The 53,897-nt window shown below is 67.6% G+C and carries 66 protein-coding genes (2 of these 66 cut by a window edge); 28 read left to right on the top strand and 38 right to left on the bottom strand.

Annotated features, from left to right (window positions below; genetic code table 11):
- Positions 1-265, top strand: the 3' portion of a protein-coding gene (locus G6N57_RS21090; protein WP_077740734.1) for a DUF6653 family protein. 215 nt of this gene lie to the left of the window's left edge; 265 of the gene's 480 nt are visible here — the last part of the coding sequence; the start codon falls outside the window, past its left edge; the stop codon is at positions 263-265.
- Here the strand turns inward: G6N57_RS21090 and G6N57_RS21085 are convergent.
- Positions 238-492, bottom strand: a complete 255-nt coding sequence (locus G6N57_RS21085; protein ID WP_162563948.1) for a WHG domain-containing protein — start codon at positions 490-492, stop codon at positions 238-240. The two genes, G6N57_RS21090 and G6N57_RS21085, sit on opposite strands and share 28 nt — an antisense overlap.
- Positions 493-548: 56 nt before the next feature.
- On the opposite strand from G6N57_RS21085, the gene G6N57_RS21080 reads away from it, so the two are divergent.
- From G6N57_RS21080 to G6N57_RS21070, 3 genes are read left to right on the top strand one after another with little or no spacing between them, the layout of a single operon-like run.
- Complete coding sequence (locus tag G6N57_RS21080; RefSeq protein ID WP_174814502.1) at positions 549-878, top strand: ArsR/SmtB family transcription factor; 330 nt, start codon at positions 549-551, stop codon at positions 876-878.
- Positions 869-1,567 carry a cation efflux transmembrane domain-containing protein gene (locus G6N57_RS21075; RefSeq protein ID WP_077740735.1) on the top strand — a complete coding sequence of 233 codons (699 nt, stop codon included), beginning with the start codon at positions 869-871 and terminating at the stop codon, positions 1,565-1,567. Before G6N57_RS21080 ends, G6N57_RS21075 begins: the two co-directional genes overlap by 10 nt.
- An 18-nt stretch (positions 1,568-1,585) precedes the next feature.
- Positions 1,586-2,200, top strand: a complete 615-nt coding sequence (locus tag G6N57_RS21070; RefSeq protein WP_077741935.1) for a methyltransferase family protein — start codon at positions 1,586-1,588, stop codon at positions 2,198-2,200.
- 6 nt (positions 2,201-2,206) lie between these two features.
- Here the strand turns inward: G6N57_RS21070 and G6N57_RS21065 are convergent, their stop codons facing one another.
- From G6N57_RS21065 to G6N57_RS21045, 6 genes are all read right to left on the bottom strand, one after another.
- Positions 2,207-2,602 carry a tautomerase family protein gene (locus G6N57_RS21065; RefSeq protein ID WP_077741936.1) on the bottom strand — a complete coding sequence of 132 codons (396 nt, stop codon included), beginning with the start codon at positions 2,600-2,602 and terminating at the stop codon, positions 2,207-2,209.
- Between the two features lie 96 nt (positions 2,603-2,698).
- Positions 2,699-3,943, bottom strand: a complete 1,245-nt coding sequence (locus G6N57_RS21060) for a S1C family serine protease (RefSeq protein ID WP_163646701.1) — start codon at positions 3,941-3,943, stop codon at positions 2,699-2,701.
- Positions 3,944-4,350: 407 nt separating this feature from the next.
- Complete coding sequence (locus tag G6N57_RS32100; protein WP_234815825.1) at positions 4,351-4,494, bottom strand: hypothetical protein; 144 nt, start codon at positions 4,492-4,494, stop codon at positions 4,351-4,353.
- A 15-nt stretch (positions 4,495-4,509) separates the two neighbouring features.
- The gene (locus G6N57_RS32095) at positions 4,510-4,866 is read right to left on the bottom strand and encodes a GNAT family N-acetyltransferase (protein WP_234815824.1); all 357 of its coding nucleotides are present in this window, start codon (positions 4,864-4,866) and stop codon (positions 4,510-4,512) included.
- A 38-nt stretch (positions 4,867-4,904) separates the two neighbouring features.
- Complete coding sequence (locus G6N57_RS21050) at positions 4,905-5,315, bottom strand: transglycosylase family protein (protein WP_077740736.1); 411 nt, start codon at positions 5,313-5,315, stop codon at positions 4,905-4,907.
- Positions 5,316-5,714: 399 nt separating this feature from the next.
- Positions 5,715-7,070, bottom strand: coding sequence for an alpha/beta hydrolase-fold protein (locus G6N57_RS21045; RefSeq protein WP_077740737.1), 1,356 nt, complete (start codon positions 7,068-7,070; stop codon positions 5,715-5,717).
- A 150-nt stretch (positions 7,071-7,220) separates the two neighbouring features.
- On the opposite strand from G6N57_RS21045, the gene G6N57_RS21040 reads away from it, so the two are divergent.
- From G6N57_RS21040 to G6N57_RS21030, 3 genes are all read left to right on the top strand, one after another.
- Positions 7,221-8,237, top strand: a complete 1,017-nt coding sequence (locus tag G6N57_RS21040; RefSeq protein ID WP_077740738.1) for a TIGR03617 family F420-dependent LLM class oxidoreductase — start codon at positions 7,221-7,223, stop codon at positions 8,235-8,237.
- A 69-nt stretch (positions 8,238-8,306) separates the two neighbouring features.
- Entirely contained in the window at positions 8,307-8,696 is a 390-nt protein-coding gene (locus G6N57_RS21035; protein ID WP_077740739.1) for a TA system antitoxin ParD family protein, read from the top strand.
- Between the two features lie 37 nt (positions 8,697-8,733).
- Positions 8,734-9,312, top strand: a complete 579-nt coding sequence (locus G6N57_RS21030) for an ATPase (protein ID WP_077740740.1) — start codon at positions 8,734-8,736, stop codon at positions 9,310-9,312.
- Positions 9,313-9,330: 18 nt separating this feature from the next.
- Here G6N57_RS21030 and G6N57_RS21025 read toward each other — a convergent pair whose 3' ends face one another.
- The gene (locus G6N57_RS21025) at positions 9,331-9,966 is read right to left on the bottom strand and encodes a histidine phosphatase family protein (RefSeq protein WP_077740741.1); all 636 of its coding nucleotides are present in this window, start codon (positions 9,964-9,966) and stop codon (positions 9,331-9,333) included.
- Positions 9,967-10,005: 39 nt separating this feature from the next.
- Between G6N57_RS21025 and G6N57_RS21020 the strand changes: the two genes are divergently transcribed.
- Together G6N57_RS21020 and G6N57_RS21015 are read left to right on the top strand one after the other, a co-directional pair.
- Positions 10,006-10,644 (top strand): FKBP-type peptidyl-prolyl cis-trans isomerase, encoded by a 639-nt coding sequence (locus tag G6N57_RS21020; RefSeq protein ID WP_174814501.1) that lies wholly within the window; start codon positions 10,006-10,008, stop codon positions 10,642-10,644.
- Between the two features lie 49 nt (positions 10,645-10,693).
- Positions 10,694-11,299: a class I SAM-dependent methyltransferase gene (locus G6N57_RS21015; RefSeq protein ID WP_077740742.1), complete on the top strand. Its 606-nt coding sequence runs from the start codon at positions 10,694-10,696 to the stop codon at positions 11,297-11,299.
- Here G6N57_RS21015 and G6N57_RS21010 read toward each other — a convergent pair.
- Together G6N57_RS21010 and G6N57_RS21005 are read right to left on the bottom strand one after the other, a co-directional pair.
- Complete coding sequence (locus tag G6N57_RS21010) at positions 11,296-12,090, bottom strand: thioesterase family protein (protein ID WP_097926360.1); 795 nt, start codon at positions 12,088-12,090, stop codon at positions 11,296-11,298. The genes G6N57_RS21015 and G6N57_RS21010 overlap by 4 nt on opposite strands.
- 105 nt (positions 12,091-12,195) lie before the next feature.
- Positions 12,196-12,711, bottom strand: coding sequence for a putative immunity protein (locus G6N57_RS21005; protein ID WP_077740744.1), 516 nt, complete (start codon positions 12,709-12,711; stop codon positions 12,196-12,198).
- A 93-nt stretch (positions 12,712-12,804) separates the two neighbouring features.
- Between G6N57_RS21005 and G6N57_RS21000 the strand changes: the two genes are divergently transcribed.
- Positions 12,805-13,221 carry a hypothetical protein gene (locus G6N57_RS21000; protein ID WP_077740745.1) on the top strand — a complete coding sequence of 139 codons (417 nt, stop codon included), beginning with the start codon at positions 12,805-12,807 and terminating at the stop codon, positions 13,219-13,221.
- A 39-nt stretch (positions 13,222-13,260) separates the two neighbouring features.
- Positions 13,261-14,622, top strand: a complete 1,362-nt coding sequence (locus tag G6N57_RS20995; RefSeq protein ID WP_077740746.1) for a TIGR01777 family oxidoreductase — start codon at positions 13,261-13,263, stop codon at positions 14,620-14,622.
- Here the strand turns inward: G6N57_RS20995 and G6N57_RS20990 are convergent.
- Together G6N57_RS20990 and G6N57_RS20985 are read right to left on the bottom strand one after the other, a co-directional pair.
- Entirely contained in the window at positions 14,612-15,169 is a 558-nt protein-coding gene (locus tag G6N57_RS20990) for a hypothetical protein (protein ID WP_077740747.1), read from the bottom strand. The two genes, G6N57_RS20995 and G6N57_RS20990, sit on opposite strands and share 11 nt — an antisense overlap.
- 97 nt (positions 15,170-15,266) lie before the next feature.
- A complete protein-coding gene (locus tag G6N57_RS20985) occupies positions 15,267-15,845 on the bottom strand; it encodes a TetR/AcrR family transcriptional regulator (RefSeq protein ID WP_234815823.1) in 579 nt (192 codons plus the stop codon).
- A gap of 103 nt (positions 15,846-15,948) precedes the next feature.
- Here G6N57_RS20985 and G6N57_RS20980 point away from each other — a divergent pair, with 103 nt between their 5' ends.
- Both G6N57_RS20980 and G6N57_RS20975 read left to right on the top strand, forming a co-directional pair.
- Positions 15,949-17,262 (top strand): glycosyltransferase 87 family protein, encoded by a 1,314-nt coding sequence (locus tag G6N57_RS20980; RefSeq protein WP_162563949.1) that lies wholly within the window; start codon positions 15,949-15,951, stop codon positions 17,260-17,262.
- A 4-nt stretch (positions 17,263-17,266) separates the two neighbouring features.
- Positions 17,267-18,496, top strand: coding sequence for an NAD(P)/FAD-dependent oxidoreductase (locus G6N57_RS20975; protein WP_077740750.1), 1,230 nt, complete (start codon positions 17,267-17,269; stop codon positions 18,494-18,496).
- On the opposite strand, the gene G6N57_RS32090 is transcribed toward G6N57_RS20975, so the two are convergent.
- The 4 genes from G6N57_RS32090 to G6N57_RS20955 form a co-directional block, all read right to left on the bottom strand.
- On the bottom strand, positions 18,489-18,965 hold the full coding sequence (locus G6N57_RS32090) for a peptidoglycan-binding domain-containing protein (RefSeq protein ID WP_234815822.1): 477 nt from the start codon (positions 18,963-18,965) through the stop codon (positions 18,489-18,491). The two genes, G6N57_RS20975 and G6N57_RS32090, sit on opposite strands and share 8 nt — an antisense overlap.
- Positions 18,966-19,076: 111 nt before the next feature.
- On the bottom strand, positions 19,077-20,426 hold the full coding sequence (locus G6N57_RS20965; protein WP_097926372.1) for an NAD(P)/FAD-dependent oxidoreductase: 1,350 nt from the start codon (positions 20,424-20,426) through the stop codon (positions 19,077-19,079).
- A gap of 25 nt (positions 20,427-20,451) precedes the next feature.
- Positions 20,452-21,621 (bottom strand): RNA polymerase sigma factor, encoded by a 1,170-nt coding sequence (locus G6N57_RS20960; protein ID WP_163646699.1) that lies wholly within the window; start codon positions 21,619-21,621, stop codon positions 20,452-20,454.
- The gene (locus G6N57_RS20955; protein WP_077740752.1) at positions 21,621-22,028 is read right to left on the bottom strand and encodes a YciI family protein; all 408 of its coding nucleotides are present in this window, start codon (positions 22,026-22,028) and stop codon (positions 21,621-21,623) included. Before G6N57_RS20955 ends, G6N57_RS20960 begins: the two co-directional genes overlap by 1 nt.
- 233 nt (positions 22,029-22,261) lie before the next feature.
- Between G6N57_RS20955 and G6N57_RS20950 the strand changes: the two genes are divergently transcribed.
- Complete coding sequence (locus G6N57_RS20950; RefSeq protein ID WP_075923019.1) at positions 22,262-22,498, top strand: hypothetical protein; 237 nt, start codon at positions 22,262-22,264, stop codon at positions 22,496-22,498.
- A 25-nt stretch (positions 22,499-22,523) separates the two neighbouring features.
- Entirely contained in the window at positions 22,524-23,372 is an 849-nt protein-coding gene (locus G6N57_RS20945) for an SMP-30/gluconolactonase/LRE family protein (RefSeq protein ID WP_077740753.1), read from the top strand.
- Here the strand turns inward: G6N57_RS20945 and G6N57_RS20940 are convergent.
- From G6N57_RS20940 to G6N57_RS20895, 10 genes are all read right to left on the bottom strand, one after another.
- Positions 23,364-24,926: a threonine/serine exporter family protein gene (locus tag G6N57_RS20940; protein WP_077740754.1), complete on the bottom strand. Its 1,563-nt coding sequence runs from the start codon at positions 24,924-24,926 to the stop codon at positions 23,364-23,366. The genes G6N57_RS20945 and G6N57_RS20940 overlap by 9 nt on opposite strands.
- A 64-nt stretch (positions 24,927-24,990) precedes the next feature.
- On the bottom strand, positions 24,991-25,650 hold the full coding sequence (locus G6N57_RS20935; protein ID WP_077740755.1) for a class I SAM-dependent methyltransferase: 660 nt from the start codon (positions 25,648-25,650) through the stop codon (positions 24,991-24,993).
- A gap of 185 nt (positions 25,651-25,835) precedes the next feature.
- Positions 25,836-26,864 carry a DUF2278 family protein gene (locus G6N57_RS20930; protein ID WP_162563950.1) on the bottom strand — a complete coding sequence of 343 codons (1,029 nt, stop codon included), beginning with the start codon at positions 26,862-26,864 and terminating at the stop codon, positions 25,836-25,838.
- A gap of 118 nt (positions 26,865-26,982) precedes the next feature.
- Positions 26,983-27,828, bottom strand: coding sequence for an extracellular catalytic domain type 1 short-chain-length polyhydroxyalkanoate depolymerase (locus G6N57_RS20925; protein WP_174814581.1), 846 nt, complete (start codon positions 27,826-27,828; stop codon positions 26,983-26,985).
- A 257-nt stretch (positions 27,829-28,085) separates the two neighbouring features.
- Positions 28,086-29,099 carry an alcohol dehydrogenase catalytic domain-containing protein gene (locus tag G6N57_RS20920; RefSeq protein WP_077740758.1) on the bottom strand — a complete coding sequence of 338 codons (1,014 nt, stop codon included), beginning with the start codon at positions 29,097-29,099 and terminating at the stop codon, positions 28,086-28,088.
- Between the two features lie 74 nt (positions 29,100-29,173).
- The gene (locus tag G6N57_RS20915) at positions 29,174-29,830 is read right to left on the bottom strand and encodes a maleylpyruvate isomerase N-terminal domain-containing protein (RefSeq protein WP_077740759.1); all 657 of its coding nucleotides are present in this window, start codon (positions 29,828-29,830) and stop codon (positions 29,174-29,176) included.
- A gap of 22 nt (positions 29,831-29,852) precedes the next feature.
- On the bottom strand, positions 29,853-30,308 hold the full coding sequence (cynS, locus tag G6N57_RS20910) for a cyanase (RefSeq protein ID WP_077740760.1): 456 nt from the start codon (positions 30,306-30,308) through the stop codon (positions 29,853-29,855).
- Positions 30,309-30,334: 26 nt separating this feature from the next.
- Positions 30,335-32,200: a fatty acyl-AMP ligase gene (locus G6N57_RS20905; protein WP_077740761.1), complete on the bottom strand. Its 1,866-nt coding sequence runs from the start codon at positions 32,198-32,200 to the stop codon at positions 30,335-30,337.
- A gap of 9 nt (positions 32,201-32,209) precedes the next feature.
- The gene (locus G6N57_RS20900; protein WP_077740762.1) at positions 32,210-32,653 is read right to left on the bottom strand and encodes an SRPBCC family protein; all 444 of its coding nucleotides are present in this window, start codon (positions 32,651-32,653) and stop codon (positions 32,210-32,212) included.
- Entirely contained in the window at positions 32,650-32,982 is a 333-nt protein-coding gene (locus G6N57_RS20895) for an ArsR/SmtB family transcription factor (protein ID WP_077740763.1), read from the bottom strand. The genes G6N57_RS20900 and G6N57_RS20895 overlap by 4 nt, the downstream gene beginning before the upstream one ends.
- 104 nt (positions 32,983-33,086) lie before the next feature.
- Between G6N57_RS20895 and G6N57_RS20890 the strand changes: the two genes are divergently transcribed.
- Together G6N57_RS20890 and G6N57_RS20885 are read left to right on the top strand one after the other, a co-directional pair.
- Positions 33,087-33,857, top strand: a complete 771-nt coding sequence (locus tag G6N57_RS20890) for a DUF899 domain-containing protein (protein ID WP_077740764.1) — start codon at positions 33,087-33,089, stop codon at positions 33,855-33,857.
- 45 nt (positions 33,858-33,902) lie between these two features.
- Positions 33,903-35,468 carry a class I adenylate-forming enzyme family protein gene (locus tag G6N57_RS20885; RefSeq protein ID WP_077740765.1) on the top strand — a complete coding sequence of 522 codons (1,566 nt, stop codon included), beginning with the start codon at positions 33,903-33,905 and terminating at the stop codon, positions 35,466-35,468.
- A 15-nt stretch (positions 35,469-35,483) separates the two neighbouring features.
- Here G6N57_RS20885 and G6N57_RS20880 read toward each other — a convergent pair whose 3' ends face one another.
- Positions 35,484-35,852, bottom strand: coding sequence for an NYN domain-containing protein (locus tag G6N57_RS20880; RefSeq protein WP_077741939.1), 369 nt, complete (start codon positions 35,850-35,852; stop codon positions 35,484-35,486).
- Positions 35,853-35,950: 98 nt separating this feature from the next.
- On the opposite strand from G6N57_RS20880, the gene G6N57_RS20875 reads away from it, so the two are divergent.
- Genes G6N57_RS20875 through G6N57_RS20860 form a run of 4 tightly spaced genes read left to right on the top strand, consistent with a single transcriptional unit; the run spans position 35,951 to position 39,771 of the window.
- Positions 35,951-37,225 carry a GTP cyclohydrolase II gene (locus G6N57_RS20875; RefSeq protein WP_077740766.1) on the top strand — a complete coding sequence of 425 codons (1,275 nt, stop codon included), beginning with the start codon at positions 35,951-35,953 and terminating at the stop codon, positions 37,223-37,225.
- Positions 37,222-38,448 (top strand): URC4/urg3 family protein, encoded by a 1,227-nt coding sequence (locus G6N57_RS20870; RefSeq protein WP_077740767.1) that lies wholly within the window; start codon positions 37,222-37,224, stop codon positions 38,446-38,448. Before G6N57_RS20875 ends, G6N57_RS20870 begins: the two co-directional genes overlap by 4 nt.
- Positions 38,449-38,458: 10 nt before the next feature.
- A complete protein-coding gene (gene upp / locus G6N57_RS20865) occupies positions 38,459-39,088 on the top strand; it encodes a uracil phosphoribosyltransferase (RefSeq protein ID WP_077740768.1) in 630 nt (209 codons plus the stop codon).
- On the top strand, positions 39,085-39,771 hold the full coding sequence (locus tag G6N57_RS20860; protein WP_077740769.1) for a CPBP family intramembrane glutamic endopeptidase: 687 nt from the start codon (positions 39,085-39,087) through the stop codon (positions 39,769-39,771). Before upp ends, G6N57_RS20860 begins: the two co-directional genes overlap by 4 nt.
- Positions 39,772-39,776: 5 nt before the next feature.
- On the opposite strand, the gene G6N57_RS20855 is transcribed toward G6N57_RS20860, so the two are convergent.
- The 3 genes from G6N57_RS20855 to ripD form a co-directional block, all read right to left on the bottom strand.
- Positions 39,777-40,559 carry a hypothetical protein gene (locus G6N57_RS20855; RefSeq protein ID WP_077740770.1) on the bottom strand — a complete coding sequence of 261 codons (783 nt, stop codon included), beginning with the start codon at positions 40,557-40,559 and terminating at the stop codon, positions 39,777-39,779.
- Positions 40,560-40,614: 55 nt separating this feature from the next.
- Complete coding sequence (locus G6N57_RS20850; protein ID WP_077740771.1) at positions 40,615-41,676, bottom strand: M48 family metallopeptidase; 1,062 nt, start codon at positions 41,674-41,676, stop codon at positions 40,615-40,617.
- Between the two features lie 76 nt (positions 41,677-41,752).
- A complete protein-coding gene (gene ripD / locus G6N57_RS20845; protein ID WP_077740772.1) occupies positions 41,753-42,373 on the bottom strand; it encodes an NlpC/P60 family peptidoglycan-binding protein RipD in 621 nt (206 codons plus the stop codon).
- Positions 42,374-42,719: 346 nt separating this feature from the next.
- Here ripD and tenA point away from each other — a divergent pair, with 346 nt between their 5' ends.
- Positions 42,720-43,403, top strand: a complete 684-nt coding sequence (gene tenA / locus G6N57_RS20840) for a thiaminase II (protein ID WP_077740773.1) — start codon at positions 42,720-42,722, stop codon at positions 43,401-43,403.
- A 56-nt stretch (positions 43,404-43,459) separates the two neighbouring features.
- Here the strand turns inward: tenA and tpx are convergent, their stop codons facing one another.
- Positions 43,460-43,951 (bottom strand): thiol peroxidase, encoded by a 492-nt coding sequence (gene tpx, locus G6N57_RS20835; protein ID WP_077740774.1) that lies wholly within the window; start codon positions 43,949-43,951, stop codon positions 43,460-43,462.
- Between the two features lie 61 nt (positions 43,952-44,012).
- Here tpx and G6N57_RS20830 point away from each other — a divergent pair, with 61 nt between their 5' ends.
- Entirely contained in the window at positions 44,013-44,906 is an 894-nt protein-coding gene (locus G6N57_RS20830; RefSeq protein ID WP_077741940.1) for an aminoglycoside phosphotransferase family protein, read from the top strand.
- A 4-nt stretch (positions 44,907-44,910) separates the two neighbouring features.
- Here the strand turns inward: G6N57_RS20830 and G6N57_RS20825 are convergent, their stop codons facing one another.
- Positions 44,911-45,234: a hypothetical protein gene (locus tag G6N57_RS20825; protein ID WP_077740775.1), complete on the bottom strand. Its 324-nt coding sequence runs from the start codon at positions 45,232-45,234 to the stop codon at positions 44,911-44,913.
- Between the two features lie 160 nt (positions 45,235-45,394).
- Positions 45,395-46,360 (bottom strand): o-succinylbenzoate synthase, encoded by a 966-nt coding sequence (locus G6N57_RS20820; RefSeq protein WP_077740776.1) that lies wholly within the window; start codon positions 46,358-46,360, stop codon positions 45,395-45,397.
- A 127-nt stretch (positions 46,361-46,487) separates the two neighbouring features.
- Here G6N57_RS20820 and G6N57_RS20815 point away from each other — a divergent pair, with 127 nt between their 5' ends.
- Both G6N57_RS20815 and G6N57_RS20810 read left to right on the top strand, forming a co-directional pair.
- Entirely contained in the window at positions 46,488-46,742 is a 255-nt protein-coding gene (locus G6N57_RS20815; protein WP_077740777.1) for a hypothetical protein, read from the top strand.
- Between the two features lie 18 nt (positions 46,743-46,760).
- Entirely contained in the window at positions 46,761-47,423 is a 663-nt protein-coding gene (locus G6N57_RS20810; RefSeq protein ID WP_077740778.1) for an MOSC domain-containing protein, read from the top strand.
- A gap of 24 nt (positions 47,424-47,447) precedes the next feature.
- On the opposite strand, the gene G6N57_RS20805 is transcribed toward G6N57_RS20810, so the two are convergent.
- Together G6N57_RS20805 and G6N57_RS20800 are read right to left on the bottom strand one after the other, a co-directional pair.
- A complete protein-coding gene (locus G6N57_RS20805; RefSeq protein ID WP_077740779.1) occupies positions 47,448-48,101 on the bottom strand; it encodes an HD domain-containing protein in 654 nt (217 codons plus the stop codon).
- Positions 48,102-48,123: 22 nt separating this feature from the next.
- The gene (locus tag G6N57_RS20800; RefSeq protein ID WP_077740780.1) at positions 48,124-48,666 is read right to left on the bottom strand and encodes a cupin domain-containing protein; all 543 of its coding nucleotides are present in this window, start codon (positions 48,664-48,666) and stop codon (positions 48,124-48,126) included.
- A 101-nt stretch (positions 48,667-48,767) separates the two neighbouring features.
- Here G6N57_RS20800 and G6N57_RS20795 point away from each other — a divergent pair, with 101 nt between their 5' ends.
- Entirely contained in the window at positions 48,768-49,739 is a 972-nt protein-coding gene (locus G6N57_RS20795) for a GlxA family transcriptional regulator (RefSeq protein WP_077740781.1), read from the top strand.
- 9 nt (positions 49,740-49,748) lie between these two features.
- Here the strand turns inward: G6N57_RS20795 and G6N57_RS20790 are convergent, their stop codons facing one another.
- Both G6N57_RS20790 and G6N57_RS20785 read right to left on the bottom strand, forming a co-directional pair.
- Positions 49,749-50,438: an Rv0518 family GDSL lipase gene (locus G6N57_RS20790; RefSeq protein ID WP_077741941.1), complete on the bottom strand. Its 690-nt coding sequence runs from the start codon at positions 50,436-50,438 to the stop codon at positions 49,749-49,751.
- A gap of 154 nt (positions 50,439-50,592) precedes the next feature.
- Positions 50,593-51,852, bottom strand: coding sequence for an acyltransferase family protein (locus G6N57_RS20785; protein WP_162563952.1), 1,260 nt, complete (start codon positions 51,850-51,852; stop codon positions 50,593-50,595).
- A 292-nt stretch (positions 51,853-52,144) separates the two neighbouring features.
- Here G6N57_RS20785 and G6N57_RS20780 point away from each other — a divergent pair, with 292 nt between their 5' ends.
- Positions 52,145-52,459, top strand: coding sequence for a hypothetical protein (locus tag G6N57_RS20780; protein ID WP_077740782.1), 315 nt, complete (start codon positions 52,145-52,147; stop codon positions 52,457-52,459).
- A gap of 18 nt (positions 52,460-52,477) precedes the next feature.
- Here G6N57_RS20780 and G6N57_RS20775 read toward each other — a convergent pair whose 3' ends face one another.
- A complete protein-coding gene (locus G6N57_RS20775; RefSeq protein ID WP_097926359.1) occupies positions 52,478-53,026 on the bottom strand; it encodes an Rv1352/Rv1906c domain-containing protein in 549 nt (182 codons plus the stop codon).
- Positions 53,027-53,126: 100 nt separating this feature from the next.
- Here G6N57_RS20775 and G6N57_RS20770 point away from each other — a divergent pair, with 100 nt between their 5' ends.
- On the top strand, positions 53,127-53,897 hold the 5' portion of the coding sequence (locus tag G6N57_RS20770) for an alkaline phosphatase family protein (RefSeq protein WP_097926358.1). 390 nt of this gene lie beyond the right edge of the window; 771 of the gene's 1,161 nt are visible here — the first part of the coding sequence; it begins with the start codon at positions 53,127-53,129; its stop codon lies beyond the right edge, outside the window.

Raw genomic sequence — 53,897 nt, 5'->3', positions numbered from 1 at the left:
CGACAAGCCGACGGCGTGGTCGTCGAAGGGCATCTACGGCGAGCGGATGTGGATGCGCGATCGGGGCCGAATTCCGGAGGGATTCAAAGTCGTTCAGAGGATTTGGACGCTGAACGCGCTTGCCGGTTTCGCCATGCTCGGCTACGGCCTGGTGGCGCTCGAGGTGTGGCCGACCGTATCGGGCCCGGCGTTGATCATCCTCGGGCAGCTCTGGCGCATCGATCGGCTCGGGATCCTCTATGAGCAGTCGGGCGATGCAGCGTAGGGCACGGTGGCAAGGAGCGCGTCGATCAGTTCCTCAGCCGACGTGTCCCACTTGTCGGTGGTGAGGAGGCCGCTGGCCTCCAGACCGGCAGCACCGTGTGCGCCGGTCAGGAGGATGGCCGAGTATCGCTGGGCGCTCCCCTCCCCGACGGCTGCGGCCACGATCGCCACGAACTCGTCGCAGCCGCGTTGCGCGGCCCGCACTACCGCGGTCGGATCGCCCGCCAATCCGGCCGCAACAGTTCATCCTTTCCTGAATACAGATCATGATGTACTGTCAGGCCATGGAGACGCTCACACAGGTCGCGGTACTCGCTCGGTTCGGACACGCGCTCTCGGACCAAACTCGGTCCAAGATCTTGCTGGCGCTCAAAGATTCCCCGGCCTACCCGGCCGACCTCGCCGATGCGGCGGGCGTGTCACGTCAGAGCATGTCCAACCACCTCGCCTGCCTGCGTGGCTGCGGTCTGGTGGTAGCAGTTCCGGAAGGCCGGCGCACCCGGTACGAGCTCGCCGACCCGAAGCTGGCCCATGCATTGAACGATTTGGTGCATGTGGTGCTGGCCGCCGACTCCTCGCACTGCCCCAACGCCACAACTGACGAATGCTGCTGATGGTGCCGAATCCCCGGCAGCCCACAACTCCCCTCACCCCGGCACGACGGGTGTTGCTGCACAGTCGGATTCGATGGTTCGTTGCCGCAACCATCGCCTATAACGTGGTCGAGGCCGTCATCGCGATCGGCGAAGGCGCCAGAGTGGACTCCACCGCGCTGGTGGGATTTGGACTCGACTCGGTGATCGAAGTGTCCTCGGCCGCCGCGGTCGCCTGGCAATTCTCCGGATCCGATCCGGAAGCCCGAGAGAAGGCCGCGCTGCGGATCATCGCGGTATCGTTCTTCGCGCTGGCCGGCTATGTCACGGTCGAATCGCTGCGCTCACTGACCGGAGCGGCCGAGGCCCGGCATTCGGCAATCGGTATCGCGCTCACCGCGGCCAGTCTGATCATCATGCCGGTGCTCTCCTGGGCGCAGCGCCGAGCCGGCCGCGAGCTGGGCTCCCGCTCGGCGGTCGCCGACTCCAAACAGACATTGCTCTGCACCTACCTGTCCGGGGTCGTCCTCGCCGGTCTGGTGCTCAACAGCCTCTTCGGCTGGGGATGGGCCGACTCGATCGCCGCGCTCATTCTCGCCGGTATTGCAGTCCGCGAAGGACTCGAAGCATGGCGCGGCCACACCTGCTGCGACACAGCCATTCCTGCTTCCTGCGGCGGAGATGGCTGCTGCCCGAACCGCACTGACTAATCACGCAAGGAGATGACCATGGCTGTGGCCGCACTGATTCTCTATCTGATCTTCGCCGTCTTGGGATTCGGCTGGCGTAGTTGGGTTCAGTACCGCCGTAGCGGTTCGACCGGGTTCCGCGGCATCCACGGACGGCCCGGCTCGCTGGACTGGCTGGCAGGCGTCGGATTCATCGTGGCGGTCATCGTCGGAGTCTTCGCCCCGGCGGCGCAGCTTCTCGGAATCCTCACCCCGATCGCAGGCCTGCAGGCCGCGTGGATTCAAGCGCTAGGGACAGTGCTCGCCGTCGCGGGAGTGGCGGGCACCGTCTATGCCCAACTGGACATGGGCGAGTCGTGGCGAATCGGCGTTGATCCCAGTGAGACAACGACGTTGGTGCGCGAAGGGGTGTTCGGAACCGTGCGGAACCCGATCTTCACCGCGATGTTGGTCTTCGCAGGCGGTATCACCCTGATGATGCCCAATCCGATCGCGTTACTCGGGTTCGTCGTATTGCTGGCGACGATCGAACTCCAGGTCCGCATCGTCGAGGAGCCCTACCTGCTCCGTACCCATGGTGAGGCGTACCGCGACTACTGCGCTGCCGTCGGGCGATTCGTGCCCGGTATCGGGCGGCACGAGAAGTCCCGTTGACACCGATCAGACGTTGACGTCGAAACCCAGATCGACATCGCACGCGGCCCGCCCGCCACGAACGCCCCAGTTCTCGAGCGCGCTCTCACGCAGGACGATCGTGACATGATCGGCCGGGATACCCAGTGTCTCCAGGCGAGTGACGATCTCCCGGTAGAGGTTTCGCTTGGCCTGGACCGATCGACCGGCAAAGCAGTCGATCGCGACAAGTGTGTACAGCTCGGGGTGAGCCAGTCCGGGTGAATGCGAGCACCGATGTGGTACATGGGATACCAGCCGAACGTGCTTGTCACCGGAGGGTATCTGGAACGCAACCACCAGCGCGTTGTGCACCGCGTCGATGATCGCCACCTCTTCGGCTTCCGTGTACTGGCGCCTGACCTCGATGAGCGTGCTGGGCATCCCGGAATCGTCACACACGTGGTGGGCGGCCGTCATTCCAATTTCACGACTGGGCCCCAGCCTGGAATTGCCAGGCTGGGGCCCAAGTCACGGTTGCTACGCCTGCACCTGTCCCAGAGTGACGTCGACGGTGCGCGGTGCACCCGACGAGTCCTCAAAGGTCAGCGTCACAGTGTCGCCCGGCGCCTTGGAACGCACCGCGGCGACCAGGGCATCAGGACCATCGATCACCTTGTCGTCGAGCTTGGTGATCACCGCGCCCTGACTCAGGCCTGCCGCTGCCGCCGGGCCACCCTTAACGACACCGGCGACCGCTGCGCCACTGCCGTCGCCGGCAGAGAGCTGCACACCCAACGAAGCGTGCTCGACGGTACCGGTCGAAACCAGCTCGTCGGCAATACGCTTGGCCTGGTCGACCGGGATGGCGAAGCCCAGACCGATCGACCCGGCCTGACCGCCGCCCTGCGAACCCTGGCCACCGCCAAGCGATGCGATTGCCGAGTTGACACCGATGAGGTCGCCGTTCATATCGACCAGCGCACCACCGGAATTGCCCGGGTTGATCGCTGCGTCCGTCTGAATGGCGCTCATCACCGACTGCTGGCCGCTCTGCCCGTCGCCGGTGGCGACCGGGCGGTCCAGTGCGCTGATGATGCCGGTCGTGACAGTCCCCTGCAGGCCCAGCGGTGAGCCGACCGCGACGACGTTCTGCCCCACCTTCAGGTCCTTCGACGAACCGATGGTGATCGGGGTGAGCCCAGAGACGTTCTGCGCCTTGACCACCGCGATGTCGTCATCGGGGTCGGTGCCGACCACGGAGAACGGCACGGTCCGTCCGTCGGACATCGTCACGGTCGCTTGCACGCCACCGGTGGTGCGTCCGGAGCGGTTGGTCGACGGTCCGTCGGGCGAATACTGGTCATCGCCGGGGAACTGTCCGCCGGGGATCCCGCCACCGGGGAACAGACCGCGGGGCAACCCGGGGAACTGGTCATCGGGTGAGGTCTCGGTGGCCATCGGCCCCTGAGCGCCGGCACCTCGGGCCGCGGCGGCCACCACATGGTTGTTGGTCAGGATGAGTCCGTCTTCGCTCAGGACGATGCCGGAGCCTTCCTCCCGCCCCTGTCCGGTTTCGATCTGCAGTTTCACCACGCTGGGCAGCACTTTGGCCGAGACCTGTTCGACCGATCCGGCCGGTGCCGAACCCTTCGGCTGCGCTGGGACCGCGCCGGCGGCGGGCGCCGGCTTGCCGATGCGGTCAGCGGCCGGCGCCTGAGCCACCGGGCCGGGTTTCCCGGGCTGATCCACCACCGCTACTGCTGCGACCGCTCCCGTCGCCATGGCGACGGCAGCCGTACCGGCCACGAGCACACCGACGCGTGACTTCTTCTTCGGCTGTGAAGTTTCCTGCGCGACAGGCGCATCGAACTTCTGGGTCATTTCGGGATGCAGCCCGTACGGCGGGGAGGGCTGCTGATAGCCCTTCCGGCTCCACGGGCTCGGATTCCGTTGATCTGCCGCTTGTTTCGCGTCCCACTGGTTGCTGTTCTGCGGCGACATCCCCGGCCACTGATTCATTGCGCTTGCTTCTTTCATTGCGACACCGACATTTATGCGCCGTGCCGGCGCCTACCTAGATGTTGCAGCCCCGTACTGAGGGTTAGCTGAGAGTGAGCTCGGTGCGGCCCAAGACTTTGCCGGGCCGCACGTGGGCGCGGTCACATCGCGCAACGGCGAACGCGAAAGTGCTACTGCGGCAGGAACGTCGCCAACCGAGCAGTAGCCAGGACCTGCTCGGCGTCGAACTGCTCGAAGGTTCCCACGTGGGTGAAACCGAGGCGGTCGGCCAGACGCAGCGCCGCCAGGTTTGCCGCCTGGGTGACGATCACCACCGGTTGGTCACTGAGTTACCCTGCGGCGCAGCGTAGTAACGCCCGCGCCGCCTCGGTCGCGTAACCGCTGCCCCATGCCTGGGCGCGGAACACATAGCTGAGCTCGAGCTCGCCGCCACCGTCCTGCACATGGCCGGGCAGACCCCGATCGCGGCGGCCGAGCGTCACCATGCCCAGCATGCGGTCGGATTCGCGATCGGCCACCACGTAACAGCCCTCGGCGGCCAGCAGGGCTGCCGCCCCGGCCGAGCTCACCGCCGCCTGGACATCCGCCTTTGCGCGCGGACCGCCGAGATGACGGCGCACCCGCGCATCCGTCTGCGTCTCGATGAGCCCGTCGGCGTCGTCGTCACGACCCTTTCTGAGCCGCACCCGCTCAGCGTCGATTCGGGCGGCGGTGACGGTGTGCATCAGGCCAACGGATTGAGCACCAGGGTGCACAGCCGCGGCAGGTTCCTCAGTGGGATCCAGACCATCACCTGACGACAGGCTCCGGAGGCCTGGCCGATCGGCCCCCCACAGACGGGCCACGCACCCAACCCTTGTGTCTGCAATACGTTGCGGGCCACGCGAATCTGCTCTTCACGACTCGCTGCAGCAGGCGATCCGATGCCTCCGTGGGAGGCCCACGTGGCAGGGGTGAACTGCAGCCCACCGTAGAAGCCGTTGCCGGTGTCAGCCGCCCAGTTCCCACCCGACTCGCACTGCGCCATCGCATCCCAGTTCGGCTCTGCGCCGGCGTTCGGAACTGTCAGGAGGGTCTGAGCCAAGGCAAGTACACCGATGAACCCGAACACGGTGACGACCCTGCGCACGCGCATGTCGATCCCTTCGTGGCGGCGGGCACTGCCCGTGCCCGTCGGAAATGGCGGGGCGAAAGGCTATTTGCAGCCGATCGTGATACAGAGTTTACCGATGGGGCGAAAGTAAAATAGCCGTGCTAGAGAGTCTAATTATCTTCTTTGAGTTTATTTAATAGTTATGCGCCAATTGTGGCGATTGATGAAGGTGGGATCTCGCGGTTCGGCCACCATACATGCAGGCCACAGGCCCGCTCGCGGTTGCGCGGCCACGCCGGTGGCGCGCAGCACCGCTCTCATAATTTCGGCACCGACCACTGTGGCAATTTATTACTGCCGTGAATTCAGATTCTGATGAGATGGTAGTGAGAGAATTGAATTCTGATGCAAAAGTGACAGTTGGGAAAGATGTGGTTGCTGTTACAGAACGTTGCCCACCACAGCCGCCGGTTTCAAGCGCGCCAGGATGCCGTCGAGATCACGCAGGAACATGTCGGGACGGAACACGTGGCCTCCCGGCGCCTCGTGGGCTTCGAACGGGATACCGGCACGGCCGAGTAGGTCGCGGAACTCACGCTGACCGGCCAGCACCTGCGTCTCGTTCACACTGTCGAACCAGTTGAGCGGATCGGGACTGGTACCGGCCACCAGGAAGATCCGCTTGTTGCGATAGCTCTCGATGCGCTCGACCGGGTTGTCCGCACTGACCCTGGCCTGGTCCCAGAACGGAGCGCCGTAGACCGTTCCGCCACCCAGATCCAGCACCGCCGAGGTGATGTTCGCCCAGTGCACCACGAGGCCGAAATCCCGGCGCAGGCTCGCCGGCCCGGAATGCGCGCTGACCGATGCGAAGTGGCCGTAGTACTTGGCGGTGTACTTCAGCGCACCGAAGCCGCCCATCGAGAAGCCTCCGACGGCGCGCCCGTCGTACTCGGCGTAAGTCCGGAAATTCGCCTCGATCCACGGCAGCAGCTGGGCGATGTGGAACGTCTCCCAGTTACGCGGCCCGACGAAGGAGGTGACCGGGTTGGAATACCACCCCGCGTGCCCGCCATCGGGCATCACCACGATGATCGGCTTGCCGGCCGTCCAGTCGCGGATCCCGAGGAAGTCGAACTGACGGAAATCGTCGGCGCCGCCGTGGAACATGTACAGCACGGGATAGGTGCGGCCACTGGTTTGGTAATCGTCGGGAAGCAGAACGTTGACACCGGGGTTCCATCCGACGGCTGCGGTCTGGAATCGGTAGTACCACAGGCGCGGATCGCTCTCGTTGCGGTCGACGATCCGCAAGCCGAACCCGTCGCTGCGGCCGCTGAAGATGACCAGCACCTGCCCAGGGTTGATGTGGCCGGGATCGGGGATGTTGTTGACCGCGGCGATCGGCGGATAGAACGAGGAATCACCGTAGAAGCGTGATGCCAACGCGGACAAGGTATCTCCCGGAGAAACCGGGTACCGCTTGAGTTCCGGGACGATGAGCCGTTGCCCGGGATTGAGGCCGGAGCCCTCTGCGATCCCGTTGGCGGCGGCGATCAAGCGGGACAGCTCGGGCTGGCCGTAGAAACGCGAAGCCACCGCCGGTAACGCGTCTCCGGGTGCGACCGTGTACCGGGTGTAATCGGGAAAGACCAGCTTCTGCCCGACGTTGACGACATCGGGATTGGGAATTGCACTGGCCGCCGCGATCAGTCGGTACAGCTCCGCATCTCCGTAGAAACGCAACGCCAATGCCGACAGAGTCTCCCCCGCCACCACCGTGTGAATTCTGACCATGGTCCCCTCCTTCAGTTGTGACGGGCACCGGTTGACGACGAGTCCGGCTCCCCTGATCCCCTCCACGAGTCTAGGCGTCCCGTGCCGTGAAACGGTTGACTTCTAAGGGATTACAGGCGTCGGGCACCCAGGCTCACGTACGCTCCCCACGTGTACGTCGACGTGATGATCGTTCCGCAGCCGCTGGCAAAAATCGGCGAACTTGCCCGGCGCACCCAGGCCGCGGGATTCTCCGGGCTCCTACTCACCGAAACGGGTCGTACCGCGTATCTCAACGCGGCGGTGGCATCTCAGTCAGCTCCGGGCCTCGCGCTCTCGACCGGTGTGGCCGTTGCCTTTCCGCGCAGCCCGTTCATCACAGCGGCGTCGGCCTGGGAACTTCAGGAAGCGACGGGCGGCAGGTTCCGGCTCGGCATCGGCACCCAGGTCCGTACTCATGTGGTCCGGCGTTACGGGATGCCGTTCGAACACCCGGGGCCGCGTCTGCGCGATTACGTGCTGGCGGTGAAGGCGTGCTTCGCCGCGTTCCGTACCGGCAAGCTCGACCATCACGGTGACTTCTATGACCTCGACTTCATCACGCCCCAGTGGAGCCCAGGGCCGATCGACGCACCCGATCCCAAGGTCGACATCGCCGCCGTGAATCCGTGGATGCTGCGCATGGCAGGCGAGGTGGCCGACGGTGTCCACGTCCACCCGATCGGCGAGCCGGGTTACCTCGCCCGCCACGTGCTACCCAACCTCGCTGCGGGCGCCGCCAAGGCGGGCCGGTCCGCCGCCGACATCGCCAAGATCATCCCCGTCATGACGATCGTCGGCGACAGCGACGAAGAACGCGCGAACGAGCGCGAGTTCGTGCGGGCCAGCATGAGCTTCTACGGGAGCACACCGAACTACGCATTCATCTGGGACGAGGCGGGCTTCGACGGGACGACCGCACGCCTGCGCGAGAAACAGAAGGCGGGTGACATCGCCGGCATGGCGGCCCAGATCACCGACGACCACATCGCGGCCTTCGCCACCGAATCGACCTGGGACGGATTGGCCGAGGCGTTGACCGCCAAATACGCGGGAACAGCGACCCGCATCGTGCTCTACAACGCGCTCGGCGGGCCCGAGCGATTCGAGCGGTACGGCGAGATCGCCAGGCAGTTGTCTACGGTGTGACACGAGCACAAGCCAACCTTTGTAGCATTCTGCTACGCTTGTTTCAGACTGCTACAACGGAGGTCCGTCATGACCGAGACCGCAGACCGGGTGACCCGGTTCGCCGCTGATCTCATGGACAGTGCCGCCGCGGAAGGCGCACGTCAGAGCCGGTCGGCCAAGCAGCAACTCGACCACTGGGCCCGCGTGGGACGGGCGGTGTCCAGCCAGCACAGCGCGGCACGCCGCAAGGTGGAGTCCGCTCTGGCGGGCAGTACTCCCCTGCGGGAGTTGACCGCCGAGGAAGGTGCCGTGTTCGACGCCGAGATCGCCGCTTCCATAGAAGAGAACCTGGCGCGTGCCGACTACGGCAAGATCCTGGCCGGACGCGGCATCACCACCGTGGCGCTCGACGAGAACGGCGAGATCGTGCAGTACCGCCCCGACGGCACCACCACGGTACTGGCGCACCCGCAGTGATCGTGGGTCGCACTGACATGGACTGCACCGCCGCGCGGTGAAACGCCTCGACCTCGTCGTCGGCTGCAACGGCGCCGGCAAGTCCACCTTCGTCGAACTCACCCTGTCACCGCTGCTCCCCGGCTGCCCGTTCGTGAACGCGGACGAGATCGCCAAGCGACGCTGGCCCGAGAACCCTGCCCCGCACTCCTACGAGGCGGCCCTGGTCGCCGCCGAAACGCGGGCCAAACTCATCGAGCTCGGTGAGTCCTTCATCGCCGAGACGGTGTTCTCCCATCCCTCCAAGCTCGAGCTGATCGACGACGCATGCGCCGCCGGGTACACCGTGATCCTGCACTGCATTCTGATCCCCGAAGACCTGGCCGTGCAGCGAGTGCGTCACCGCGTGCAGGCCGGTGGACATGACGTCCCCGAAGCCAAGATCCGCGAACGCTACCAACGACTTTGGGGTCTCGTCGCGATCGCCGCGATGCACGCGGACTCGGCGACGTTCTACGACAACAGCACTGTCAACGGCCCGCGCATCGTCGCTCAACTGGCCGGCGGATTCGTCGTCGGATCACCCACGTGGCCGAAATGGACACCCGCGGTGCTGAGTTCGCGCTGGCCCGGTTAGCCGGTCGGCGACGTCGGTTCAGCCGTCGCCGAGATGACGGATGTCCGCGAGTTCGGCCACCTGCCGGTTGTGAAAGCGGTCGTCCTCGCGCAACGTGGTGATACTGCCCGACGCGGCCGAAAAGTTGACGTAGCCCAGCGCTGACTTCGGCATCTTGATCCACGCCGCAATCACGAACGTCAAGGCGAATCCGTGCGTGACGATCACCTGATGGCGCGCGCTGCCCGCCGTGATCGCGTCCATCGCCGCGTAGATCCGACTCGCGAAGACCTCCTTGGTCTCCGCCCCCGGTATCCCCTCGTCATGCCCCATCCGGTCACCGCAGACCGGCGGGACACGAAAGCGCTCATCGAGCCATGCCTGCGCGCGACCTTCGGCCTCCCCGTAGGACTTCTCCCGCAGCCGCGGGTCCAACGCGACGACCGAGTGGAGGGCTTCGGCGATCGCGGCGGCGGTGCGGCTCGCACGCCGCAGGTCCGACGAGAACACCTCGACCTCGGCGTCCGCGGGAACTCGCTCACCCAGCGCCCTGGCGATGGCACCGGCGTCCCGGAGCCCGGCCCTGGTCAAATCGGAGTCATGCCATCCCCCGACCAACCCGTCGACATGGTGCGTGGCTTCCGGATGGGTCACCACATAGATCGTCCGGCCCATCCTCCGACCGTATCGACATGCGGCTGTAGCGTGACGATCATGAACTCCTTTCGCGTGCCTTCCTCCGTTGCGCTCGTGGCCTGTGCCGCGTCGTTGACCATGGCGCTCGCCGCGTGCGGCTCCGACACGGAAACCTCTTCGGCCACGTCCTCGGCGAGCACGCCGTCGGTCGCCGATGTGCTCACCCCCTCCATCGCCGAGACCGCCACCGAGGCCAGCACCTGCCCCACCGCTGCGCCGCAGAACGCAGGCACACCCGAATGGACGACCTCCGGGGCGACCGGCAGTGTCTCGGTCACCGGCTCCACCGACACCACCGCACCCGCGGTCAAGGTGGACGGGCCGTTCAGCGTGGCCGAGACCCAGGTGCACACCCTCAAGGCCGGCGACGGACCGGTCGTCGCGCCGAACGCGAACGTCACGGTCTGCTACATGGGCGTCAACGGCCGCGACGGATCGGTGTTCGACAGCAGCTACCAGCGTGGCGAGACGGTGGACTTCCCCCTCAACGGCGTCGTGCCCGGCTTCCAGAAGGCCATCTCGGGACAGAAGGTCGGCTCCACGGTGGCTGTCGCAGTGGCTTCCGCCGACGGGTACCCCCAGGGACAGCCCGCCGCCGGCATCCAGCCGGGCGACACGTTGATCTTCGCGATCAAGATTCTCGACGCCCAGCAGTAAGCACGCACCGCCCAGCGGGCGCCCGGGGTCCGGTTGCAACAATGCTCACATGGTCGAGCGGAGCATCTGGATGCAAAAAGTCGCGGCCGATCCCGGGCACTCGCAGTGGTACATCGAACGTTTCCGGGCCATGGAGCGCGCCGGACAGGACCTGGCAGGTGAAGCTCGCCTGGTCGACGCGATGGCACCGCGCGGTGCGCGCATCCTCGATGCCGGCTGCGGTCCCGGGCGGCTGGGCGGATACCTGGCCGGCGCCGGGCATCAGGTGGTCGGCGTCGACGTGGATCCGGCGCTGATCGAGGCGGCCGAGAACGACCATCCGGGTCCGCAGTGGCTCGTCGGCGATCTCGCCGAGCTCGACCTGCCGACACGGGGCATAGCCGACCCATTCGACATCATCGTGTCGGCCGGCAACGTGATGACCTTCCTCGCGCCGAGCACCCGGGTCCAGGTGTTGACCCGGCTGCGCGCTCACCTCGCCGACGACGGGCGCACGGTGATCGGATTCGGCGCCGGCCGTGAATACGAGTTCGGTCAGTTCCTCGATGACGCGGCAACCGCCGGCTTCGCCCCGGACCTGTTGTTGTCCACGTGGGATCTGCGGCCGTTCACCGACGACTCGGACTTCCTCGTCGCGATTTTGCGATCCGCCTAACCGGAGCCGTTCGGGCTGAAGTTGAAATTGGCTGCGGCCGTCGATAATCCGGTGCCAATCGGACCAGACGTGTCATACAGGCAGGCGCTGCCCGTCGCCACACCGTCGGCACTGGTGTGGGTGATCGCCGCCATGCCGATGTAGGGCCCGACCGGGAGCCTGCTGAGCGCCAGCGTGTAGTCCGCATTGATGAATGCCAAGCCGGCCGAACTGAAATTGGCCATCGAACTCGTCACGTCGACAGCCAACGCCGCACGCACGAACGGCGACAGTTCTTCACCGGCAACCAATTCGCGAACTTCGCGCAACCACGCGTAGCGGGGGCCGCATTGTTGCCACGGAAAACCCTCACCCCGCCATTCCGGATCCGGGCCGTAGGCGCGGATGAACATCGGCACGGAGTCGTCGAATTCGTCCGGTTCCTCAGGTAGTGGAGGTAGCTCGACCGCGGTCGACCAGAACTCACCGTCGGGTTGAGTGCCGCGCCTCAGATATAGCGCCGATGCGCGGGCCACCAACTCGCCGTCCTGGGTCATCACCGCATCGACCGCCTGCATCCGAGCGCCGGAGCGGACGACCGACGCCGCAACACGAACCGGGGCGCTCGCGACCCGGCGCAGGATCTCCACCGTGAACCGCGCCGGGTGCAGTCCGTCGTCGGTGACGAGCCCTTCGACGGCGCGGGCCAGGAGCCCGCCGACGACCTGGCCGCCCAGCGTGGGTCCCCACCCTCCGTGCGCGATCTCGTTCGGGACGAACCCTTCGGCACCGCTCACAAAGAACGGCGTCATCGCAGTGCGCTCCACAGGAACACCTCTCGTCCGGCTCGTCGGGCACGTAGGGACTCTATTACAGAGGTACCTACAGTTGGCACAACGGTAGCTTCGGCCACGGCGTCAGAAGTCGAAGACCGACCAGCAGATGTCGTTGCGCAGGCGTTGGTCGTCGAGGACCAGGTCGCGAATCGCGTCCGGGAGCTGGTCACGCTGCCACTGGCATTCCACGCGGCCGGCCGACTCGCCGTCGCCGTCCGGAGCCGCGGCGCGCACGGCTTTGATGGCGTATGCCGCCGCGCCGAGTTCATGCGCTGCCACGTGGGCGACCGCGCCCGCCTGACCGGCCGCGTACGCCGCATGGCGTGCAGGCCCGCGCAAGTCTCGGGCCGCACCCATGGCGTGCCCGCCCGCCGCGCGCGCCTGCATCATCTTGACCTCGCCACGAACCCAAGCGCGGGCGTGGTCGATGGCCTGACGCGGTCGGGGATCCTCGGGCTGAACCGACTCGAAAAGGTGTAGGACGTGCTCGGCGCACGCCGCCGCCCACAGAGCGAGGAGACGGTGGTCCGAATCGGTCAGGGAGCCACCGCGGCGGATCGTGATGAAGCGAGGGTCGCGGATCTTGGGAAGGATCACACTGTCCAGTGTGGCTTTGACGCTCCGTTCGGACTATTGCGTCAGCCGCCGGGCGGACCTACTATCGTCTGTAGTACATCGATTGGGGCTCCTATGACGGCACCGACAATCGTTCAGACACAACGCTTTCTGCGCCTGACAGCATGGACCTTCCTACTGGGCTGGGGATTGCATGTGATCGACCACCTGCTTCGGGGAATGTCGGCGTCACCGATGTTCGTGATGGCCGGCGGCACGATTCAGGGAGTGATCGTCCTCATCGCGATCACCATGACCCTGCGCGGACATCCCCGCGCGCCCGACCTCGCGATCTTCACGGGTGTCGGCAGTGCAGTCGTGTTCACCTATGCGCATCTGCTGCCGAATTTCTGGCCGGATTTCCAGGACAGCTACCTCAGTGGTCCCCGCATCAATGTCACCTGGTTCTCCTGGGTCACAGCCCTTTCCGAGATAGGCACCGGATTGCTGTTCGCCTATGCGGGCGTGCGGGCCAAGCGGGCCTCGGCATAGATGCGGACGCGGCGCGACTCCTCCGGGTAACGTCGGTCGATGGGATTGGTGTACTCCAGCATCATTGCGGCCCCGCAAGAAGAGGTCTTCACCTGGCACAGCCGCCCGGGCGCGTTCGCCAGGCTGTCACCGCCGTGGCAGGCGATGCGGCTCGTTTCCGAAGCAGCCTCGTTGCGCGACGGCCGCGCCGAACTCGCACTGCCCGGCGGTCTGCGGTGGGTGGCTCAGCACCAGGCCGACGACTACGACCCACCATGGCGATTCGTCGACCAGATCGCCCGCGGCGGGCCGGCCTCGCTACCTGCGGCACTGGCGTTGCACTGGAAGCACATTCACGAGTTCGAAGAGATCGACGCCACGCTCACCCGGATGACCGACCGCGTCGAGACCCCGGTGCCCGGCCGTTTCCTGCGTCCGATGTTCGCCTACCGTCACCGTCAGCTCGCCGATGACCTCGCGGCACACCAACAGGCCCGCGCTTCCCTGCCTGCACCGCTGACGATCGCGATCACCGGAGCGTCCGGACTGGTCGGGTCGGCGTTGACCGCGTTCCTGAGCACCGGCGGCCATCGGGTGATTCGGCTGGTGCGCCGCGCGGCAACCAAAACTGATGAGCGGCAATGGAACCCGTCTGATCCTGACCCAGATCTGTTCGCCGGGGTGGACGCCGTCGTCCACCTGGCCGGCGAGTCGATCGCCGGCCGATTCACCGCGGGGCACCGCCGCGCGATCCGCGACAGCCGCATCGAGCCGACCCGCCGGCTGGCCGAACTGATCGCCGACACCGAAACCGGGCCGCGGGTTGTCGTCAGCGCGTCAGCCGTCGGTTTCTACGGATACGACCGCGGCGATGAGGTTCTCACCGAGACAGCCGAGCGCGGCAGCGGGTTTCTGGCCGATGTGGTGGCCGAGTGGGAGAACGCGCTGGCCCCGGCGCAGCGATCGGGGGCACGAGTGGTGCGAATCCGCACCGGAATCGTCCAGTCCCCGCGCGGCGGCACCCTGCGACTGCTGCGTCCACTGTTCGCCGCCGGGCTCGGCGGCCGCATCGGCGACGGGCAACAGTGGTTGCCCTGGATCGGTATCGACGACCTGGTCGACGTCTATCACCGCGCATTGTGGGACAAGCAGCTGTCCGGCCCGGTCAACGCGGTGGCACCGGAGCCGGTGCGCAACGCTGAGTACAGCGACACGCTCGGCCGCGTTCTGCGCCGCCCGACCGTGGTGCCGGTGCCGGCACTGGGGCCACGGCTACTGCTGGGCGACCAGGGAGCCCGCGAACTGGCCTGCGCGAGCCAGCGGGCGGTTCCCGCGGTCCTGAACGCCGCCGGCCACCGCTTCCGCCATCCGCGCCTGGATCAGGCCCTGAGCCACGTGTTGGGACGCGCAGCTACGGCGTAGGAGCCGCCGGCGGTGCAGCCTGCTGCTGTCCCGGCGAATTGAACTCGTAACCGGGCGGGGGCGGTCCGTTCAGCGAATAGTAGCCAGGTGGCAGCGGCGGACCGGCCGGACCGCTACCAGGTGCGGGCGCCGTGACCGGTGTCTCGGAGCCCGGAGCGTTGATCGATTTGTAGCCGGGCGGCAGCGGCGGAGCCGGACCTGCGCCAGGAGGCGGTGCGACGCCCTCGGGCGCTCCCCCGCCGGTCTGGAAGCCACCCGGGTCGTGGGCCTGATGCCAGAGGTCCCTGAGCGTGCCGACCGGGCCGCCGCCGTACTGACCCGAGCCGTAAACAGGGTTGGCGATCTCGGGCACCTGCGGAGGACCGGCCGGCGCGGGCGGCGGCGGTGCCGCGAGTGCGGGATCGGCCGGTGCAGGCGCTGGATCAGGCACAACGGGGTCCGCCGCGGCCTGCCCTGCCGCGGCCAGCACGGCACCGACGACGGTCAGGCCTGCGATCGCGAGCTTCGCTCCATTGACGGCGAGCGTGGCGCGGTGCGCTTCGGTCATCTATCCGGCGGTCCTCTCTCCATGCACCCGCAGAACTCCCGCTCGGGAAGCAGGGCGGTCCGTGCATCGTCGCATACCGCCCCGGGGACGCGCTGGGTTAGAAGGGCGCCAGCAGGAACTCGTCGACGAATCGGCTGAAGGTGTCATCCACGTAGGAGGGGTCCTCAGCGGTGAAGAACTCGATGATGAACCCTTGAAATGCTGCGAGGGCGATGCGTGAGCGCGTCTCGGCGACGTGGTCGGACATCCCGAGCGCCGCCAACCGCGCCTTCGAGTTGCGGGTGAGCAGCGTGAGCGTGTCCCAGGTGTATTCGCGGTACGGGCTGTCGCGACTGCAGGCGGCACCGAACACCTGGAGGACCACGCGCAGACTTTCGCTCCGCTCACCGCGGGTGCAGGCGTACCAGTCGTCAAAGCACCACTGCCGGTGCGCCGCGACGGACACCGGCAACTCCACATCATCGGTCTCCGGGATCGCCTGGCGCTGTTGCCGGTTCAGCACTTCGAGCATCAACTGATCTCTTGTGCCGAAGTAGTAGACCAGCATCCGAGCGCTGGTTCCCAGTTCGCCGGCCAACGTGCGCAGCGAGGTATCGACCACTCCCACGCGCGCGAACACCGAAGCCGCGCCGGCCAGTAGGCGGTCACGCTTCACCTGGTCGATCTCGCGAGCCACGCTTGACTGTAACAAATGCTTCATATATTCGTTGGTTGTTGCGCCCGAACGAGCTTCGTTCACAGCCAGGGGTCGGCTGACGCGCATGGGAGGGGCTTGCATCGTGACTGCGCCACACCGCGTCCACGTCGTTTCGACGCACGCGGTGGTGATTGCCTGGCTGGCGGCCGCTGCGTTGCTGGTCGTTCACCAACTCCTGGAACCATTCACCGCGGGATCGCACATGGGGTTGTTCACCAACGGTGGCGATCTCGACGTCTATCGCCACGGCGGGCAGCAGCTACTCGACGGCCGCGCCCTGTACGACACCGAACTGCCCGGTGGCGGCTGGTTCACCTACCCGCCGTTCGCGGGCATCGTCTTCATTCCCATCGCCTTGATGAGTTTCCCCGCCGCCCAGGTGATCTGGATGGCCATCTCATTGACCGCGCTGGCCATGACGATCTGGCGATGTGCCACGGTCCTGGGCTACCGGCCCGATCTCCGCCTGGGACTGCTCACAATCGCGTTGAGCCTCGCCGCCGTGGACATCGAGGCGGTGCGGGGCACCCTGTGGCAGGGGCAGATCAATCTCGTCCTGATGTCGATGATCGTCTGGGACCTCACCCGGCCACCCTCAGCCCGGCTGCGCGGATGGTCGGTCGGCATCGCCGCCGGTATCAAACTGACCGCCGTGGTGTTCATCCCTTTCCTGTTCTTCACCCGGCAGTGGCGTGCCGGTTTCACCGCGCTGGGCGCGGCGCTGACCACTGCCGCACTCACCTGGTGTGTCCTGCCGACCGACTCCGCCACTTACTGGCTGCACGCGGTGTTCCAAACCGATCGAATCGGGCCACTCACCCATCCCGGAAACTTCTCGATCGGAGGAGTTCTGTCCACCCTCACAGCGCCGGCACCGATGCCGACCATGTGGTGGATGATCGCGATCGGCGCCGCAGCGATATTGGGTTTCGTTGCCGCACAACGGGCACAGCAGTTCGGGCACCCCTTGTTGGCAATCACGCTGATCGGAATGCTGTCGTGCACGGTGCCACCGCTGGCCTGGGGGCATCACTGGGTGTGGACCGTTCCGCTGCTGGCCATCCTGGTCGACCGGGCGGTGCGGTCCACCGGTCCGGCTCGTGCCGGCTGGGCGGCGGGTGCGCTGGCGGTCTACCTGGCGGTGTTCATGTGGTTCGCCGCTTGGCTCTACCGGACCTCACATCAGCTCAGCGCCGGCTACGGCACCTACATCGAGGCACTCGACGCCGCCATCGCGACGATGACCAAGCCGGACAAACTGCTGGTGGTGTCCACCAACCCCACGCTGTTCATCGTCACCGCCCTGGTAACGGTGGCGTTCGTGCACCGCAGGCCGAACCCGACGCGACTGCCCGGTGATATCGGCGATCCCGAGGTGTCTCACGTGGCAGGCTGAATCCGTGCCGCGGGTACTGGTCGTCGGGTCGGGTTTCGCCGGGTTGTGGGCGGCGCTCGGTGCGGCCAGGCGCGTCGAAGAACTCGGAACAGCGGCCGACGCTGTGCAGATCACGGTGGTCAGCGAGCGTCCGTATCACGACATCCGGGTCCGCAATTACGAGACCGAGCTCGCCGACTGCCGAATCCCGTTGGCGGAGCTGCTGGATCCCGTCGGCGTCGACCACATCGTCGCGGAGGTCACCGAGATCGACGTGGAGGCTCGCAAAGTCACGGCACAGCAGGGTGGGCGCACTGTGGTTGTCAGCTATGACCGACTGGTGCTGGCCGCCGGCAGTCGGGTGGCGCGGCCGAACATTCCCGGGCTGGCCGAGTTCGGTTTCGACGTCGACACCTTCGACGGCGCGAGCCGACTCGCCGCCCACCTCGACACGTTGGCCGCCAATCCTCAGGTATCGGGTGCGGACACGGTCGTCGTCGTCGGGGCTGGACTCACCGGCATCGAGACCGCCTGCGAACTGCCCACGCGGCTCGCCGCGAACTTCGACAGCTCCCTGACCCCGAAGGTCCTGCTCGTCGACCACAACCCGCAGGTCGGCTCGGACATGGGGGCATCGGCCCGTCCGGTGATCGAAGCGGCATTGTCCGACAACGGAGTTCAGGTCATGACCGGAGTCAGTGTGACCGCGGTCGACATCGGGGCGCTGACCCTGTCATCGGGGAAAACGGTGCCCGCAGCCACCGTGGTGTGGTGCGCGGGAATGCGGGCCAGTCCACTGACGTCGCAGCTGCCGGTGCCGCTGGATCGGTTCGGCCGGCTGCCGGTCGACGACTATCTCCGCGTCGAAGGCGTGCCCGCGGTGTTCGCGGCCGGCGACGTGGCAGCCGCGCGGGTGGACGACGGCCACCTGTCGGTGATGTCGTGTCAGCACGGCAGGCCGATGGGCCGCTACGCCGGGTACAACGTGATCGGCGACCTTCTCGGCCGGCCCATGCGTGCTCTGCGAATCCCGTGGTATGTCACGGTTCTCGACCTGGGCCCGGCCGGCGCGGTCTACACCGAGGGCTGGGCCCGCGACGTCGTGGCCACCGGTGCAGCGGCCAAGGCCACCAAGAAGACCATCAACACCGAACGGATCTATCCCCCGTTGACCGGTGACCGGCAGGCCCTCCTCGCGGCGGCCGCCCCCGAACTTCAGGCGCGGCCGGCCCGGGGCTCCGGGTCCATCAGTTGAACGGGAACTGGACGACCGCGTTGTTGCCGCCGCGGCATGTCACCCAGCCGCCCTCCCGGACGCACGCCATGGTGTAGGTCTGGTGTGTCACCGGGCTGAAGACGTTGATCTGCACAGAATCTCCCGGCACGGCGAAGTACTCCTGGCGAACGTTCTGGGCGAACGGACATGAGGTGCTCGGACTGGCGAGAATGCCTCCGCTGCACTGCTTCAGCTCCTCACCCGCCCCGGCGCCCTGCGTTGTCAGTTCGTCGAGCTTGGCGAGCGTCTGGGCGTCCGCGACGCCGTTGACGAACAGGCCGGCCCGCTTCTGGAATTCGCGGATGACGGCTTCGGTCTGTGCGCCGAACTCGCCGTCCACCACCAGGTGCGAATAGGCCGGGTAGTCCAGGTTCAGCAGCGCCTGCAGCGTCGCAACCTGCTGGCCCTGACTGCCGTTCTTCAATGTGACTGTCGGATATGGAGGCATGACAGGCACTCCTCTCATCTCGGTGGCGTTGAGCCAACTTCGGATGATCGGAAGGTAGCCGCGTCCGGCGGCGGCAGGCACGCGTAGCCGACTACTCGAAACGGACCCGGCCTAGCGGTCGCCCGCGTCCGGCGGCGCCTCGGGCGGCGGGGTGAGCGCGTCCCAGGTGGTCCACGTGTAGCGCTGCTCGGGAAGGCCGGTCGCGCCGAGCATGAAGGCCCGGTGGGCGCGGCGGGCCCGCGCGATGGTGCCGAGCCAGGTGGTCACGGTGCTGAGGCGGTTGCGGATGCCGGTGAGGAACGCGATGTGCAGGAATCCCCATGCCAGCCAGCCGAGAACCCCGGCGATCTTGACCGGGCCGACCTGCAGAAGTGCTTGTCCCCGAGCGATATACGCCGCTGAACCGAGGTCGTGGTAGCGGAACGGCCGTCGCTGCTTTCCGGCGAGTTCCCGGCGGATGCAGGAGGCGACGTGCCACCCGCCCTGCATCGCGTTCTCGGCAACTCCGGGCAGGTTCTCGCGACCGGCCAGATCGCCGATCACGAAGACCTCGGGATACCCGGCCACCGAAAGATCAGGCCCCACAGCGATTCTCCCGCTGCGATCGGATTCGGCACCGAGCACTTTCGCGACGTGCCGGGCGAAGGGAACGGCTTCGACACCTGCCGTCCACAACACGGTTCGTGCCACGTATTGCTCGTCGGGACCCCCGGCCTTCGGGCTGACGGTCACTCCGTCCCGGCTGACATCGGTCACGTGCACACCCATGTGGAGCTCGACCCCCAGCCGCTGCAGCGACCGGGTCGCCTTCTCCCCCAGCTCGGGACAGAAGGCCTTCAGCACCCGCTCACCGCCGTCGAACAACAGCACCCGGGCTTCCTCGGGCTCGATGCTGTGGAACTCGTGGGCCAGGGTGCGGGTTGCCATCTCGCGGATCTGCCCGGCCAACTCCACCCCGGTGGGACCACCGCCTGCGACGGCGAACGTCAACCAGCCGTCACGCTCCGGCCCCGGCGGCAACGTCTCCGCGATTTCGAAGGCGGTGAAAACCCGCTGCCGGATGTTGGCCGCATCGTCGAGCGTCTTCATTCCGGGTGCCCACTGCGCGAAGTGTTCTTTGCCGAAGTAGGACTGCTGCATCCCGGCGGCCACCACGAGCACGTCGTAGTCGATGGTGAACGTGGTCTCATCCGGCCGTCGGGCGGTGACCTGGCGCTGCTGCGGGTCGATGTCGACCGCCTCACCGAGCAGCGTGGTGACGTTGCGGTGCCGGGCGAATTCCTCACGCAGCGGGCGGCTGATCTGCCCGAAGCTCAACGTTCCGGTGGCGCACTGGTAGAGCAGCGGCTGGAACAGGTGGCCGGCCGCCCGGTCCAGCAGCGTCACGTCGACATCGGTTCCGCCCAACCGGCGGGCACAGAACAAACCGCCGAATCCCCCACCGATGATCAACACCCTCATGCGACTGTTGCCCACAACTAGGAGGTTAATCGTCCTCATCGGAAATGCGACCGTGCAAGACCGACGCCCGCAGGGTGAGATGGTTGCGCTCGGCCAGCGATTGCGCTTCGCCCGCCGCCTGCACGTAGAGCTGTGCGGCCGTCGCGAGGTGGCCCGCGCGCTCGTGCAGATAGGCCGCCGCTGCGGTGTGGCGCGGCAGCGCGGGGTCGAGTTCGGCGAGCGCCGCCAGACCCGCCTGCGGCCCGTCGGCCTCACCGACTGCGACGGCGCGGTTGAGTCGCACCACCGGGCTGTCGGTGAGCGCCACGAGTTCGTCGTACCACTCGACGATCTGCACCCAGTCGGTCTCCTCGGCAGACCGGGCATCGGCGTGCAACGCCGCCACCGCGGCCTGCGCCTGGTACTCCCCGAGCCGGTCCCGTGCCAGCGCGGCTTGCAGCACCCACACCCCCTCGGCGATGAGATCGCGCCGCCACAGCGTGCGGTCCTGCTCGGCCAGGGGCACCAGGGTCCCGTCGGCGCGCGTCCGCGCTCGGCGCCTGGCGTGGTGCAGCAGGAACAACGCGAGCAGGCCCGCGACTTCCGGATCGTCGGTGGTCCGGGCCAATTGGCGGGCCAGCCTGATCGCCTCGGCCGCCAGGTCGATATCGCCGCTGTAGCCCTCGTTGAACACCAGATACAGCACGCGCAGCACGGTGCCCAAGTCACCGGGCCGGTCGAGCCGGATCGTGCTGACAGTGCGCTTGGCGCGGCTGATGCGTTGCGCCATCGTCGATTCCGGCACGAGATAGGCCTGCGCGATCTGGCGCGTGGTCAGCCCGCCGACCGCGCGCAACGTCAGTGCGACGGCCGACGACGGGGACAGGCTGGGGTGCGCACACAGGAAGTAGAGCTGCAACGTGTCATCGGCCACCGGGGCAGGTCCCGCGGCCGGTTCGGCCGAGACCCGCGCCTCACGGTCACGCCGGGCCACCTCGGATCGCGTGATGTCGAGGAAACGCCGCCACGCGGTGGTGATCAGCCAGGCCTTGGGGTCGTCGGGTTGCTGCTTCGGCCAGGTCTCCCAGGCCCGGACCACGGCTTCCTGGACGGCGTCCTCGGCTGTCGCGAAGTCCGCCCCGCGGCGGACGAGGGCGGCCAGGACACCGGGAATGAGATCCCGCAACCGGCCCTCGTCCACCGCGGCGGAGTCCATCACTCGGTGACGGTCGGTGCAGCGGTCAGGAACGGACGCACCTCGAGCCACTCGTGGATCGGCCTGCCGCCTGCCCCCGGGGCCGCCGACAATTCGCCTGCCAACTCCACCGCGCGGTCGTACGAGTCGACGTCGACGATCATCCAGCCCGCGATCAGATCCTTGGTCTCGGCGAACGGGCCGTCGGTCACCGGCGGTTTGCCCGGGCCGTCGTGGCGGACCCAGGCCCCTTCCGGGGCCAGCGCCTGGCTGTCGACGTACTCGCCAGTGTCCTTCAGCCGGTCCGCGAAGTCGTTCATGTACTGGATGTGGGCCTGGATCTCGTCGGGCGTCCACTCGTTCATGGGGACGTCGTTGACGGCCGCCGGCGCGCCTCGGTAATGCTTGAGAAACAGGTACTTGGCCATGGGATTCTCCCTTCAGGTTTGCGACCCTAGTTGGTCACTCGCCCCTGGGACGGAACCGTCGCGGCGTTCTCGACATCCACAACCGAAATATTTCCGAACTGGGCATCGGGCCACGTCACGCGGGTTCAGGATGACGTATGAGCCCGTCGCCGACCTCAAGTGCGCAACCAATCACTTCGTTTGGCTAAGCTTCGGGTACCAAGTTCTTCAGTCGAGCACCGAGGTGGACATTCATGTTCGGAAGCAAGGCAACCCTGGCGACCATCGCCGCCACAGGCATGATCGGGGCGGCCCTCGGCCTGGGCACCGCCATCGCGAGCGCGGACCCCGACCCGAGCCTCCCGCCGCCGCCCAACGCGCCGAAGAAGCCGGCCGAGTCGTGGCAGGGTCACCCGATGGTCTGGTGGAACCTGCCTGCGGGCGGCCACTGGGGCGTCTGGATCAACGGCGACTTCCTGCCCTTCACCTGATCGCCGCGCCGGACCTGAGGGCCCGATGACATCAGTCGAAGCCATCGCCGCGGTCCCATTCGTCGACGGGATCGTCTACGGCGAGGGGCCCCGATGGCACGGTGACCGCCTGTGGTTCACCGACGGCCTGGCCGGCCGGGTGTACTCGGCCGGCGAAACCGGCGACCTCGCCGTTGAGGTCGAACTCGCCCGCGCTTCCGGTCTCGGCTGGCTGCCCGACGAAACTCTCGTCGTGTCAACGCTTTTCGCAGCCGAGTTGCACCATGCCGACGCCCGCGGAAACGTCACGGCCAGCTACGACGTCAGCGACATCGCGTGGTCCACCAATGATCTCTTGGTGACGCCGGACGGTCGGACCTATGTCGACCTCTACATCGCTGACGGCGGCGCCTTGACCGGAGCCATCGGGCTGGTCGGCTCCGAGGGCACAATCCGGATCGTGGCCGGCGGGCTGGCGCTGCCCAACGGCCTGGGATTGCTGCCCGACGCGTCGACTCTGGTGGCCAGCGAGACCCACGGCTCCCGATTGCTGGCCTTCACCGCCGCGGCCGACGGCGATCTCAGCTCCCCTACCGTATTCGCCGACCTCGGTCCCGACCGGCACCCCGACGGATTGTGTGTCGATGCCGCCGGAGGAGTCTGGGTCGGCTGCTACGACACCGGCGAGTTCCTGCGGGTGGTCGCCGGCGGTGAGATCACGCACCGCATCGAGATCGACCGCGGATGGGCGGTGGCGCCGGCGCTGGGCGGTCCCGACGGGCGGACGCTGTATCTCGTGGTCGACGACACCAGCCACGAAGGCCTGCTGGCAGGCGAGTCGACGGGTCGGATCCTGCAGGCGCGGGTCGACGTCCCCGGCGTGGGTTCACCCTGAGCCCGAGTCTTCGGTTTCATCGTCATCCGGTTCGTCGGCCGACGGCGGCTCCAGCGGGACGCTTTCGGCACGGGGCGGGCTGACCGCAGACGCATTGTCGGCCGGCTGCAGCTGGACCACCTGGCCCACCGCGCGGCGCAGCCCGGGCGGACCTTCTTTGCGGAAGAACTCGCCGATCCGTCCGGCGCGGTAGCGCAGCGGCGAGCCGAGCAGCTCACCCATCACCACGCCGCTGCCCAGGGCCAACGCCGTCGCTGCCGCGGTCAGCAGGTGCGCCAGTCCCTCACCGAAATTCTCGTCCACGGCGAAGGCGAACACCGCCCAGAACACCGCGAGGCCGGGCAGCATCGGCATGATGCCGGCGGTCGCCGTCACCAGCGCCGGGGACTGCCGGCGAATGGAGATCAAGGTGGCCAGGAAACCGACCCCGATCGCCGCGATTCCGGTAGCCGCCCATTGGCCGAACCCGGCGGTTCCCAGCCCGATCAACGTCAGCTCCGCCAGCCCGGCGGCCAGCCCGGCCGTGGGCAGTGAACGCAGCGGCGCATAGCTGGCCATGGTCAGGCAGATTCCGGCCAGTGACGCGCCGAGAACCGCCAGCACGATCGGCAGCGGACCCCGCGGGGTGATGAAGGTGCCTGCCGTGTTGACGTGCAGTTCGATCTGGAACCCGAGCAGCGTGGCGGCCTGCAGTGCACCGGTGATGCCGACGACGATCCCCGCGGTGAGAAAGACCGCGTCACCGAGCCGTGCGACCGCCGTGACCATGTAGCCGGTCAACGCGTCCTGCACGGCACCGACCAAGGTCATGCCGGACAGCAACAACACGATCCCGGTGGCGACCAGCGCGCTGAGCCCCTGGCCGGTATAGCGGTAGGCACCAAGAGCGATCAGGGTGGCAATCGCCGCCCCGACCGCATGCTGGAAGAAGAACGGTGTGCCGATCCGGTTCAGCAGGCGGCCGACGCGGTCGATCAACGCGGCGGTCAGGCTCGCCAGCAGACAGGTCAGCCAGTTGCCGCCCAGCAGCATTGCGATGCCGAGCGCGAAACCCGCCCAGCCGGCGGTCGCGAGCCACCGCGGGAACGGATGCGGGCTCTCGGTGAGCTCGTCCATCGCCTCGTGCGCCTCGTCGACCGTGATACCGCCGGAGGTGATGCGTCGCACCAGCCGGTCGAGATGGGCGAGCCGGGTGTAGTCCGTCGACCTGGTGCGCACCGCGCGCATGATCGTGACCGGCGGGCTGTCCGCGGTGGGCAGCGCCGACACGATGATCGTCGCGACGGTGATGTCGACGACGCAATCGGTCAGCCGGTACGCCTGTGCGACGTCCTGGGTGGTGGCCACGACGTCGGCGGTGCCCGAGCCCGACGAGAGCATGACCTCGGCCAGGCGGATGGTCAGGTCGAGGACCTTGCGGGTGTGCACGTCACCCATCCCGGCCGACGCGCGACTGCGCCGGCCGGCCACCGGTGCCGGGTCCCGCCGCCCCCGCAGGGCGATGCGCAGCCCTCCGCGCAGGCGATCTCTGCCGTTCAGACCTTCCTCAGCCATCGTTGAAAAGCGTACTGATGAACGGTCGGCTCCTGGTGGAACTACGCCACGGCCTGCGGTGTCGTCAGCGAGCGAGGTCGGCGGCCCGGATCACGTCCGAGCCGACGAAGTCGAAGATCTGGGCCCCGGCCACCAGAGGCTCAGGCTGCCGGGTGAAGCGGTGGGCTCCGACGCCGTAGCTCACATCCGGGGGCGACACCCAGATCAGGTCGAATCCCTGCTCTTCAAACCAGTTGAGGATCAGCGGAATCCGGTCCGGGACGGTGCGTCCGCGAGTCCACAGCACGGTGGCGCCGGTTTTGGCCAGCTGCGGGAGAATGCGGATCGTCCGCTCGATGTCCTCATCGGTGATGTTCCCGAAAATGCCACAGGCCACCACGATGTCGGCCGGTGCCAGGTCTGCGTAGTGGTCGATGAGCGCCGCGTCGCCGGTCACCACCTCGACCCCGGTCAGCCGATACCGGTCCACCGCGGCGGCGGCGACCGCGGCGTTGCGCGGATCCAACTCGACCAGGCGCGCCCGGACGTCGCGGCGTCGCGGATGCTCGGCGAGCACCTCCAGCAGGTCCCGCCCCTGGCCTGCGCACAAACTGACCACCCGCAGCGGGCCGGGCGGGGACTCGTCGAGCGCTTGCGTGATCAGTGCCTGCACGGCGCGAAGCCGGTGCGCCAGGGCCGAATCGGGTCGGTCATAGTCCTCGTGCCAGCTGTGCCAATCCACCACGGGACGAACCCTAGGGCCGCGGCACCTTCGCTCGCACCGGCGCAGCCTGCCCGACGGGGTCGCACTTGACCAGTGTCCTCACGCGTTGATCGTGAATTCGACTGGGGCGGAATGTTATTCAATCCGTCCAGGTCGGCCGGGCGGAGCCCCGACAGGGTTAACCGCTGGGTGATCAATATTGGCGGCTACCGCTGGAAGCGTACGTAGCGGTCCTCGCCGGCGGCGTCGTCCTGGGAGTAGGTGACGCTGTCGACCTGGGCACCTCGATCATCGACCAACAGCAGATTGCCGCCCGAGTTACCGAGCTGGGCACCGGATCCGTCGAGCACGATGACCGCAGAAGCTCCCCCGGCCAGGTCGGCGTCCAGCTTGCTTTCCCGGCCGTTGCGATCGACCAGCCGCCAGCCGTGCAACGACACCGCCGTGGTGGCACAGTTGCCGATCACCACGGCTTCGTGTCCGGGATCGGGACCGATGGGATTGATCAGCGCCCGCTCCAGGTAGGCCGGCACCGGGGTCCCCGGCCCGGCCGGTCCCGCCCCGATCAACCGGGACAGCGGCTGCGCACCCGCGGCGGCGTCTCCCCGCGCGTCGGTGGGCACCTGCTGGGTCTGGAAGGCCAGCAGGATGCCGACCACCCGGTCGGGGAAGGCCAGCAGCAGCCCGCCGTCGTGGAAGGCGCCGTTGTCCCCTGCGTGAGCGCCGACGTTGCCCTGGTTCATATGAATGTCGTGGACGCCGTGCAATCCGTCGGTGTTGCCGAACTCGGCATCGATCGGCTTGTGCAGGTTCCGGTCGAACTTCGCGCCGAAGGCGTAGAGCTCGCCGCCGGCGGCCTGGCATTGGGTCAGGTACAAGCTCAAGAGGTCCTGCAGATCGTCGGCATTCGCGCTGCCGCTGGACGGCAGCGCCCGGCCCAGGGTGAAGTCGAACAGTGGCGCCTTGACGTAGTCCAATGAGGCCGCCGACGTGCCAGGGGTGATCGAGAATCCGGACGCCACCGCGGCCAGTCCGTTCAGGATCGGGTGGCCGACCAGCGGATCCACCACCCAGAACACGACTTCGCTACCGTCGTTGGACTCGACATTGACCGCGACCCGCCAGGGTTGCCCGGAGTCGTCGACTGCCCGGATCTGCAGGTGCGGGCTGGATTGCCCGTCTTCGCGGACGAACCGGTCCGGCCGTGCACGCAGTACGCCGTAGGTGAGCGCCATGATCGACTCCTTCATTTCGGAGCGGACACAAGGACTTTCACTTGCCCGCATTCGCCGAACGTATCGGCCGCGCACGACGCGGACACGCGTAGCCGACTACGCGATTCGGCGGTCGCGGCTATCTTCCGTGCGAGGCGAAGAACTGCGCTGAGGCGTCCGAGGCGTCGAACGCCCGACTGGCGGCGCCGACGTCCTGCACCGGAAGAATCTCGGGCACACCCGGCCAGGTGTGTCCGCCGCCGTCGACCCTCATGAACACCACCGAAGCTCCGGCCGCGCACCCGTCCGAGGCGATGCGGTGGGTCTCGGTGCCGTCACCGGTGGCGGGCAGCACCTCGTCAGACGGGGCGGGGCAGCCGTTGATCTGGCGCCACCGATCCACCATCGCGGGGCCCGACACCACCGTGCTGCCGCCACCGCGCCCGGTCATCGGCCCGCCGTTGAAGGGCACGATGGGGTCCGCGGTCCCGTAGCTGGCCAGGACCGACACAGGTCGCGACGGGCTGCAGCCCACATTCGTCCCGAGCGTGCCAGCGACCGGGGCAATCGCCGCGAACAGGTCCGCCCTGTCACAGGCCAGGCGGTTGGCCATGAACCCGCCCGCCGACAGGCCCGTGGCATACACCCGGCCGCGCGGGATGCCGTTCTCGGCGACGAGGCGATCGACCAGGGTCGAGATGAACCCCACGTCGTCGACTCCTTGACGGTCCGGCACCGAGGCGCCGCGGCCGTCGGCCCAGCTGTAGTCGATGCCGTCGGGGTAGACCACGGCGAACCCGTAGGCATCGGCCACGGCGTCGTAGTGGGTGAGCGCCGCCTGGTCGGCTCCGGTCGATCCGGCCGCATGCAGGTTGACGACCAGCCCCGATGGCGCGCCGCCGGCCGGCAGGTGCACCCGGTAGGTGCGCATCGTGCCGCCGAAATCGATCTGCGCCGACGGTATCGGTGCGGCCGCTGCGGGCATCGGGCCGACCGCGCACCACGAGAGCGCGACCAGCGCCGCGGATATCACTGTTGTCAGCCGTCCCGGCGTGAAAAGCACCGGGGCAGAGTAGATACCACGGGCGAACTTCCGGGCAACACCACGTGACCGGCCGGAGAAAATCCCCCCGGCAACGGTCACCCTCCGATTCCACGCCATCCCCGGCCCCCACCGATTCGTCGTCCAGCAAACGAAGTACCGACGCTACCTGCTCGTGGCGACCGGCGGGGTGGGAAAGATCAGATCGTCAGGACCATGCGGTAGCGCGCCCGGCCCTGCTCCATCGCCGCATACGCGCTCGCCGCGTCATCGAGCGGGCGCTCCTCGATCCGGGCCCGCACCCCCGACAGCACCGCGAAATGCATCGTCTCCTCGACATCACGCGCGGTCCCCGACGGGTGCCCGGAAATCGTCAGGGCCGGCTGGATCAGCTGCACCGGGCTGATCGGCAACGGGTCTGCCGACACCCCGATCGCCACCAGTTCGCCGCGCGGCGCCAGCCCGCCGACGGTGTCCGCCATCGCCTGCGAATTGCCCACCGTCGCCAGAACCACTGCCGCACCACCCAAGTCGCGCAAGGCCGCGCTGACATCCCCGGCGGTCGAGTCGATGTAGTGCCTGGCCCCCAGCGAACGGGCGTCCGCCTCCTTGCCGGGGCCGCGGGCGATGGCGACCGTCTCGAACCCCATCGCGTTGGCGAACTGCAGCCCGAGGTGGCCCAGTCCACCGACGCCGAGCACGGCAACGACGTCGCCGGGGAGAGCGCGGGTGTGGCGAAGCGCGTTGTAGGTCGTCACGCCCGCGCACCCCATCGGGGCGGCCTCGGCGAAAGACAGTTCGTCGGGGATCCGGGCGAGCGCGTTGGCAGGTACCGTCACCGATTCCGCGTAGCCGCCCGGGTAGTGCAGGCTGGGAATCTGCCCCTTCACGCAATGGATGAACAGGCCCTTGCGACACGGGATGCAGACCCCGCAGTGTCCGCCGAACCACCCCACGGCGACCCGGTCCCCTACCGAGAAATCGGTGACGCCCGCGCCGACTTCGGCGATGGTGCCCGCGATCTCGTGGCCCGGGGTCACCGGCCAGGTCATGCCCGGGAACCCACCGTTGATGATGGCCTGATCGGTACCGCAGACGCCGCACGCCGCCACCGCCACCCGCACCTGGCCGCGATCCGGTGAGAGTGTTTGGGCATCAACCAGTTCCAGCTCGCCACCGGCGGACTGGACGTGAACAGCTCGATGAGTAGACATGGAGATCCTTACCGTCGCCGCAGGGATATCAGGTAATCATCGACCGTCGACGCCCTATTGACCAGCGTCCGCCGTCAGCCCAGCACGAACGGAAGCCGTGCGGCCGCCTCACCGAGAGCGGACACCTCAGGATCGGTCGGAGCCCGGCGGCCCGTCCCCACCCGCAGGACGTCCGCGTCCGAGAATGTCGCGGGGAATCGGACTCCGGTGATGTCGCCGAACATCGCGCGCGATCGGGCCAGACCGGCCGCGGGCGGTCCGGCCGGTCCCGGCAGATGTGCCACCAGGTCCAGGTGGTGCAGTGTCCATTCCAGAACGTAGGCGTCGAGGTAGTCGCCGACGGTGAGCACCTGCTCCTGCGTGGCAACCCGCCGGTCGGGGTCGGCGAGGTCAGCCGCCCGGCCGGCGGCGGAACCCACATCGTCGAGGTGGAACTTGAGTAGGTCCACATCCTCATAAGCAGCGGCCAGCCGGACGGTCAGCGCCGCCAACGGATCCGCACCGTCGGGAGGCGTACCGGATACGTCCCAATACGTCAGCGCGTTGCGGGTCGGTTCGGCGTCGGCGGGGGTGGCCAGCGTGATCAGCACATCCTGGGCATCAATGATGAGGTGACACACCAGGTCTCGAACCAACCAGCCGGCGCAACCCGAGGGCCGGCTGAAGTCCTCGGGCTTGAGCCCCGCCACCGCTGCCCGCAGCGCCGCCCACGAATCTGAGAACTGGCTCACGCCCGCACGCTAGCAGCGGATGCTACTTCTCCGCGGCCGTCCAGTCGTACGGCAGGAACTTGCCGTCGAAGGTCACCACCACCCGGTCACCGGACGGGTGCGGTTTGCGCTGCACGTCGATGCTGAAGTTGATGGCGCTCATGATGCCGTCCCCGAACTGCTCGTGGATCAGCTCTTTGAGCGCGCCGCCGTAGACCTGCAGCGCCTCGTAGAACCGGTAGATCGTGGGATCGGTGGGCACGGCAGTCGGCAATCCGCCGCGCATCGGGACCGCGGCCAGCACCGGGACCACCGACTCGTCGAGGCCGAGCAGCTCCGCGATGACCTTGCCGGATTCGACCGGCACCGGGTGCTGCCCGAGCAACGCGGACACTGTCCACACCACGGGTTTGTCGATGGCATCGGCCAACTGCTGCCACGTGAGCCCCTTGGTCAGCCGGGCTTCCACGATCGCGGCGGTGATCTCGTCTCTGCTCATACCAGCAGCATGCCCGCGGTGAACGATCACCGCACGCCCAGTGTGCCCGCCAGATACTCGCCGCGACAGGCCAACCGGGCCAGCTTGCCGCTCGTGGTCCGGGGGATCGCGCCCGCGGGCAGGAACCGCAGATCCGCCACGGCCAGTCCGTGCCGGGCGGCCACCGCCGCGCGGATGGCCTCACCGGCCTCCTCGGGATCGGCTTGCTTGGTGCGGGCCGCGCGTTCGGCGATCACCACCAGTCCGGCGCCGTCACCGTCGCGGGTCACGGTGAACGCCGTGACGTACCCGCGCCGCACCAGCGGCGAGGCGTCTGCCACGGTGGCCTCGATGTCCTGCGGGTAGTGGCTGCGCCCGTCGATCCGGACGAGGTCGGCCATCCGGCCGGTCACGTAGAGCTGCCCCTCGGAATACACCCCGAGATCACCGGTGCGCAGCCAGGTGGCGTCCTGCCGAAGTCCTTCAGCGTGACCGCCCGAGGCCAGCCGGGACTGCAGCGACACCCCGAACACCTTCCGCGTCTCCTCCGGCCGGCCCCAGTAACCGCGACCGACGTTGTCGCCGTGCAGCCAGATCTCCCCGATCCGGCCGTCGGCCACTTCCTCGGAGGGCCCGTCGGCAGTCGCGGGATCGACGATCACCGCCCACAGACTGCGGGCCGGGTGGCCACACGACACATGGGCGACGGCCCCCTCGGCGTGAGCGTCGACGCGCACGGCTCGCCCGACTGCGAGCTGCTCGCGGTCGAAGTAGACCACCGACGCCTGCTCGGCCGGGGCGATCGTGGAGATCAGCAGCGTCGCCTCGGCGATGCCGTACGACGGCTTGAACGCGGTCGGCGGTAGCCCGTGGGGCGCGAACACCTCGTTGAATGCCGTTATCACTTCAGGGTTTACCGGCTCGGAGCCGATGATGAGGACCACGTTGCTCAAGTCGATGTCCTCCCCCGCCGCGGGAACACCGCGCTGGGCGGTCCATTCGTACGCGAAATTCGGCGCGGCGGTGATCACGCGGCCGTGTTTCGAGGCATCGGACATGGCCCGGATCCACCGCTCGGGGCGACGGATGAAGGCGGTCGGCGACATCAGCGTCGAGTGCCCGCCGTAGACCGCAGGAAACCCGATCATCGAGAGGCCCATGTCGTGATAGAGCGGTAACCAGCTGAGGCCGTGGGTGTTTCGGTTCAGCAAGTCGATGGACAGGATCATCTGCAGCAGGTTGGTGCCGACGGCGCGGTGGGTGATCTCCACACCGACCGGTGGGCGCGTCGAGCCCGAGGTGTACTGCAAGTGGGAGATGTCGTCGGGATCGACCGGGATCGGGGTGAACCCGTCCCCCTCCGAATCGGGTATCCCATCATCGGGTATCCCATCGATGAGCTCGACCCGGGGGCGCACCGTGTCGGGCATCTTCGCGAGGAACTCCCGCACCGCGGCCTCCCCCGCGGCGGTGGTGAGCACCGTGGTCGGCCGGGAGTCGAGCAGCGCGGTCTCGAGGCGTTCGGCGTGCCCCTGCAGTTCCGGCGCGAACAGCGGCACCGCGATGTTGCCTGCCTTGATCGCCGCGAAGAACCCGACGACATAGTCGAGTCCCTGCGGCGCGAGGACCGCGACGCGGTCACCGCGCCCGGCAACCTGTTGCAGCCGCGCCGCGACGGCCCGCAGTCGCACGCCCAGCTGGGTCCAGGTCAGTTCGACGACCTCTTCGGTGGCGTGGCTGTGATCGAGGTAGCGGTAAGCGACCAGGTCTGGAACGTGAGCGATGTTGCGGTCGATCAGAGATATCAGGGTGGTGCCCGGGGGCAGCACGATGCCGCCGTTCTCGTCCAGGCAATCCTCGATGCGGAGCAGGCCCGCCGGGGCCTCGTACTGAATCTGAGTGCCGCTCTCCATGCCGGCAGTCTAGGTCGCGGCGCCTTCGAGTCGGGCCGCCAGCTGCTCGAGCGTGAGGGTCCATCCGTTGTGGAAGTCGTCGAATTCCTCTGGCGGCAAAAGGGAATGCTCGATCGACATCATCGTCTGCCCGTCGCCGACCGGCTCGAATTCGACATTGACGATGCTGACCACGGTCGGGTCGGCCCAGTCCGAGTTGCTCCAGGTGAACCGCAGCACACGGGGCCGGTCGATCGTGAGGAACTGCCCGGTGATCAGCACGCTCGAGCCGGAATCATCGATGTCGAACCGCACGAGCCCACCCACCCGGGGTTCGACCGCCACTTCGACGCAGTACACGGGCCGCGGGCACATCCACTCCCGCAGCGACTCGGGGTCGAGCCATTCGTCGAAGACCACATCGGGGGTCGCGGGCATCAGCCGTCGGACCCGGACCGTCGGGGCGTCGGTCATCGGGAATCCGCCTTACGACGCAACCGGGCGGCAAGGGCGTCCGCGCGGGTCGACCAGAAATCGGTCTGCTCGGTCATCCACTGCTGGGCCATCGCCAAGCCGTCCTGTTTGAGCGACACCCAGTGCTCTCGACCGCGGACCTCGCGCTGCACCAGGCCTGCGGCTTCCAACACCCCGATATGCCGCGAGACGCCGGCGAAGGTCATGGGCAACGGGGCGGCGAGGTCGCTGATGCGGGCGTCACCCTCGCGCAGGGCCTCCAGCAACCGGCGCCGGGTCGAATCGGCCAGCGCGGAGTAGGCCCGGTCCAGAACCTGATCTTCAACCACCTTGTTGACTATAGCCGTGAGTCGTGGTTCCCTGAAGGAAGCAATATTCAACTGATTTGTTGAACGTTGGATCAGCACCGGACGTACCGACGACGGGAGTAGCCGTGAAGAATCCACCGATCGTGCCGGCCGCAGAATGGCAGGCCGCACTCGACGAAATGCTGGTCAAGGAAAAGGAATTCACCCGGGCCCGGGACCGGCTCGCGGCGCTGCGCCGGCGCATGCCGTGGACGCCGGTGGACAAGGACTACGTGTTCGAGGGCCCGGAGGGCACCGCGAGCCTGCTCGACCTGTTCGCCGGGCGTCGTCAGCTGATCGTCTACCGCGCCTTCCTCGATCCAGGCGTGGACGACTGGCCGGAACACGGGTGCGTCGGCTGCTCGCTGATGGCCGACCACATCGGCAACCTCGCCCATCTCAACGCCCGCGACACCACCCTCGTCTACGCCTCCCGCGGGTCGCAGGCCGACATCGCCCGGATCAAGGGGCGCATGGGATGGAACCATCCCTGGTACACCATGGTTCCCCGACCCGGTGCGGAGTTCGACGTGGACTTCGGTGTCGACGAATGGCACGGCACCAACGCATTCATCCGCGACGGGGACCGGATCTTCCGCACCTACTTCATCGACAACCGGGGCGACGAGGCCTTCGTCAACACCTGGAACTTCCTGGACATGACCGCGCTCGGCCGTCAGGAGACCTGGGAGGATTCTCCGCCCGGATACCCGCAGACCAAGGCCTACGAGTGGTGGTCCTGGCACGACACCTACGCCGAACATGAGCCGTCGCGATGGTTCGGCGATCCCGACCCAGACAATCCGCGCGATCCACGTCCACCCCGTGACGACTGCGCGGCCTGCGGAGGCCACTGACCCGCCGCAGGCAGCCCGGCGCAGGCCATTGGAGAAGATGGGCGGGTGACGCACCTTCCGTTGACTGTTCCCGCTCTCCTGCGGCGCAGCGCCGCCGAGTTCGGCGAGTCCGTCTACCTGGTCACCCCGACCGACCGGCTCACCTACCTCGAGGCCGACCAACGATCCGCCGAGCAGGCGCGGTGGCTGCTGCACCAAGGGGTGGGCAAGGGCAGTCGCGTCGGCCTGTTCTTCCCCAACAGTGCCGAGTGGGTGACCTGGTGGCTCGCGGTGTCGCGAATCGGGGCGGTCGCGGTGCCGCTGAGCACGCTGTACACGCCCGCCGAGATCGCAAAGGTGTTGCGCCTGGCCGACATCGGTCTGCTCATCGCCCCCAGCACGGTGCTGACCATCGACGTCGCCGACCGGTTGGAGGCGGCCCTGCCCGAACTGGCGGACCACTCGACGAGCCGGCTGGCCCTGCGCGCCGCACCCTATCTGCGCCGCATCGCGCTGATCGGCGACACCGACCGGCCGTGGGCATCGGGCGGTTGCGATGCCGACGCCGACGTCGTGCCGGTCGATGTGCTGGCCGCCGCGGAAGCCGAGGTCTCCCCCGCCGACCTCGCAATCATGGTGCACACGTCCGGATCCACCGCTGACCCCAAAGGGGTGCTGCACACCCACGGCACGCTGGCGCGTCAAACCTCGACCTGGCCTGCGGCCATTCGGGCGATCACCGGAACACCGGACCAGTCCCGCATCCTGTGCGCAATGCCGTTCTTCTGGATCGGCGGACTGCTCGCCGTCACCGGCGCCCTGCACGAACCGGTCACCCTGGTGGTGATGCCGAAACTCGATCCGGAAACCGCACTGGATCTTGCCGAGCACGAACGGATCACCGGGATCGTGGGCTGGCCCGCCTTCACCCAGAAGTTGCGGGAACATCCGACGTTCGCCGACCGAGACCTGAGCAGCGCACCGATGTTGCGCGAGGGCCCGCTTGACATCGCCATGACCGACGTACCGGACGGATTTCCGGTGCACCGCACCATGTCTGAGACCGCGGGCGGCTTCGTGTTCACCGACATGGCCATCGTCGACGAGCACGGCGTCCCTGTCGACTCCGGAGACACCGGCGAACTGCTGGTCCGCGGCATCGGGGTGATGGCCGGCTACAACAAACGCGAACGGTCGGAGACCTTCGACGCCGACGGCTGGTACCACACCGGCGACAAGGTGTACCGGCGCGACGGCGATCCCCGACTTTTCTACGTCGGGCGTACCACCGACCTGATCAAGGCCGCCGGAGCCAACGTCTCCCCGCTGGAAGTCGAGGCCGTCATCGCCGAGTCTGCCGAGGTGACGCAGTGTGTGGTCGTCGGCATCGACGACCCGCAGCGCGGTGAGGAAGTCTGCGCGGTGGTGGTGCCGACCGCGGAGCTCGACCTGGCCGCCCTGGCCGCCCACACACGGCAACAGTTGTCCGCCTACAAGGTGCCGACCCGATGGGCCCTGACCACCAGCGACCGGATACCGACCCTGCCCAGCGGAAAGTTCGACCGGAAACGCCTGCGGCAGTTGATCATCGACGGAGATTTGGAGACCGCACGCCCCGGGCGTGCGCACTGATCGACGAGCGCCCGCTCAGTCGATCTCTCTGCGGAACCCTGCTGCCGGGTGCACCGAAGCGCCCGCGGCGCGGACCCTGGCGGCCAGCCCGCCATCCGATGTCACGACCGTGATCTCACCGGGTCGCGAATCCGCCTGAACCAGCCGCACGATCTCGTCGTCGGCGGAGTTCGCGGTCGCCCTCGGGGCCTGGGCCACCTCGATGACGTCGGACTCGATCGGCGGCGTCGTCGGCCCTTCGAACACCACCGCCACCCGCCGGTCTTCGACCGCCGCCCAACGCTCGAGCCGCTCGACCAAACCCGCCATCGCACCGCGGCGGTCCTTCCACCAGCCGTCCGGCTTCGAGCCGATGACGTTCATACCGTCCACGATCCAGCGCACCCACATGACGGTACGGACACAGTGCATGCGGAACCAGCCGAATCGGGGTTGACTGGACAGTCTCAACCGGGCGCGTGCGCGGAGGAAGGAGCACCGACATGGTCGCCGAATCAGGTGGTGCGCCCGCGGAGCCTGCGAAGGCCCGGCATATCCGGTTGACATCGCACAGTGCTGCAGCGGGGACCCCGACGATCCAGTGGGCCGCACCGAGCGCGGCCGAGCGCGGCCCGGTGATCGGCACCACCACCACGCGCTCGCACCGCAACGTGATCGGCACCCACAGCGGCTCCTACAGCGTCTACCGGGCATTGGCCGTCGCCGCGGGCGCCCTGTCGCCGGCGCACCGTGCCGATCTGACCAACACCGCCCCCACGGACGTGATCGGGCCGTATCCGCAGTGGAGCCAACCTGCGGCGATCGTCAGCCTGGATCCCTGGGGCGCGATGGTCTCCGATGCCTTCGCCGCCGAACTGGCCGCCGGTTACGACATCCGGCCGACCATCGCGGTCACCAAGGCCCACGTGATGGTGCCGGAGATCGCCACGGCCATCGCCGCCGGCCGGCTGCGCCCCGATGGCCGGGTGTTGCTGGAAAACGGTGCGGCACTGGTGACGAAGGCCGCCATCGAGCCGGTGTGGTTCCTGCCCGGGGTGGCCGCCCGCTTCGGGTGCACCGAGACCGCGCTGCGCCGGGTGCTGTTCGAGGAGACCGGCGGCATGTACCCAGAACTCGTCACCCGCGGCGACCTCGAGGTGTTCCTGCCGCCGATCGGCGGGCAGACCGTGTACATCTTCGGCGCACCACGCGATCTGGCCGACCCGAGGGTGGAACTGACCGCGCGGGTGCACGACGAATGCAACGGCTCGGACGTCTTCGGCTCCGACATCTGTACCTGCAGGCCGTATCTCACGCATGCGATCGAGGAATGTATCGCCGGTGCGCAGCGGGGCGGGGTCGGCTTGGTCGCCTACTCGCGCAAGGAAGGTCGCGCACTGGGTGAGGTGACCAAGTTCCTGGTGTACAACGCACGCAAGCGTCAAGACGGCGGTGACACCGCCGACCAGTACTTCGCCCGCACCGAATGCGTGGCGGGTGTGCAGGACATGCGGTTCCAGGAGCTCATGCCGGATGTCCTGCACTGGTTGGGGGTTCGCAAGATCCACCGCCTGGTGTCCATGAGCAACATGAAGTACGACGCGATCACCGGATCGGGGATCGAGGTCGGCGAGCGGGTCAACATTCCCGACGAGCTGATCCCTGCCGACGCCCGGGTCGAGATCGACGCCAAGATGGCCGCCGGCTATTTCACCCCCGGACCCGTTCCCGGCGTCGACGAACTCAAGATCGCCAAGGGCCGCGGACTCACTCCATGACCACGACCGCGGACGGCGCGGCGGCCATGGCGGCGGTGGCCACGTTACGCAGCACCGCCGCCATCCGTGAACGGGCCCAACACCTTCTGCACCGCGCCAGATCCGGCGACTCGCCCTGGTTCGTGGTCGACGACGATGCCCTGGACCACGCGGCCGCAGAGGTCGCCGAACTCACCCGCACCCGCTACCCCACGCTCGCCGTCCCCTACCACAGCCGGTGGCGCCATTTCGAGACCGGTGGCGTGGACCGCCGAGCGGAGTTGGCCACGCGGACAACCGATGTGGATGCCGCGGACCGGGCCCGCTCGATGATCGACCTGGCGGTGGTGAGCGTGCTGCTGGACGCAGGCGCAGGAGCCGACTGGCGTTACGTCGAATCCGATACCGGCCTTTGTCTCACGCGTTCGGAAGGGCTGGGGGTGGCCAGCTGGCACGCGTTCTGCGGCGGATTGTTCTCCAGCGACCCTGGCGATCCGCTGCGGGCGGATGCCGCCACGTTGTGCCACCTCGACGTCGACAACCTGGCTGCTGCGTTTCAGGTGAGTCCAGGCAATCCGTTGGTGGGGCTGGCCGGCCGGGTTCGGCTACTGCGCCGGCTGGGCACGCACCTCGCAGCCCACCCCGACGTGTTCGGCCCGCACGGACGTCCCGGCGGAATGTTCGACACCGTGACCGGTCCGACTGTCGCCGCCCACGAGCTGCTCTCGACGTTGTTGGACACGCTGTCGGGAGTGTGGCTCGCCGACAACGCCATCGACGGTCAGCCGCTGGGTGACTGCTGGCGGCACCCGGCCGTCCGCGGTCCCGGCATGTCCCGCGGATGGATGCCGTTTCACAAACTGTCCCAGTGGCTGACGTACTCGCTCCTCGAGCCGTTCGAGCGGGCCGGTGTCACGGTGACCGACCTCGACGCGTTGACCGGGCTGCCCGAGTACCGCAACGGCGGTCTGCTGCTGGATACCGGGGTGCTCCGGTTACGTGAACCCGCACTGGCCGAGCAGGACTGGGCGGTGGGCGACGAGCTCGTGGTCGAGTGGCGCGCGCTGACGGTCGCGCTGCTCGATGAGCTGGCTCCGCTGGTTCGTGATCATCTGGCGGCCCCGCAACTGCCACTGGCCTGCGTACTGGAGGGCGGAACCTGGGCAACCGGGCGCGCGCTGGCCGCGCGTCTGCGCGACGGCCGTCCGCCGTTGTCCATCATCAGCGACGGCACGGTTTTCTAGGAGGGGCACCATGGGCAACCTTCACGTCATCGATCATCCGCTGGTACAGCACAAGCTGACGCTCATGCGGCAGAAGGACGTGTCCACCAAAGGGTTTCGCCAGTTGCTCACCGAGATCTCGATGCTGATGAGCTATGAGGTGCTACGCGACATCCCGGTGCACGACATCGATATCGAGACACCGCTGGAACCGACGACCGGTGCCGTGATCGACGGCAAGAAACTGGTGTTCGTGTCGATTCTGCGGGCCGGAAGCGGCATCCTGGACGGCATGCTCAGCGTGATGCCGAATGCCCGGGTCGGCCATATCGGCCTGTACCGCGATCCGAAGACCCGGGTGGCGGTGGAGTATTACTTCAAGCTTCCGAGCGACCTGCACGAGCGCGACGTGGTGGTCGTGGATCCGATGCTCGCCACCGGCAATTCGGCCGTCGCGGCCATCGACCGCATCAAGGAATACCAGCCCCGGTCCATCAAGTTCGTCTGCCTGCTGACGTGCCCCGAAGGTGTCGCGGCCATGCATCAGGCTCATCCGGAGGTGCCGATCTACGCCGCCGCGCTGGACCGGGAACTCGACGAGCAGGGCTACATCGTTCCGGGCGTCGGCGATGCCGGTGACCGAATCTTCGGCACCAAGTGACCGCTCACCGTTGGGGTCTGGGCGCATTCGTCATCGTCGAGGCCGTCTATCTGCTCACCTCGGCCGCGTTCGGGGTGTTCGCCCCCGTCGGCCCGCCGCCGCCCTGGCTGATCACCCTGGCGATCGCGGTACCGACACTGGTCGCCGCGGCCCTGGCCATCGCGATCACGACCTGGCGCGGCAACGGTCCCCGCATCGATTTCCGGTGGCAATGGTCTTGGCGCGCCGTCGGTCTCGGGTTGGCCTTCGGCATCGGCGGACTGTTCTTCACCTTGCCGGCCGCGCTGCTCTACCAGTCGATCGTCGGGCCGGACGCGACGTCGGCCGTGGGAGGGGTCTACGAGGGCGTGCGGACGGGCTGGCCGTTGGCGGTGACCGTCCTGCTCCTGGTCGCCGTGATCGCCCCGATCTGTGAAGAAGTGGTGTACCGCGGATTGCTCTGGGGAGCCCTTGAGCAACGGTGGGGGCGCATCGTCGCGGTGATCGTGTCCACTCTGGTGTTCGCGCTGGCCCACCTGGAACCGCAGCGGGCCCCGCTGCTGTTGGTGGTGGCGGTCCCGATCGCGTTGGCCCGGCTGTATTCCGGCAGTCTGTGGGGCGGCATCATCGCGCACCAGGTGACCAACCTGCTACCGGGTTTCGTGATGATGTTCAGCCTGCTGGGGATGATGCCGACCGGCTGAGGGTGCTACCTCTTGCGGTCACGCACCTTGTAGGTCGAGGGCCATGACATCCGGGATTCGTCGCCCACCAAGGGAGTTCCCGATCCGCCGACCCGAACGTCGTATGCCTCCTGCCCGGCACCGACCTCACGATTGGCGTGCTCCTGGGCCAGGTAGTAGAGCTGGTCGATCTCGGCCTCGGAGAACGCCACGAACGTGGTCTTGCGCACGATGTCGTTCATGCCGGCCGTCATCCGATCGGGCAGGACGCGAGAGGCCAGCGCGGCCAGGCCGAGCAGGGTGAACGGGATGACCCAGTAGCAGATGAACGACAACGGCGTCTTGGTGTCCAGGATCGTGGCGTCACCCTGCACGAGAGGAGGAATCGCCGCGGAGATCGTCATCCCGGCGAACGCGCCAACCCAGATCCAGGTCAGGATCTTCACAACCCGTTGGAACAGATCGCTTTCCACGACTCCGGGCGGTTGGCCCGCCGCGGCGAACTCCATCACGAACGGCTTGCCGATCAGCTGGCCGATCAGGGCTACCAGGAAGATTCCCGCGGTACTCAGCGGCTGGATCCAGCGCTCCATCACATCCTGGCTCAGCACCAGGGTGAGGATCGTCAGCACGATGAAGGTCGCGAGGGCACCGACCTCCAAGGTGCGGCCCGGTGCCCCGGAGATCCGGCTGATCACGAATGTGGCGATGGCCGTCGCCAGCGCCACCAGCACGGCGACCAGAAACGGCACGTTGCCGACGAGTACCCAATAGATGATCCACGGCGCGAAGCCAAACAGGATGCCCACGAGCGCCCAGTCTAGGGGCTTACCGTTGATCCGACGGCAATCCCCTGTCGCGGCGTCAGTCCTCGCTCGGCCTGGCGTTGCGGCGCCACTCGGAGATCTTGCGGCCCATCGAGTCGGCCGCGCTCGTCGCGGCCTGCCCAACTCCGTCGACGACGCCGCCCAAACCGTCCCGGATACCCCGGATCAACGGGTCGTTCGACTGGTCGAATCCGTCCTTGTAGTGGCGTGCCGCCGCGCTGACGTCGTCAGCCCAGCTCGCGGTCGCATCGTCGGACCGCAGCGGATAGTTGCCGGCCATGATCGCGCCATATCCGCCGGTATCGACCCACTTGGTCAACGCCGCTGCCCGGAGCACCGAGAACGGATGTGTCTGCAGCTCAAGGTTGAGCAGTTTGAGCACTCCGTCGCGCATGTCCCCGGTCGCGTCATAGTCACGTGCCTGAGCCAGGAACGCCTGCGAGTCGAGCTTGTCGAGGTGCTTGCCCGCCGCCAGCTTCAGCTCGACCCGGATCGCCATGTCGAAGTCCTGTCCGCACAGCAGCCCCGCGCGATCCCCCGAAAGTTCGGATTTGCGTTGCCATTCCTGCAACGCGGCGACGATCGCCCGCAGGGCCCAGCCACCAATCGGGATGAAGCCGAACGACGACGCCAGCCGCAGCAGATGGTGGAGCATCGTGCGGTAGACAGCATGGCCACTGAGCGCATGGCCGAGTTCGTGACCGATGACGAAGCGCATCTCGTCATGTGTCATCAGCTCGTACATGCCCGAGGTGATGACGATGAACGGGTCCTCCATGCCGATGCAGTAGGCATTGGCTTCCGGCGACTGGATGATGAACATCTCCGGTCGTACCGGAGCGTCGAGCACCTGCACGCACTCGTCGAGCAGCGCGTCGAGGTCGGCGAACTGCCGCGGACCCACCCGGGCCGAACTGGCCAGGTACAGCAGCCGGTGCTTGCGTTCGCGCAACATCCCCGACAGCACTTTGAGGACCTGATCGAACCCCTTGAGTCGACGCAACGCGGTCAGTGCGGTGCGGTCAGCCGGATGCTCCCACGCGCGCGAACTGATACCGGGAAACAGGGTCCGTGTGGTCGCAGGTGTCTGGTCGGTCAATGCTGTGTGCCCTTCCTCGTCGACAGCTCAAGCCTACGGAGGGTTGAGCCGCCTCGGGCACACCAGATCTCAGGGGTCAGGCGATGATGCGAACCAGGTAGGGCGTCATTCCCTGGGCCCGCACCGGCGTGACCGCGACGGCGGGCTCGGTGCCCTGGATCATCTGATTGTTGCCGAGGTAGAGCGCCACGCTCTGAGTGCCCTCTGGGCCGTAGAAGATCAGATCGCCGGGCAGCGCCTGGGACGGCAGTACCTTCTGCCCGACCTTGTACTGCTCGCCCGAGGAACGCGGCATCTTCACGCCGGCTCCGGCGAAGGCGTAGACGATCAACCCGGAGGCATCGAACCCGACCACATTCGACGAGGGATCGGGCACGAGACCGACAACGGGAGGCGTCACCATCGGGGCGGTCACCGCCGGGGTGGACAGCCCGGGGGCGAGGCCGCCACCCAGGGCGGGCGGAGCCGTCGGAGTCATGCCGGGGGCGGGCAGCGCGCGGGCCACACCGCGGGTCGGCCCGTTGACGTCGCCGCCGCCGTAGCTGAAGGGCACTCCGCGCTGTGACATCGCGCGGGCGATCACGAGATCGACAAAGCGCTGGTTGCCGGTCGGGCGTTCGATCGGTGCGGCACCGGCCAGTCCGGGAGTCGCAACCAGAAATGCCAGACTGATCAGAAGGGCAAAGGTACGTCTCATCGAACATCAACTCTCTCGACCACCAGGCGGTGACTTCGACTGCTGGTCGTCGTCAGTCGAGTCAATCATTTGTACCGCGCACCGGCCGATTTGCCCAATTCGTATGGGGCACAAGCCTGATCAGATGCAGTACCGTGACCGAAAGGTTATCGTGCGAGCCGTCGCCCTGATCGCGTCAGAATCGGCCCTACTGCGATCGACATCACCGAACAGGTTCGAACACCGCCCTCGGCGGCAAAGTACCCGGGACACGTCCGGTTTCACTCGAACGCCGCGAAAATCGTTGTGGTACAGCGCCCGCCGACGGGGCGCACAACGTTTGCCCGTCACCTGACACCATGGTGGGATGAACCCCGATGCGAACCCGCAATCCTGGTCGGCCCGGCTCTGGGAGGCGATCGACCCGACGTTCACCGCGATCCTGGCGCATCCGTTCCTGACCGGGCTCACCGACGGCAGCCTGGACGACGGCGCATTCGCGCATTACGTGGCGCAGGACGCGCACTATCTGCGCGACTACGCCCGCGCGTTGACGATCGTCGCCGCCAAGGCCCCCTCCCTGGCCGACACCGCGATGTTCTCCCGGCATGCCGCCGAGGTCTTCGATGTCGAACTGGGCCTGCACAACGAACTGCTCCCGGAACTGGGGCTGGATGTCGAGGCCCTGGACGCGACGCAGGTCACCCCGACCACGCGCGCCTACACGAGTTATCTGCTGGCCGCGGCGTACAGCGGCAGCTTCGCCGAGGGACTGGCGGCGGTCCTGCCCTGCTACTGGATCTATGCCCGGGTCGGGGCAGCGCTTTTGGATCGCGGATCGCCGGATCGGCGCTATCAGCGGTGGATCGACAGTTACGGCGGCGACGAGTTCGCCGCGACGGTCGCCGAGGTGCTCGATCTGACGGATCGGGTCGGGCCGACCCTGGGCGGGGCGGACGAAGCCGCCGCACGGGCCCATTTCGTGGTCACGTCCAAATACGAGTGGATGTTCTTCGACGCGGCGTACCGCCGCGAGCAGTGGCCCGTCTGAGGGCCTGCCGATTCCTCACCGGCGCGAGATGCGCCGGTGAGGAGGGGTGACGACGGTCAGAGTGCGGCCAGGGCGGCGTCGTAGTTGGGCTCCTGGACGATCTCGGGCACCAGTTCGGTGTAGGCCACCTTGCCGTCGGCTCCGATGACGACGACGGCGCGTCCCAACAGACCGGCCATCGGACCGTCGGCCATGGTGATTCCGTAGTCCTCACCGAAGCTGTCGCGGAACGCCGATGCGGTGACGACGTTCTCGATCCCCTCGGCTCCGCAGAAACGGCTCAGCGCGAACGGCAGGTCCTTCGACACGCACAAGACGGTGGCACCGGCGGCAGCGGCCCGCTCGTTGAAGGTGCGCACGCTGGCTGCGCAAATCCCGGTGTCGACCGACGGGAAGATGTTCAGCAGCACCGACTTGCCCGCGAACTGATCGCTGCTGACGGCGCCGAGATCGGTGCCGGTGACCGAGAAGCTGGGAGCCGGGCTACCGACTGCCGGCAGGTCGCCGACGGTGTTGATGGGGTTTCCCTTGAACGTTATCTGTGCCATGGGGCACAGTCTGTCAAAACCGGGTGCCCCGCGGGCCGCCCGGGGTGCGACGATGATGCCGATGATCGATCTGCCCGAGGCCGTGCGCGCGATGGGCACACGAGGACCTCAGTGGCAGTCATGGGTCGACGGTCTGCCGAGACTCATCCGCGACCAGCTCGACGAGTGGGACCTGCGCGCCGACGGGCCCGCGTTTCACGGCTACTGCTCGATCGTGCTGCCGGTGCGGACCAGCGAGCGGGCGCCTGCAGTCCTCAAGGCCGCCTTCCCCGATGACGAGTCCGAACACGAACACCTGGCGCTGCGCCGCTGGGCAGGTTCCGGTGCGGTGCGGCTGATGCGCGCCGATCCGCACCGCCGGATGATGCTGCTGGAACGGTTGCAGCAGCGAAACCTCAACGAGCTGTGGGACATTGAGGCTTGCGAGATCGTCGCGGCACTCTACGACCGGCTTCATGTGCCGGCTCTGCCGCAGCTGCGGTCGCTCGCCGAATGCACCGCACACCGGACCACCGAACTGACCCGGCTGCCCCGCAATGCCCCGGTTCCGCGTCGGCTGGTGGAGCAGGCGATCACGCTCGGCCGGGATCTGGCAGGCGATCCGGCCACCACCGGCACCCTGATCCACACCGATCTCCATTACGAGAATGTCCTGGCCGCCGACCGCGAACCGTGGCTGGTGATCGACCCCAAGCCGATGAACGGAGACCCGCACTACGAAGTCGCGCCGATGCTGTGGAACCGGTGGGAGGAGCTCGCCGGGTACGTCCGCGACGGCGTCCGGCGCCGGCTGTCCGCGGTGGTCGACGCTGCCGGCCTGGATGCCGACCGGACCAGGGACTGGGTGATCGTCCGGATGTTGCACAACGCGATGTGGGAGCTGACCGAGACGGCCGAACCCGACGCGGACTGGTTGACGACCTGTGTGGCGATCGCCAAGGCCGTGCAGGACTGAATGCTCAGATGACTTTGTAGGTGAGGTCGTACCGCGCGCCCGCGCCGTTGAACTGCTGGGTGAGCTCACCTTGCCCCAACTCGTCCGAGCGGATGAAGATCGAGCCCACATCCTGCATCTCGTCGGTGCGCACATCCACCTCTCTCAACACGATCTCCAGCTGGCCGTCGAACGGCAGCAGTCGGTCCAGATCCACCACATCCCCCTGGCACATCGACACAGCCTTGAACTGGAATCCATCAGCTCTGCTGATACTGAGCTCGTCGGTCCCACCGGAGTCCTGGGTCTTTACGGCCCGGAGTTCCGACAGCTTGGCGAACAACGACATGGCATCCTCCGTTGGATCTTCCCGCCAGCGGTAGCTGACGCAGTCGATTCTCGAGTTGCCGGGCCGCCGCACACATGCGTAGTGCGCTACTTGAATCTGTTCCGTCCAGCATTCCGGGCCGAGGCCCTCAACGGGCCGTCCACAGCAGCATCACGGCTGATCAAGACGCAGATATGGCGCTCTGCAGGCGCTCCCGCCACCAGGTCACCCGAGCCGGATCGGTGACCGCATACCGTTCGATCCGATCAGGCTGCGGAGCCGGGGGCATCGGCGCCACCGGTAGGTAGCCATCGACCGGAACCAGTGAGCGCGAATCCGCCACCAGGTCCCCCGTGAGCAATCCCCTGGTTCCCAGTTCGCAGGCGAAGTCCAACCGGGGTAATGCCCCGGCCAGCGCGAGTCCCGCCGCCAACCCGATGGTCGTCTCGAGCGTCGCGCTGACCACACAGGGCACCCCCGAGGCTTCGGCCACCCGCAACGCCCGGCGTGCCCCGCCCAGCGGGCCGCAGGCGAGCACCGCGATGTCGGCTGCCTCGCCGAGGTGCAGGCCCATCGGGTCGTCGGCGTGGCGAATCGACTCGTCTGCCGCGATCCGCACGTCGACCTGGCGTCTGACCTGCGCCAACTCGTCGAGCGTCCGGCACGGTTGCGTGACGAACTCCAGCCCGCCTGCGGCACGATCGAGGGCCCCGATCGCGGCGACCGCGGTATCGGGATCCCACCGTCCCGAGGCGGCGCACCTGATCACGCCGCCCGCACCGAGCCCGTCACGCACGGCGCGCACCCGCTCGACGTCCTGTGCCAGTCCTCCGGCGCCTACCTCGACCGCGGCCGTCCGGCAGCCCGATGCCGCGGCGATCTGGTGAGCGCGGTCGGCGTCGACAGCGGGAACGGTGACCGCTACCGGCACCCGCCCACGCACCGGGTCGGGCCAGCCGACGGTTCCCGGCTCGGTCGCCGCGGTGAGCCAGCGAACCAGCGCGCGGTCGTCGGGCAGCGGGCTGAACTCCCCCCACCCCTGGGGTCCCTCCAGCAGCATGCCCTCACGGACCGTCAGGCCGCCGACCGGTTCGGTGGTCGGAATGGCGAAGACGGGCGCACGGTCGAAGTCGATCAGGGTCTGCACAACCACGTGACGCTAGCGGACCGAACCGGCCCCGGGCCGACAACGGGGTAACTGCGGATGCCGCCCGGGTGCGCGGCCTAGACTGCGGCCATAGGTCGGGCAGGTGCAGCTCATGAGGAGACAGCCGATGACGAGGGCAGTGTGGCGCGGGGTTCTCACCGTGGTGTCGGCCGCGGTGCTGTCGGCCGGTTCGATGGCAGTGGCCACGATTGTGGCGCCGGCGTCGAGCTCGGCGTGTCCGCCCGGGGAAACCGGTGTCACCAACGGATGTTCACCCTTCTGCATCCCGGGCCGGCAACTCGACCTCGCGACCGGACTGTGCCTCCCGGTGTCACCACCACCGCCGGCCTCCCCGAATGGTGTTGCGACACCGCTCTTCTAAGCCACTACGCTGGGCGTCATGGCGCAGGTACTCACGGTCAACGTGGCCCATCCACGTCCCAACACCGCTGAGGGGCGTGCCGTCACGGGCATCGACAAGCGCCCCGTCGACGGGGCGGTCGCGGTACGCGCCCCCGGGCCGATGCACGGCGGGCTCGGGAGCGGTCTGGTCGGCGACACGATCGGCGACCAGCAGTTCCACGGCGGCGACGACCAGGCGGTGTACGCGTACGCGCGTGAGGATCTCGACGCCTGGGAAACCGAACTGGACCGTGAGATCGCCAACGGCGTGTTCGGTGAGAACCTCACCACCGCGGGGATCGACGTCACCAACGCCGTCATCGGCGAACGGTGGCGGGTCGGGTCTGACGGGCTGGAGCTCGAGGTATCCCGGCCACGCATCCCGTGCCGGACGTTCGCCAACTGGCTGCAGATCAACGGGTGGGTCAAAACGTTTACCAGAACGGCGGTTCCGGGTGCCTACCTTCGACTCGTGACACCTGGTTCGGTGTCGGCCGGCGACGAGATCGTGGTCACCGACCGGCCGGACCACGACATCACCATCGGGTTGGTCTTCCGGGCCCTGACCCTGGAACCACAGCATCTGCCCGCGATCCTGCGGGCAGATGCCCTGCCCGAACCTCTGCGCGAGCTCGCCGAACGTCGCTCCGGCGCCAGCTGATCACCGGTTATCCTGCAAGACAGGCTATTCCGGCCAGCCGTTGGCGAGAATCACCTCGACGAAATCCTCCCGGACGAATTCATCGTCGAAGTGTGCGAGCACATCGGCGTTGACGGTGCCGAACGTCGAACCCGGCCGGTGCAGCACCCCGTCGGTGAACGCCCGCAGGATCCGGTTCTTGAAGTCCGGCCGCGGATGCGCCGTCGTGACGGCCTCCCGGTCCTCCGGTGCCAGGTTGTCGAGGCCGATCCCGAGCACATCGGTTTCGACACCCGCTGTCACCAGGGCGATCTCAGGATCGAGGAACTCGGGGACGCCCGGGGTGGTGTGCAGCGCAATGCCAAGCCAGACCTTGCGCGCGGCGGCCTCGTCGACCCCGCGCTGCAGCAGGAAGTCCCGGGCGGCGTTGGCACCGTCGACCTCGAAACGCAGCTGAGAGGTCGTGCGGTACGGCTCGTTCAAACCGAGGTCATGGAACATCGCGCCCACGTACAGCAACTCCAGGTCGGGATGCAGCCCCCTCCGCAGGCCTTGCAGCGCACCGAAATAGAACACCCGGCGGGAATGGTGGAACAGCAGGTCATCCTCGACGTCGCGGATGTACTCGGTGGTCTCCCGCACCAGCGCGGTGTCCGGCAGTTCGATACCGGCGACGTTGTCGGTCAATGAGATCGTCATGATTGGCTCCTTCAAACTCTGATCAGTGGGTGGGCGGATTCAGGTGGTACCGGGTCACGATGTCGTCGAACCACTGCGGCTTGCCGTAGGTGAGGCCGTACCTGTTCGAGAGCTCGACGAATTCGGCCGTGGTGTGCAGTGGCGGACTGTCCGGGCCGGGTTCAGCGGCTGAGGCGAGCAGCTCACCGAGCTCGCGGAAGTAATTCTCGAAACCGTTGCCCGGTGTGATGACTTCGATGATGCGGCCCGGTGTCGTGCCGGCGTTCCACATGGCGTGCATCTGCCCACGTGGCTTGGTGATGTAGCCGCCGGGTCCCAGCACCACCTCGCTGTCGTCGGAGCGAAAGCCGATCTCGCCGGACAGCACGATCGAGTGCTCGTCCTCGTTGGTGTGCCGGTGCGCCGCGGTGATCATGCCGACCGCGAAAGGGTGCTCGACAATCGAGACCAGGCCACCGGTTGTGCGACCGGTGAGCTTGAAAACCGCGCCGAAGCCCGGTATTTCGGCGGTGTCCCCCGCCCCGGGCTGGACCACTGTCAGGGTTGCACCTGCGGTGAATGACATGTGAACCTCCTTGTCGCCGTGTCACCAGTCTGCGACCCCACCCTCGGTAGCCACCATGTCCGATGCGCCATGTTTCCCACAGAAAGCGACACAATGGACGGATGGCACAGGGTGCGGGGCCGCGTGAGGTCGTGATCGTGGTCTTCGACGGGATGAAACTGCTCGACGCCGCGGGACCGGCCGAGGTTTTCGCCGAGGCCAACCGGTTCGGCGCCGACTACCGCCTACGGATCGCGTCGGTCGACGGCGCCGACGTCACCACCTCGATCGGCACGCCGTTCGCGGTGACCGGTCGCATCTCCGAGATCGACGGGGTGGACACCGTATTGGTCTCCGGTGGAGACGATCTCGTGGGCCGGCCGATCGATCCCGCTCTGGTGGCGGCACTGCGAGACCTACCCACCCGGACCCGACGGCTGGCGTCGATCTGTACGGGCTCCTTCATCCTGGCCGCGGCGGGCCTGCTCGACAACCGCCGGGCCACCACGCACTGGCGGCACGCACGGCTGCTGTCCCGTGCGTACCCCACGATTTCGGTCGAGCCCGACGCCATCTTCGTCAGGGACAGAGACGTCTACACCTCTGCGGGAGTGTCGGCGGGCATCGACCTGGCCTTGGCACTGGTGGAGTCCGATCACGGCACCGATCTGGTGCGCGACGTCGCGCGGTCACTGGTCGTGTACCTCAAGCGAGCCGGCGGCCAGTCGCAGTTCTCCACGCTGATCGAGTCGGACGCACCCGCCGAGTCGGCGTTGCGCCGGGTGACCGACGCGATCGCCGCTGACCCGACCGCGAACCACAGCGTGAAAAGTCTTGCAGCCCAAGCCTCATTGAGTACCAGACAGCTGACCCGGCTGTTTCAGGCCGAGCTGGGCACGACACCGGCCCGCTACGTCGAAACGGTGCGGATCGACGTAGCGCGGGCAGCCCTCGACGCAGGACGCCCGGTGGCGGAATCCGCCCGGATTGCCGGCTTCGGAAGCGCCGAGACCCTACGGCGGGTGTTCGTCAGCCACCTCGGCGTGTCACCGAAGGCCTACCGGGACCGTTTCCGCACCACGGCCGGCGGCTGAACCGCCGCATCAGACCCAGCGCGGAAGCTCCCTGCCGATGAGCGGTGCGATCTTGTCGGCCATGTAGGCATGGCCCGCATCAGTCGGATGGATGCCGTCGGCGCCGATCAACTCGGGGCGATCGAAGAACCAACGGTCGGCGATCGGGTCGACGAACGTCGCACCGACCTGCCGGGCCTGGTCCCGCAGGATGTCACGCACGCCCAGCAGATTCGGCGGCACATCGGGGTTCACCCAGGGCGGCCCGATCACCAGCATGCGGGCGGCGGGAGCGGATTGCCGGGCCCTGGTCAGGGCGTCGTGGCTCAGGCGGGTGACCGCACCGAGGTCGGAGTCCTTGTCGTTGCGTGACCCGAAGAAGACGATCAACGCGTCGTCGGGCTGCACCGCCCTGGCGGTCAGGTCGGCGAAGACGCTGCCGCGGTTGCCGCGCGCCTCGTAACCGGCCCCGCCCTCGGCCACCACATCGGCATCGACCTGCACGCCGCGTTGCGACAGCTCCTGCCAGGCCAGCGGAGCCCAGTTCCTCGGCCCCATCCCGCCCTCGGCGGCCATCCCCGTGGTGTACGAATCACCGATCACCGCGATGTGGCTGATCTGCGGATCGAGCCCCGACGTGACGTAACGTCGAGAAGGAGCCTGCGCGAACAGCCCCACCAGGAGGGCGAGCGAGACGATGAAAGTGGTCAGACGACTCACTGCAACCTCCACTGCCGGCGAGACACAATTCGTCCCGGACCGCGATACCGAAACAGCCTATTGGGTGAACCTCGGCCGTAGATAGGCGGCCGGTGACACAGCGATAACAAGGGCATAACAACCTGTCGCACAGCGGGTTTGGATGGTTACAAGATCAGCCCGCGCGGGCGGGGACCTCGTCTGACCGGTCCTCGGTATCGATCCTGTGCAACTTGGTGTTGGCCTGTTCAACAGGCCGGATGTCGACCATTCTGCGCATCCAGCGCCTGGCCGGTTCCTCCACGAGGTGATACAGCGCGATCGCGCCGACCAGTGCGATCACGAACAGGCCGAGCAGCGTCGCCTTGCCCGAGAGAGTGGGCGTCAGGGTGAGCTCGAACTGCCGGGTGGTCCAGATCCAGGCGGTGTGGACCAACTCGTGCACCATGTACAGGCCGAACGAGATCTGTCCGCCGTAGACGAGCAGTCGGGTGGACAGCAACGCCGGGAGGCTGCCGACGCCGACCGCCAGGGCGACCACCTGTGGAACGAACAAGATGTCGACGATGCCGCCGGCGTCGCCGACGGTGTTCATCGGGTGCTTGTCGAAGAAGAACAGCCCGCCGACGATGACAGCGCCGAGCACGATCGACAGGTAACCCGCGCGCTTCTGGGTCTTCTCCGTCAGGTGCAGCTTGCGCACCGCCGCGCACGCCAGGGCGCCCGCGGTGAACTGCATGACGATTCTCGGCAGCCAGCTCCACGGCGTGTAGAAGTGGCCGGTGGCCATCAGCAGCACCACCGGCGGCACCGCCGCGGCGATGGCCAGCAGGACCAGGCTCCGCGCCCGCGTCGCCCGGGCGATCCGGAAGATCACCAGGATCAGCGCTCCGAACAGCAGGTACGCCAACCACTCCGCACTGATCGACCAGGCGGGCCCGTCCCAGCTCGAACCGTCGAAGTAGGGCTCGAACCACAGTTGGACCAGGAAGAGCTGGCGCACGTAGCTGACCGCGTTGTAGCCGCTGGTGTCCTCGGGCGGGATGTGCCCGACGTTGAGCGTGAAGATCAGCCACAGCGCGGCCAGGTGCAGCGTCACGAGATACACCGGCCATACCCGCGACAACCGCAGCCACAAGAAGTGCAGGGTGGCCCGGGTGGACCAGGTCGGCCCCATCCGGTCGATGTAGTTCCAGGTCAGGACGAATCCACTGAGGATGAAGAACAGATCGACGCCCTGGGCGCCGCGATCGAGTACGGGGGCGAGCGCCTCGGTGACGTCAGGTGCCACTTGATAAAGGAGAGGGCGGAAGTGGAACAGGACCACCCACACCGCTGCCACGATGCGCAGTCCCGTCAGGGCCTTGATCTCTGCGCCGCGCACAACACCTTTTCCGTATCCACTCAGCTGATTCGTCACTTCGCTGTTCGCCATGTCACTGCCGCGGCTAGCCGGGCGAATCGGCCCGCGATCGGCGCAACCGGCAGCCCTCGCAGACTAGCAGCGTGCCGTTCGGCGGCGCGCCGGCCGCGCCGTACGCGCCTCAACCGCGTCATCTGACCGCTCGCCGGGGCGAGCCCGGGTGATCTTGTGCAGCAAAGGAATTGAGAGGCCCGAATCGTCACGGAATCCGCCGTGTGCAGGAACGACGCGGCGTGTCCGATCCCTGGCCGTCGGCAAGGTGGCCCGATAGGGTCGAAGGCGTGATCTCTCGGGGAGGTTTGAGATGACCAGCATCATCGGCCGCTGCGCGGCAGGCGTGGGCGCTGTGTTGGCGCCGTTCGGCGTGATGGCAGTGGTAACGGTGGCCGCGCCCGCCGTCAGCTGGGCCGACTGTGGAGCCGGAGAATGGTGGGATCCGGTGGCGAGTGTGTGCCGGCCGCCGGTCGTACCCCTGGGCTGTGAGAACGGCGCATGGTGGGACCCGGTGGCCAACACCTGTCGCCCGCCGGTCGTTCCGCCGCCGCCGATGTGCGACAACGGCTGGTGGTGGGACCCGGTCGGCAATGCCTGCCGGCCGCCGCTGATCCCGCCCGGCTGATCGCTCAGCGCCGCGGCATCAGGGCATCGGCACCGAGGAGCCGTCGTAGTTACGGGCGTTGTTGTTGAGTCCATCCATCCACGCACGGAGCTTGGCCTGACCGACCAGCGCCGGAATCGGGCCGTTGGCCGGGGTGTCAGGCACCGCGTCGGTCGGCTGCCACGGCTGGCACCCGCTCGTCTTGAACGCCTTGTCGGTGGCCTCGATCGTGATCACCTGCGGCTTCTTGGTGAATGCGTTGTCGATGATGTCACCGCCGTGCAGATCGGCCATCCGCTTCCAGTAGCAGGTGCCGCCCTCGACCGGGCCGGCCGAAGCGTAGTTGCCCGGCTGGATGTCGGTGCCCACCATGAAGAGGCCGTCGTGGTCGATGGCGTTCGCCGCCGCGGGCGCGGCAGGTGCACCCGGTGCCGGGGCCTCAGGCGCCGGCTCGACCGGTCCCGGCGGCGGACCCGGTGCGGGGACCGGCGCCGGCGTCTCCGGATCGGCACTTGCGATGCCACTGAACGCCCCACCTGCGGACACCACCAGGGCGGCAGCGAAGATCACGGCTTTCATCGGCTTCATGAAAACCCAGCGTACCGGGTACGACGGTGTGGTCGGGCGCACTCACGGCGAGGTCTGCGTTGCCGAAACCCGCTGACGTGATCTGTGGCACGCTCGCGATGTGCAGCCTCCGCGTCCTGATCCCGGCGTACCTCACCTGGCCGATGTCGTCCCCTCGGTCCTCGCCGCGATGGGCGCATCCGGGTTCGATGCGCGGATCCCGTGGCCCGGCCCGATCCGCGGCGCCTGCGTGTTGTTGATCGACGGACTGGGTGCCGAACTGCTCGCCGCGCACGCCGGCGATGCGCCGGTCCTGACATCCTTGGCGGGCCGGCCGTTCTCCGGAAAACTGCACGTCGGGTTTCCCTCGACGACGGCGGCTGGGTTGGCGGCGATCGGCCTCGGGTGCCGTTCGGGTGAGCACGGTTTCGTCGGCTACTCCTTCCGGGTTCCCGAGGCCGCGCCGGATTTCGACGTCATCAATGCGTTGCGCTGGCGTCCGCATCCCTGGGGACCCGATCTGCGCGACCGCGTGGTGCCCGAGCAGGTGCAGCCCGCGCCGACCACGTTCGAGCGGGCCGGGTCGGCCGGGTTCGATGTCTCGGTCGTCTCGGGCGCGCAGCACGCGGGTTCGGGATTGACCCGGGCACTGCTGCGCGGTGCGCGGTACGTCGGCGCCCACGCGCTCGGCGATCTCGCCGCCGGAGTCGTCGCTGCCGTCGCCGGCCACGGCTTCTGCTACGGATATCACGCCGACCTCGACTTGGTGGGCCACCTGCACGGCCCCGGCTCCCCGGCGTGGCGCATGCAGTTGCGGCAGGTGGATCGCCTGGTGGAGTCGATTTTGGCGGCGCTGCCCGCGGAGTGCCTGCTGGCCGTGGTGGCCGACCAC

The organism is Mycolicibacterium boenickei (genome assembly GCF_010731295.1).
Classification (GTDB): domain Bacteria; phylum Actinomycetota; class Actinomycetes; order Mycobacteriales; family Mycobacteriaceae; genus Mycobacterium; species Mycobacterium boenickei.
Note: the sequence above shows the minus strand (reverse complement) of the source record. Positions and strands in the feature narration are given on the sequence as shown.

What these genes read in the sequence shown, in the direction of transcription:
- G6N57_RS21080 (WP_174814502.1), top strand. Translation starts at nt 549, where the DNA reads ATGGAGACGCTCACACAGGTCGCGGTACTCGCTCGGTTCGGACACGCG.
- G6N57_RS21075 (WP_077740735.1), top strand. Translation starts at nt 869, where the DNA reads ATGCTGCTGATGGTGCCGAATCCCCGGCAGCCCACAACTCCCCTCACC.
- G6N57_RS21070 (WP_077741935.1), top strand. Translation starts at nt 1,586, where the DNA reads ATGGCTGTGGCCGCACTGATTCTCTATCTGATCTTCGCCGTCTTGGGA.
- G6N57_RS21065 (WP_077741936.1), bottom strand. Translation starts at nt 2,602, where the DNA reads ATGCCCAGCACGCTCATCGAGGTCAGGCGCCAGTACACGGAAGCCGAA.
- G6N57_RS21060 (WP_163646701.1), bottom strand. Translation starts at nt 3,943, where the DNA reads ATGGCGACGGGAGCGGTCGCAGCAGTAGCGGTGGTGGATCAGCCCGGG.
- G6N57_RS21050 (WP_077740736.1), bottom strand. Translation starts at nt 5,315, where the DNA reads ATGCGCGTGCGCAGGGTCGTCACCGTGTTCGGGTTCATCGGTGTACTT.
- G6N57_RS21045 (WP_077740737.1), bottom strand. Translation starts at nt 7,070, where the DNA reads ATGGTCAGAATTCACACGGTGGTGGCGGGGGAGACTCTGTCGGCATTG.
- G6N57_RS21035 (WP_077740739.1), top strand. Translation starts at nt 8,307, where the DNA reads ATGACCGAGACCGCAGACCGGGTGACCCGGTTCGCCGCTGATCTCATG.
- G6N57_RS21025 (WP_077740741.1), bottom strand. Translation starts at nt 9,966, where the DNA reads ATGGGCCGGACGATCTATGTGGTGACCCATCCGGAAGCCACGCACCAT.
- G6N57_RS21020 (WP_174814501.1), top strand. Translation starts at nt 10,006, where the DNA reads ATGAACTCCTTTCGCGTGCCTTCCTCCGTTGCGCTCGTGGCCTGTGCC.
- G6N57_RS21015 (WP_077740742.1), top strand. Translation starts at nt 10,694, where the DNA reads ATGGTCGAGCGGAGCATCTGGATGCAAAAAGTCGCGGCCGATCCCGGG.
- G6N57_RS21010 (WP_097926360.1), bottom strand. Translation starts at nt 12,090, where the DNA reads ATGACGCCGTTCTTTGTGAGCGGTGCCGAAGGGTTCGTCCCGAACGAG.
- G6N57_RS21000 (WP_077740745.1), top strand. Translation starts at nt 12,805, where the DNA reads ATGACGGCACCGACAATCGTTCAGACACAACGCTTTCTGCGCCTGACA.
- G6N57_RS20995 (WP_077740746.1), top strand. Translation starts at nt 13,261, where the DNA reads ATGGGATTGGTGTACTCCAGCATCATTGCGGCCCCGCAAGAAGAGGTC.
- G6N57_RS20990 (WP_077740747.1), bottom strand. Translation starts at nt 15,169, where the DNA reads ATGACCGAAGCGCACCGCGCCACGCTCGCCGTCAATGGAGCGAAGCTC.
- G6N57_RS32090 (WP_234815822.1), bottom strand. Translation starts at nt 18,965, where the DNA reads ATGCCTCCATATCCGACAGTCACATTGAAGAACGGCAGTCAGGGCCAG.
- G6N57_RS20965 (WP_097926372.1), bottom strand. Translation starts at nt 20,426, where the DNA reads ATGAGGGTGTTGATCATCGGTGGGGGATTCGGCGGTTTGTTCTGTGCC.
- G6N57_RS20960 (WP_163646699.1), bottom strand. Translation starts at nt 21,621, where the DNA reads ATGGACTCCGCCGCGGTGGACGAGGGCCGGTTGCGGGATCTCATTCCC.
- G6N57_RS20955 (WP_077740752.1), bottom strand. Translation starts at nt 22,028, where the DNA reads ATGGCCAAGTACCTGTTTCTCAAGCATTACCGAGGCGCGCCGGCGGCC.
- G6N57_RS20950 (WP_075923019.1), top strand. Translation starts at nt 22,262, where the DNA reads ATGTTCGGAAGCAAGGCAACCCTGGCGACCATCGCCGCCACAGGCATG.
- G6N57_RS20945 (WP_077740753.1), top strand. Translation starts at nt 22,524, where the DNA reads ATGACATCAGTCGAAGCCATCGCCGCGGTCCCATTCGTCGACGGGATC.
- G6N57_RS20940 (WP_077740754.1), bottom strand. Translation starts at nt 24,926, where the DNA reads ATGGCTGAGGAAGGTCTGAACGGCAGAGATCGCCTGCGCGGAGGGCTG.
- G6N57_RS20930 (WP_162563950.1), bottom strand. Translation starts at nt 26,864, where the DNA reads ATGGCGCTCACCTACGGCGTACTGCGTGCACGGCCGGACCGGTTCGTC.
- G6N57_RS20925 (WP_174814581.1), bottom strand. Translation starts at nt 27,828, where the DNA reads ATGCCCGCAGCGGCCGCACCGATACCGTCGGCGCAGATCGATTTCGGC.
- G6N57_RS20920 (WP_077740758.1), bottom strand. Translation starts at nt 29,099, where the DNA reads ATGTCTACTCATCGAGCTGTTCACGTCCAGTCCGCCGGTGGCGAGCTG.
- cynS (WP_077740760.1), bottom strand. Translation starts at nt 30,308, where the DNA reads ATGAGCAGAGACGAGATCACCGCCGCGATCGTGGAAGCCCGGCTGACC.
- G6N57_RS20905 (WP_077740761.1), bottom strand. Translation starts at nt 32,200, where the DNA reads ATGGAGAGCGGCACTCAGATTCAGTACGAGGCCCCGGCGGGCCTGCTC.
- G6N57_RS20900 (WP_077740762.1), bottom strand. Translation starts at nt 32,653, where the DNA reads ATGACCGACGCCCCGACGGTCCGGGTCCGACGGCTGATGCCCGCGACC.
- G6N57_RS20875 (WP_077740766.1), top strand. Translation starts at nt 35,951, where the DNA reads ATGGTCGCCGAATCAGGTGGTGCGCCCGCGGAGCCTGCGAAGGCCCGG.
- G6N57_RS20870 (WP_077740767.1), top strand. Translation starts at nt 37,222, where the DNA reads ATGACCACGACCGCGGACGGCGCGGCGGCCATGGCGGCGGTGGCCACG.
- upp (WP_077740768.1), top strand. Translation starts at nt 38,459, where the DNA reads ATGGGCAACCTTCACGTCATCGATCATCCGCTGGTACAGCACAAGCTG.
- ripD (WP_077740772.1), bottom strand. Translation starts at nt 42,373, where the DNA reads ATGAGACGTACCTTTGCCCTTCTGATCAGTCTGGCATTTCTGGTTGCG.
- tenA (WP_077740773.1), top strand. Translation starts at nt 42,720, where the DNA reads ATGAACCCCGATGCGAACCCGCAATCCTGGTCGGCCCGGCTCTGGGAG.
- tpx (WP_077740774.1), bottom strand. Translation starts at nt 43,951, where the DNA reads ATGGCACAGATAACGTTCAAGGGAAACCCCATCAACACCGTCGGCGAC.
- G6N57_RS20830 (WP_077741940.1), top strand. Translation starts at nt 44,013, where the DNA reads ATGATCGATCTGCCCGAGGCCGTGCGCGCGATGGGCACACGAGGACCT.
- G6N57_RS20825 (WP_077740775.1), bottom strand. Translation starts at nt 45,234, where the DNA reads ATGTCGTTGTTCGCCAAGCTGTCGGAACTCCGGGCCGTAAAGACCCAG.
- G6N57_RS20815 (WP_077740777.1), top strand. Translation starts at nt 46,488, where the DNA reads ATGACGAGGGCAGTGTGGCGCGGGGTTCTCACCGTGGTGTCGGCCGCG.
- G6N57_RS20810 (WP_077740778.1), top strand. Translation starts at nt 46,761, where the DNA reads ATGGCGCAGGTACTCACGGTCAACGTGGCCCATCCACGTCCCAACACC.
- G6N57_RS20805 (WP_077740779.1), bottom strand. Translation starts at nt 48,101, where the DNA reads ATGACGATCTCATTGACCGACAACGTCGCCGGTATCGAACTGCCGGAC.
- G6N57_RS20800 (WP_077740780.1), bottom strand. Translation starts at nt 48,666, where the DNA reads ATGTCATTCACCGCAGGTGCAACCCTGACAGTGGTCCAGCCCGGGGCG.
- G6N57_RS20795 (WP_077740781.1), top strand. Translation starts at nt 48,768, where the DNA reads ATGGCACAGGGTGCGGGGCCGCGTGAGGTCGTGATCGTGGTCTTCGAC.
- G6N57_RS20785 (WP_162563952.1), bottom strand. Translation starts at nt 51,852, where the DNA reads ATGGCGAACAGCGAAGTGACGAATCAGCTGAGTGGATACGGAAAAGGT.
- G6N57_RS20780 (WP_077740782.1), top strand. Translation starts at nt 52,145, where the DNA reads ATGACCAGCATCATCGGCCGCTGCGCGGCAGGCGTGGGCGCTGTGTTG.
- G6N57_RS20775 (WP_097926359.1), bottom strand. Translation starts at nt 53,026, where the DNA reads ATGAAGCCGATGAAAGCCGTGATCTTCGCTGCCGCCCTGGTGGTGTCC.